The sequence below is a fragment of the Novispirillum itersonii subsp. itersonii ATCC 12639 genome, assembly GCF_000381985.1.
Lineage (GTDB): Bacteria > Pseudomonadota > Alphaproteobacteria > Rhodospirillales > Rhodospirillaceae > Novispirillum > Novispirillum itersonii.
Genome location: NZ_KB907344.1, coordinates 169,916 through 214,621, shown reverse-complemented (window position 1 = coordinate 214,621; position 44,706 = coordinate 169,916). Strand labels below are relative to the sequence as shown.

Here is a 44,706-nt window from a genome sequence, read left to right as displayed (position 1 = left end):
AATGGCTAAGGAAAAATTTGCGCGTACGAAGCCGCACTGCAACGTTGGCACGATCGGCCACGTTGACCACGGCAAGACTTCTCTGACCGCTGCGATCACCAAGGTTCTGGCGAAGACCGGTGGTGCGACCTTCTCAGCCTACGACCAGATCGATAAGGCCCCGGAAGAGCGCGCCCGTGGGATCACGATTTCCACCGCTCACGTGGAATACGAAACCACCAACCGTCACTATGCACACGTGGACTGCCCGGGCCACGCTGACTATGTGAAGAACATGATCACCGGTGCCGCACAGATGGACGGCGCGATTCTGGTTGTGTCGGCCGCTGACGGCCCGATGCCGCAGACCCGCGAGCACATCCTGCTGGCCCGTCAGGTCGGTGTGCCGGCTCTGGTGGTGTTCATGAACAAGGTTGACCAGGTTGACGATCCGGAACTGCTGGAGCTGGTCGAGCTGGAAATCCGTGAACTGCTGTCCTCGTATGACTTCCCGGGGGATGATATTCCGATCGTGAAGGGTTCTGCCCTTGCGGTTCTGGAAGACTCGAACCCGGAAATCGGCGACAAGGCCGTTCTGGAACTGATGCGCGCCGTCGACGAATACATCCCGCAGCCGGAACGCCCGAAGGATCTGCCGTTCCTGATGCCGATCGAAGACGTGTTCTCGATCTCCGGCCGTGGCACCGTGGTGACCGGTCGTGTGGAACGCGGCGTGGTGAAGGTCGGCGAAGAAGTCGAAATCATCGGTCTGAAGGACACCCAGAAGACCACCTGCACCGGCGTTGAAATGTTCCGCAAGCTGCTCGATCAGGGTGAAGCCGGCGATAACATCGGCGCCCTGCTGCGCGGCACCAAGCGTGAAGACGTGGAGCGTGGTCAGGTTCTGGCGAAGCCGGGCTCGATCACCCCGCACACCGAGTTCGAGTCGGAAGTTTACATTCTGTCGAAGGAAGAAGGCGGCCGTCACACTCCGTTCTTCGCGAACTACCGTCCGCAGTTCTACTTCCGTACCACCGACGTCACCGGGACCATCTCTCTGCCGGAAGGCACTGAAATGGTGATGCCGGGCGACAACATCCGCATCGGCGTGAAGCTGATCGCCCCGATCGCCATGGACGAAGGCCTGCGCTTCGCCATCCGTGAAGGCGGTCGTACCGTCGGCGCCGGCGTCGTCTCTAAGATCCTGAAGTAAGACGGCGCAAGCCAGATAACTTCGTTGTTAGACAAAAAAGAGGTGGTGGCCCGAGGCTGGATGCGGTATAAGCCGCATCTCCTCGGGCCCCGGCTCGTCACATCACTGTAAGAAGTTCGGGTTAGGCAAAGATGGAAAGCCAAAACATCCGCATCCGCCTCAAGGCGTTTGATCATCGTGTGCTGGACCAGAGCACGCTGGAAATCGTGAACACTGCCAAGCGCACTGGTGCTCAGGTGCGGGGCCCCATCCCGCTGCCGACGCGAATCGAGAAGTTTACTGTTAACCGTTCCCCGCACATCGACAAAAAGTCGCGGGAACAGTTTGAAATCCGTACCCACAAGCGCGTGTTGGATATTGTCGATCCGACTCCGCAGACCGTCGACGCGCTCATGAAGCTCGACCTGGCCGCCGGTGTGGACGTCCAGATCAAGTTGTGAGCGTGAAAACAAACGCAAGGAACGAAATAATGCGCTCCGGTCTTATCGCACAAAAAGTCGGTATGACGCGGCTGTTCACCGAGCAGGGTGAGCACGTTCCGGTCACCGTGCTTAAGGTTGATGGCTGTCATGTCGTCGCTAAGCGCACGGAAGATCAGGACGGCTACTCTGCCGTGCAGCTTGGCGTCGGTGCCGCCAAGGTCAAGAATGTGTCCAAGGCTATGCGTGGTCACTTCGCTAAGGCGAATGTTGAACCGCGTCAGAAGATGGCTGAATTCCGCGTCTCTCCGGAAAATCTCCTGGAGCCGGGTGTTGAGCTGTCTGCCGCCCACTTTGTGGTCGGTCAGCTGGTTGATGTCGTGGGCACCTCCATCGGTAAGGGTTTTGCCGGTGGTATGAAGCGTCACAACTTCCGTGGTCTCGAAGCCACCCACGGCGTGTCGGTCTCGCACCGTTCGCATGGTTCTACCGGTAACCGTCAGGATCCGGGCCGTGTGTTCAAGGGCAAGAAGATGGCCGGTCACCTCGGTGCCGAGCGCGTCACTCTTCAGAACCTGAAGATTGTCGCCACCGATGCCGATCAGGGTCTGATCCTCGTCAAAGGTGCCGTCCCCGGCGCTGAAGGCGGCTGGGTTCTGGTCCGCGACGCCGTGAAGAAGGGCATCCCCGAAGGCGCTCCGCTGCCGGCCGCCATTAAGGCTGCCGCCGAGTCGTCCTCGGCTGCCGAAGGCGAGAACAAGGAATAAGGCGTCATGAAGCTGGACGTTATCACGCTTGACAACAAGGCGGTTGGCACCGTCGAGCTGCCGGAGAACATCTTCGGTCTCGAAGTGCGTTCCGACATTTTGCAGCGTGTGGTGCGCTGGCAGCTCGCGAAGCGGCAGGCCGGCACCCATAAGACCAAGACGATCTCTGAGATCTCTGGTACCACTAAGAAGCCGTTTAAGCAGAAGGGCACCGGTCGTGCCCGTCAGGGTTCCACCCGTTCTGCCCAGTTCCGTGGCGGCTCTACCATTTTTGGCCCGGTCGTGCGCTCCCATGCTCACGATCTGACCAAGAAGTTCCGTGCTCTCGGCCTGAAGACCGCTCTGTCGGCTAAGGCCCAGAACGGTAAGCTGGTCGTTGTCGACCTCGAGTCGGCTTCCGGCAAGACCAAAGATCTCGCCGTGCAGCTGAAGGGTCTCGGCTGGGGCTCCGCTCTCGTGATTGACGGTGCTGAAGTGAACACCCTGTTCGCTCGTGCTGCCGCCAACATCCCGGGTGTCGACGTTCTGCCGACCCAGGGTGCCAACGTGTACGACATTCTGCGTCGCGACACTCTGGTCCTCACCAAGGCTGCCATCGAAAAGCTCGAGGAGCGCCTGAAATGAGCAAGAACGTCGTGAAAGTCTCGCAAGAGCGTATGTACGACATCATCAAGGCTCCGGTGATCACCGAAAAGGCCACGATGGGGTCGGAATTCAATCAGGTTACCTTCCGGGTGCCGCTTGATGCCTCCAAGCCGGAGATCAAGGCTGCCGTTGAAGGCGTGTTCGGCGTTGAAGTGAAGGCCGTTAACACCCTGATCCAGAAGGGCAAGGTGAAGCGGTTCCGCGGTCTGGTCGGTAAGCGTTCCGACGTGAAGAAGGCCGTTATCACCCTCGCCGCTGGCCACACCATCGACGTGACCACGGGGGTCTGAGACTATGGCTCTTAAGTCTTACAACCCGATTACTCCGGGTACCCGCCAGCTGGTGCTGGTGGACCGTTCCGAGCTGTGGAAGGGCAAGCCGGTCAAGACCTTGACCGAAGGCCTGACCAAGTCCGGCGGCCGTAACAACACCGGCCGTATTACCGTCTGGCAGCGTGGTGGTGGTCATAAGCGCCGCTACCGTCTGGTCGATTTCAAGCGTAACGGCAAGCTGGGTATCCCGGGCACTGTCGAACGTCTGGAATACGATCCGAACCGCACTGCATTCATTGCCCTGATCCGTTACGAAGACGGTGATCTGGCTTACATTCTGGCCCCGCAGCGTCTGAAGGCTGGTGACATTGTCATCGCCGACGCCAAGGCCGATATTAAGCCGGGCAACGCCATGCAGCTGAAGAACATGCCCGTCGGCACCATCGTGCATAACGTGGAGCTGAAGCAGGGCAAGGGTGGCCAGATGGCCCGTTCCGCTGGTTGCTATGCTCAGCTGATCGGTAAGGATTCTGGCTACGCTCAGCTGCGCCTGTCCTCCGGTGAACTGCGTATGGTCCGTGGTGAATGCATGGCGACCGTTGGTGCCGTGTCCAACCCGGACAACCAGAACGTTAACCTCGGCAAGGCCGGGCGTAAGCGTTGGCTGGGCAAGCGTCCGCATGTTCGTGGTGTCGCCATGAACCCGGTCGATCACCCGCACGGTGGTGGTGAAGGTCGCACTTCGGGTGGCCGTCATCCGGTTACCCCGTGGGGCTTCCCGACCAAGGGTAAGAAGACCCGCAACAACAAGGCGACCGACCGGCTCATCATGCGCTCGCGTCACCTGGCGAAGAAAAAGTAACGGAGGACGGACGTGGCTCGTTCAGTCTGGAAGGGACCGTTCGTCGACGGTTACATGCTCAAGAAGGCCGAGGCAACTCGTGCTTCTGGCCGTAATGAGGTCATTAAGACCTGGTCGCGGCGCTCGACGATTCTGCCGCAGTTCGTTGGCATCACCTTTGGTGTGTACAACGGGCACAAGTTTGTTCCCGTGCTGGTGACCGAAAACATGATCGGTCACAAGTTCGGTGAGTTCGCGCCGACCCGCACTTACTACGGTCACGCCGCGGACAAGAAGGCGAAGAGGAAGTAATCATGGGAAAGCCGACTGCTCCCCGTGCATTGGCGGATAATGAGGCCCGCGCCCATTCCGCTTCCATCCGCACCAGCCCGCAGAAGCTCAACATCGTTGCCGCGTCCATTCGCGGCATGGGCGTTGAACAGGCGCTGGCGTCTCTGACCTTCAACACCCGTCGCGTATCGAATGATGTGCGTAAGGTTCTCCAGTCGGCTATTGCCAACGCGGAAAACAACCATCAGCTGGACGTTGACCGTCTGGTTGTGGCTGAAGCGTTCGTTGGCAAGGCGATGGTCATGAAGCGTTGGCGTGCCCGCGCTCGTGGCCGGACTGGCAAGATCCTGAAGCCGTTCTCGAACCTGACCATTGTGGTGCGTGAGCGCGAGGAGTCTAAATAATGGGTCAGAAAGTAAACCCGATTGGCCTGCGTCTCGGCATCAACCGGACCTGGGACAGCCGTTGGTTCGCTGAAGGCGAATACGCCACCCTGCTGCATGAAGATCTGCGGATCCGCAAGTATCTGAAGAAGCAGCTGGCACAGGCGGGTGTCTCCCGGATCGTTATCGAACGTCCGGCCAAGAAGGCCCGTATTTCCATTCACACCGCCCGTCCGGGCGTGGTGATCGGCCGCAAGGGTTCCGACATCGAAGTGCTCCGCAAGGAGCTGCAGAAGATGACCGGTAACGAAGTTCACCTGAACATCGTTGAAATCCGTAAGCCGGAAATCGAAGCCCAGCTGATCGCCGAGTCGATCTCGTCCCAGCTGGAACGCCGTGTGGCCTTCCGTCGTGCTATGAAGCGCGCCGTGCAGTCCGCCATGCGTCTTGGCGCTCAGGGCATCCGTATCAACTGCGGTGGCCGTCTGGGTGGGGCTGAAATCGCCCGTACCGAATGGTACCGCGAAGGCCGTGTGCCGCTGCACACCCTGCGCGCTGACGTCGACTACGGCGAAGCCACTGCGTTCACCACCTACGGCGCCTGCGGCGTCAAGGTGTGGGTGTTCAAGGGTGAAATCCTGGAACACGATCCGATGGCGCAAGACAAGCGCGCTCAGGAGCCGGCCGCTGCCCGCTAACGCGGGCACGGTTCCAGCCAATAAAGGACGAGACCAATGCTTTCGCCGAAACGTACCAAGTATCGCAAGGCGCATAAGGGCCGGATCCACGGCAACACCAAGGGCGGGGCTTCCCTGAACTTCGGCCAGTTCGGCCTGAAGGCTCTTGAGCCGGAGCGGATCACTGCGCGTCAGATCGAAGCCGCCCGTCGTGCCATGACCCGTCATATGAAGCGTCAGGGCCGTGTGTGGATTCGCGTGTTCCCGGATCTTCCGGTGTCGCGTAAGCCCGCCGAAGTCCGTATGGGTTCCGGTAAGGGTTCGCCGGAATACTGGGTGGCCCGTGTTGCTCCGGGCCGTATCATGTTTGAAGTCGACGGTGTGTCGGAAGAACTGGCCCGGGCTGCGTTTGCCCTGGCTGCCGCCAAGCTGCCGATCAAGACCAAGTTCGTCGCCCGTCTGGGCGGGGAGGGTTGAGAATGACCGCCGCTAAGGATCTGCGGGAAAAGTCCGCAGAACAGCTCGCTGAAGAGCTGATTGGCCTGAAGAAAGAGCAGTTTAACCTGCGCTTCCAGAAGGCAACCGGGCAGCTCCAGAACACCGCCCGCCAGGGTCAGGTGAAAAAAGACATCGCCCGCATCAAAACAGTGCTTCACGAACGGAAGCAGGCTGTGTAATATCACCGCCTTTCGCGGTGAGGAGCGAAGAGTAAGCCAATGCCCAAGCGTATTCTGCAGGGCGTGGTGGTGAGCGACGCTATGGACAAGACGATTGTCGTCAAAGTCGAGCGTCGCTTCATGCACCCGCTGTATAAAAAGTTCATCAAGCGGTCGAAGAAATACGCCGCTCACGATGAAGCCAACCAGGCTAAGATCGGCGATGTGGTTCGCATTCGCGAATGCCGTCCCCTTTCCCGGCGTAAGAGCTGGGAACTGGTGACGGAATCCGCGGAATAAGACCCATCGATCCGTTTCCGCTAGACTATTAAGGATTGGTGCCATGATTCAGATGCAAACCAACCTGGACGTCGCCGACAATAGCGGCGCTCGCCGGGTGCAGTGCATCAAGGTTCTCGGCGGTTCCCACCGGAACATCGCCGGAGTTGGTGACGTGATTGTGGTGTCCATTAAGGACGCTATTCCGCGTGGCCGCGTGAAGAAGGGTGACGTGCATCGCGCTGTCATCGTCCGCACCGCCGCCCCCGTGCGTCGTCCGGATGGAACCCTGATTCGCTTTGACCGCAACGCTGCCGTGCTTATCAATAAGCAGGGTGAGCCGATCGGTACCCGCATTTTCGGGCCGGTGGTCCGCGAGCTGCGTGCGAAGAAGTATATGAAGATCGTCTCTCTCGCCCCGGAGGTGCTGTAACATGCAGAAGATCCGTAAGGGCGATACCGTTGTCGTGCTGACTGGCAAGGACAAGGGGAAGCAGGGCGAAGTCGTGAAGGCGCTGCCGACGGAAAACCGTGTGGTGGTGAAGGGCGTGAACATCGTCAAGCGGCACACCCGCGCGACTCAGTTCACCCAGGGTGGCATCATCGAGAAGGAAGCGGCTATTCACGTTTCCAACGTCGCCCACCTGGACCCGAAGGACGGCAAGCCGACCCGCGTTGGGTTCAAGGTTCTTGAAGATGGTTCGAAGGTGCGCGTTTCCAAGCGCTCCGGCGAAGTCATCGGCAAGTAAGGAGACGACCGATGGCTGCACGTCTGCAGAACCACTATCAGACCGCTGTCCGCAAGGCTCTTCAGGAAAAGTTCGGGTATACCAACCCGATGGAAGTGCCGAAGCTGACCAAGATCGTCATCAACATGGGTGTTGGTGAAGCTGCCCTCGATCGCAAGAAGATGGAAGGTGCTATTACCGACCTGACTGCGATCTCCGGCCAGAAGCCGATCCTGACCCGTGCGACCAAGTCGATCGCTGCTTTCAAGCTGCGTGAAGGCATGGTTATCGGTGCGAAGGTGACTCTTCGTGCTGACCGCATGTACGAATTCCTCGACCGCCTCGTCAACATTGCGCTGCCGCGTGTGCGTGACTTCCGTGGTCTGAACGGGAAAGCTTTTGATGGCCGTGGCAACTACAACATGGGCCTGAAAGAGCAGATCATTTTCCCGGAAATTGCTTACGACCAGGTCGACAAGGTCCGTGGGATGGATATCACCATCTGCACCACCGCGAAGACTGACGACGAAGCCCGCGAACTGCTGGTGCAGTTCGGCGTGCCGTTCGTTAAGGCGTGAGACGGAGACTGAGTCATGTCGAAGGTTAGCTCTGTCGAGAAGAATAAAAAGCGTGCCCGTCTGGCGAAGCAGTTCGCTGCCCGCCGCGCCGCGCTGAAGGCGATCATCAAAAACCGCGAAACTTCCCCGGAAGATCGGTTTATGGCTGTGTTGAAGTTGGCGACCCTGCCGCGCAACTCCGCCAAGATTCGCTATCGTAACCGCTGCGAAGTAACCGGCCGTCCGCGCGCCGTTTACCGTAAGTTCAAGATGGCCCGTGTCATGCTGCGTGACCTTGCGTCCCGCGGTCAGATCCCGGGCATGGTCAAGTCGAGCTGGTAAGGAGGACAGACCATGTCTATGACTGATCCGTTGGGCGATATGCTCACCCGTATCCGCAACGGCCAGCGCGCAGGGAAGTCGAGCGTTGTCTCGCCCGCTTCCAAGCTGCGTTCTACCGTTCTGGATGTGCTGGTGCGTGAAGGTTACATCCGCGGCTACGAGCGTTACAACGTTCGTGCTGGCATTGATGAACTGCGCATCGAACTGAAGTATCACGAAGGTCAGCCGGTTATTAAGGAAATCACTCGTGTTTCCAAGCCGGGCCGTCGTACCTACTCCAAGATCAAAGACCTGCCGAAGGTTTACAATGGTCTGGGCATCTCGATCCTGTCCACCCCGCGCGGTGTGATGAGCGATCATGAAGCCCGCCAGGCCAACGTCGGTGGCGAAGTGATCGCCCGCGTGTTCTAAGGAGGGGCCCAGGATGTCTCGCGTTGGTAAATACCCCGTCGAGGTGCCCCAGGGCGTGACCGTGACCATCGCCGAAGGCGTGATCACGGCCAAGGGGAAGCTCGGCGAACTGAAGTTCGTCCTGTCTCCCGACCTGGTGGACACGAAGGTTGAAGACAACAAAGTTGTCGTCCAGCCGCTGAATAACTCCAAGCGTGCCCGCATGATGTGGGGTACCACCCGCGCCCGTATTGCCAATCTGGTGAAGGGTGTGTCGGTCGGTTTCCAGAAAAACCTGGAAATCGTTGGTGTTGGTTACAAGGCTGCCGTGCAGGGTTCTAACCTGCAGCTGGCTCTTGGGTTCTCGCATGACGTGGTCCTTCCGATCCCGGCTGGCGTGACCATTAAGACACCGGCTCCTACGCAGATCGAAATTTCAGGCACTGACAAGCAGATCGTTGGTCAGATTGCTTCTGAAATTCGCGGCTATCGTCCGCCGGAGCCCTACAAGGGCAAGGGTGTGAAGTACGCTGGCGAACAGATCCTGCGTAAGGAAGGCAAGAAGAAGTAAGGGCGAACGGAAATGGCGAAGAATCTTTCTCTTTTCGAGCGCCGCCGCTCCCGAGTGCGGTATCAGCTCAAGAAGAAGTCCGCCGGGCGCCCGCGCCTTTCGGTGTTCCGCTCTTCCAAGCATATCTATGCTCAGATCATCGATGACGTTAACGGTGTTACCGTTGCTGCGGCTTCGACTCTGGACAAAGATCTGCGGGAACAGCTGAAGACCGGCGCTGACCTCGCTGCTGCTGCTGCCGTCGGTAAGCTGGTGGCAGAGCGGGCCGTTAAGGCTGGCGTGAATGTTGTCGTGTTCGATCGTGGTGGTTACATCTACCACGGCCGGGTGAAAGCCCTGGCGGATGCGGCGCGCGAAGGCGGACTTTCGTTCTAAAGGATAGTCGAGATGGCACGTACCCCGACTGCTGAGCGCGACCCGAAGGATCGGCGCGACAAACGAGACCGCGCTTCCGACCGGGAGCGCGAGCGCGAGCGCGACGACGAGTTCGTTGATAAGCTCGTACATATTAACCGTGTTGCCAAGGTGGTGAAGGGCGGACGTCGTTTCGCTTTCGCTGCTCTGGTTGTGGTGGGTGACTCCAAGGGTCGCGTCGGTTTCGGTACCGGCAAAGCCCGTGAAGTTCCGGAAGCCATTCGCAAAGCAACCGAACAGGCCAAGCGCCAGATGGTTCGTGTTCCGCTGCGCGAAGGCCGCACCCTGCATCATGACGTGAAGGGCCACTTCGGCGCCGGTCGCGTGCTGCTGCGTTCGGCTCCGGCCGGTACCGGCATCATCGCGGGTGGCCCGATGCGAGCCATCTTCGAAACCATGGGCGTTCAGGACGTGGTGGCGAAGTGCATTGGCACTGCCAACCCGTACAACATGATCAAGGCGACTTTTGACGCCCTGGTTAACCTGGAAAGCCCGCGCATGGTTGCGGCGAAGCGGAACAAGAAGGTTGGCGAAATCGTCAGCCGTCGTGAAGCCGCTGCCGGTGCCGTGGGCGCTGATGCGGCCAACGATGCCGCCTCTGCTGAATAAGGAGAGGAAGCATGGCTGAGAAGAAGACTGTGACCATCACTCAGGTTGGCTCCCCGATCGGCCGTCGTGCCGATCAGCGTGCAACCCTGATCGGTCTGGGCCTGAACAAGCTGCACCGCACCAGCACCCTGGAGGATACTCCGTCGGTGCGTGGCATGATTGCCAAGGTTGCTCACCTGCTGAAGGTCGAAGAGGCGTAATAGCCGACTTGGAAGAGCGAGGGGTCTCCCTTCGCTCTTCTGGGGTTTTATAGTAGGATCCTTCCAAATGAAACTGAACGAACTTCGTGATAATCCGGGCGCTACCAAGGTCCGCATCCGTGTTGGCCGTGGTATCGGTTCCGGCAAGGGCAAGACCGGCGGCCGTGGCGTCAAGGGTCAGAAGTCCCGCACTGGCGTCTCTATCAATGGCTTCGAAGGCGGCCAGATGCCGATTTATCGGCGTCTGCCGAAGCGTGGTTTCACCAACATTTTCCGTAAGGATTATGTCGGTGTGAACCTCGGTCGCATTCAGGCGTTCATTGATGCTGGCCGTCTGGACATTGCTGCCACCATCGACGCGGAAGCGCTGGTTAAGGCTGGCGTGATCCGTCGTGCTAAGGATGGCGTCCGTCTGCTGGGCAACGGCGAGCTGAAGGTGAAGGCGAATTTCGAAGTCGCCGGTGCCTCCAAGCCGGCTCTTGAAGCGATTGAGAAGCTGGGCGGTAAGGTTACCGTCCTGGTTCCGTCTGCTTCTGCTGACGCTGCTGAATAAGTTACAAAGATATCCTGCGGGTTCTCTGTAGGATTCGAAAAGGTCCCCATCGGAAACGATGGGGATTTTTTTTATGCGACGACGAGAGATCACCCTGAGAAAGCCCTCCAGAAGCCCGCTATTGTCATGGGGACGTCTCTAAAGGGTTGCCAGCGGGGACATCCGGGTATAAACGGTGTGATCTTCGGATAGCCTTAATCAGGCTGTGATCGGCCATGGTGCTGACGCACGCCGAAGCAACAGGGGCTTCCCCCTGTTGATCGTGGCAGCGCCTTGCTGCCGTCCGTCCTATGGTTGGTCGTCTGACCGCCGTTTCTGATCGAACCGGAGTACCGCATGGCTTCCGCCGCCGAGCAGCTCGCCGCGAACCTGAACTGGGGTATGTTCGCCCAGGCCACCGAGTTGAAGAAGCGCATTTGGTTTACCCTGGGCGCCCTGATCGTGTATCGACTCGGGACTTATATCCCGTTGCCGGGCATTGATCCGCATGCTCTTGCCGATGTCTTTGCCCGCAATCAGGGTGGAATTCTCGGCATGTTTGACATGCTGGCCGGTGGTGCGCTCAGCCGTATGACCATCTTCGCCCTGAACATCATGCCGTACATCTCGGCGTCCATCATCATGCAGCTGATGACGACGATTGTGCCGTCGATGGAGGGGCTGAAGAAGGAAGGCGAGTCGGGTCGTAAAAAGATCAATCAGTACACCCGTTATCTTACGGTTCTGATTACGGTTCTGCAGGCCTATTCCATTGCGGTCGGGCTGGAAACGATGACCAGCAGTGCTGGCGCCGTGGTTCTTGATCCGGGGCTGTTCTTCCGGTTTGTGACCGTGGTCACTCTTACCGGGGGCACTCTCTTCCTGATGTGGCTCGGGGAGCAGATTACGGCCCGTGGTGTCGGCAATGGTACGTCCCTGATTATTTTTGCAGGGATCGTGGCAAACCTCCCGCATGCTTTGGCTTCGACCCTTGAGTTGGGCCGGACCGGGGCTTTGCATCCGGCTGTTATCGTCGCTCTGCTCCTGATGGCTGTCGGTGTAATTGCCTTCATTGTATTCATGGAGCGGGCACAGCGTCGTATTCTGGTCCAGTACCCGAAGCGTCAGGTCGGCAACCGCATTTATGGCGGTGAAAGCACCCACTTGCCGCTGAAGATCAACACTTCAGGCGTGATTCCGCCGATCTTTGCGTCTTCCATCCTGCTGCTGCCGACCACGATTGCCAGTTTCACCGCTGGGCAGGGCCCGGGTTGGCTTCAGACCGTCACCGCATGGCTCGGCCATGGTCAGCCGCTGTACATTGCGATGTACGTTGGCTTGATCGTTTTCTTCGCCTTCTTCTACACGGCGGTTGTTTTCAATCCGCATGACACCGCAGAAAATCTGAAGAAGCACGGAGGGTTCATTCCGGGGATTCGCCCGGGTAAGAACACGTCAGATTATCTGGATTATGTTCTGACCCGCTTGACTGTGATTGGCGCGGCGTATCTGGTGTTCATCTCTGTTCTGCCGGAAATTCTCATCAGCCGTCTGAGTGTGCCGTTCTACTTCGGTGGTACCAGCCTGCTGATCGTTGTGACCGTCACGATGGACACCGTGGCGCAGATTCAGTCGCACCTGTTGGCCCATCAATACGAAGGGCTGATCAAAAAAGCCAAACTCAAGGGGAAGCGTGGGTAAGATGAAGGGGAAACGTCTGATATTCATGGGCCCTCCCGGTGGCGGGAAGGGGACCCAGGCGCAGCGTCTGCAGGAGAAGTATGGTATCGTCCAGCTCTCTACCGGCGACATGCTGCGCGCCGCGATTGCCGCTGGTACGGAAACCGGCAAAAAGGCGAAGGCGGTGATGGATGCCGGTCAGCTGGTGTCTGATGATATCGTGATTGGCATCATCGCCGATCGGCTGGGTGACCAAGATACCCAGAATGGCTTCATTTTGGACGGTTTTCCGCGGACTGTGGCTCAGGCCGAAGCGCTGGATGTGCTTCTGCGTGACCGTTCGCTCGCGCTGGATGCGGTTATTGAACTGCGTGTTCCGGATTCCCTTCTGGTGGAGCGGATTACCGGGCGTTTTACCTGCGCTAAGTGCGGGCAGGGGTATCACGACTCCTTTAAGAAAACGGCTGTCGAAGGGGTCTGTGACTCTTGTGGCGGGACCGAATTCAAGCGGCGGGCTGACGATAATGCTGAGACGGTGACAAGCCGACTCGAAGCCTATCATGCGCAGACCGCACCGCTTCTGCCCTATTATGAAGCGCAGAAGCTGTTGCATGTTGTCGACGGAACCCGCGACATCAATGTTGTTACGGCCGATCTTGAGGGCATTCTCGGGTCGTGACGCGATAAGCTTTCTCTCCGAAGGGGTCTCTTTTCGGGGAAGAGCTTATTGAAAAGACGTGCTTTTTTTGCTGTCTCGTCACAGGGGAGCTGAAGAATGCCGTCAGGCCATCGCAGGCAGTATGTGCCTGCGATGGTTAGCCCGCAGAGTGGGCTGTAATTGTTTTGGGGCAGCCGTTGACTCGGGGGGCGTAATGCATATAATCGCGCACCTTCCGAGTTTCCCATCCGGGCGCTGCCCTGTGGATGATCACCTATGGCGGTCTAGCGTACCGCTGCGACATTGAGGAGTACGGGCTTTGGCGCGTATCGCTGGCGTTAACATTCCTAGCAATAAGCGCGTGCTTATTGCGCTTACCTATATCTATGGCATCGGGCCGAAGCACGCGCAGGATATCTGCAGCACCCTCGGGTTCGCTGAGAGCATCCGCGTCAACCAGCTGTCCGATGAAGACGTCCTGCGTCTGCGCGAGCTGATCGACCGTGATTACAAGGTGGAAGGTGACCTCCGCCGCGAAGTCGCAATGAACATTAAGCGCCTGATGGATCTGGGTTGCTACCGTGGTCTGCGTCACCGTAAGGGCCTGCCGGTCCGCGGTCAGCGCACCCACACCAACGCCCGTACCCGCAAGGGCCCTGCCAAGCCGATCGCTGGCAAGAAGAAGTAATCAGGTAAGGAAGGCTATCGGCAATGGCTAAGGCTGCTGCAGCTCGTCCGCGTCGTCGCGAGCGCAAGAATATCACCTCCGGCATCGCTCATGTGAATGCCACTTTCAACAACACCATCATCACCATCACCGATGTGCAGGGGAATGCGATCTCCTGGTCTTCGGCTGGGATGCAGGGCTTCAAGGGTTCGCGCAAGTCGACCCCGTACGCGGCTCAGGTTGCTGCTGAAGATGCTGGCCGTAAGGCTGCTGAACACGGCATGCGCACCCTGGAAGTGGAAGTCTGTGGTCCGGGTTCTGGTCGTGAATCTGCCCTGCGCGCTCTGCAGACGGTCGGTTTCACCATCACCTCGATCCGTGATGTGACCTCGATCCCGCACAACGGTTGCCGTCCGCGCAAGCGTCGTCGCGTCTGATCCGACAGGCCGTATTCCTGGAACCGCCGCCCCGGATATCTATCCGGGGCAAGGCGGTTTTGGCGTGAAGTCCGTATGTTTGAGTGTCCGCGTTCGGCTGGCGTTTCGTCGGTTGAGAAGCTGAAAGTAGGAAACATCTGTTTTCTCTTTTAGGTTTAGCGCCGGGCGTGTCACCTTGAAGCTGGTCTTTTGACTGCGATTGAAGGGCATACGTTGATCTGCCAAAGATCCGGATAATAGCCGAGTCGCCCTAATTAGGACGCAGAACCCGGTGTTTATGGGCTCTGTGTAGTGTTTACGGGGTTTATGTTTGATCCGGTGCCGGATCAGTGGGGGCGCATACAGCACCTCCCATAAAATTGCTGAGGTTTTCCGGGGGTACCCCTGTTAAACCGGCGCATAACCGGCTGTTGCATCAGACATCCTGAACCCCGGACCTGATGGTGGTCTCGCCTGACGCCATTATGGTCAGTTTTCGATTAGGCCCCGTTAAGCAAGAGGGTGCGCCCGTGATCCAGAAGAACTGGCAGGAACTGATCAAACCGTCCAAGCTGAACGTGGAGCCCGGCGGAGACCCGGCCCGTTCCGCCACTGTGGTTGCCGAACCGCTGGAACGCGGTTTTGGTATGACCCTCGGCAACGCCCTGCGGCGCGTGCTGTTGTCCTCCCTGCAGGGTGCGGCTGTTACCGCGATCCATATCGAGGGCGTTCTGCACGAGTTCTCGTCTGTGGCCGGTGTCCGTGAAGACGTCACCGATATTATCCTTAACGTGAAGACGCTGGCCCTGCGCATGCATGGCGAAGGCCCGAAGCGGATGACCCTGAAGGCGACCGGCCCGGGTGCCGTGACCGCCGGTCAGATCGAATCCAGCGCCGACATCGAAGTGCTGAACCCCGATCTGGTGATCTGTCATCTGGACACCAACGCCAACTTCAACATGGAACTGACCGTTAACACCGGTAAGGGCTATGTTGCTGCCAGCGCCAACCGTCCGGAAGATGCTCCGATCGGTCTGATCCCGGTCGATTCGATCTTCGCCCCGGTCCGCCGTGTGTCTTACCGCGTTGAGAATGCCCGCGTCGGTCAGGTCACTGACTATGACAAGCTGGTGATGAACCTGGAAACCAACGGTGCCGTGACCCCGGAAGATGCTCTGGCTCTGGCCGCGCGTATCCTTCAGGATCAGCTGCAGCTGTTCATCAACTTCGAAGAGCCGCAGGCGGCGAGCGAAGAGCGGAAGGATGATGACCTGCCGTTCAACAAGAACCTGCTGCGCAAGGTTGATGAGCTGGAACTGTCGGTCCGTTCGGCGAACTGCCTGAAGAACGACAACATCATCTACATCGGCGATCTGGTCCAGAAGACCGAAGCTGAAATGCTCCGCACCCCGAACTTCGGCCGCAAGTCCCTGAACGAAATCAAGGAAGTGCTGGCTCATATGGGGCTGCATCTGGGCATGGATATCCCGAACTGGCCGCCGGAGAACATCGAAGATCTGGCGAAGAAGCTGGAAGAGCCGTACTAAAGCTCTCCCTGACTTCAGGGTTCAGGAAAGGCGGCAGAGTTTCTCTGCCGCCTTTTCTTTTTTGCAGGAAAGACGCGGTTCTTTCGGCTTTCGGGTTGCATTTCGGCTGTCTGACGGATAGAACTGCGCCTTCGTTTCAGGGGTATCTCTGCCCCGGCTCTGGTCTGCACCGCCCTGTCCATCCGGATGACGGCGGGATCGGAGATGTCCAATCGGCTCCGTGCGCGGGGCCAAGACAGGAAAGGTAAGCATCATGCGTCATGGTATGTCCGGCCGTAAGCTGAACCGTACGTCTTCTCACCGTAAGGCGATGTTCGCCAATCTGGCCGCTGCTCTGATCACTCACGAGCAGATCAAGACCACCCTGCCGAAGGCGAAGGATCTTCGTCCGGTGGTGGAAAAGCTGATCACCCTCGGCAAGCGTGGCGACCTGCATGCCCGCCGTCAGGCTGCTGCCCTGCTGCGCGACGACGCCGTGGTGCGGAAGCTGTTTTCTGTCATCGCTGACCGCTATAAGGACCGTCAGGGTGGTTACACCCGCGTTCTGAAGGCTGGTTTCCGCTATGGCGACGCCGCCCCGATGGCCATGATCGAGCTGGTTGAGCGCGATCTGTCCGCCAAGGGTGCTTCTGACAAGGCCCGCGTTGCTGCTGAGCGCGCTGCTGACGAAGCTGCTGGCGAATAAGTCGGCCTGCGGGTGCCTGCACCCGTCAGACTGAACAGACAAGGGGGTAGCCTGTAAAGGCTGCCCCTCTTGCTTTTTGGCCGTTAATCGGCGCACTGTTGCCGCCTGTGATCCCGATTATTCAGAGGGCTGTCGATGCCGCAAAACCGTCTGACCTGTACTGCTGCTGTCTATGCCGCTGTCGATTTTAAGACAGTTCTTCCCAAGATCCATGCGGATCTGGTTCGTCTTGCCGGTGCCGGATTGGGCGACTGTAAAACACAGGTCCGAGTCGCGGATGATGCGGTGGTTGGCGATGGCAGCGGGCCGCAGGATGTGTTGCATCTTGATCTGGGCCTGCTGGCAGGTCGTACCGCAGAGGTGTTGACGGCGGTCGGTCAGGCCGCCGTTGCCCACCTGCGGGGGGCCTTATCGGATGATTTTGCGGCTGTGCAGGTGTCCGTGCGGGTGGTGGAAATGGACCGGGCCACCTATTTCAAAGGCTGAAGCCGGGATAATCCCGGTTCTCTGCTGTAGGGAAAGGGGTTGCCCATAAAATCAGGCATTGGTTTGGTGGGCGATAATGCGACAGAGCAAAAGGGGAGAGCGCCGTATTTGACCGGTCTGTCGGATGCGGCTCTTCGGAAGCGGAAGAGGTTTGAGAATGCGCGATCAGCGTCATAACAGGAAGCCGGGGGCGCTGCTGTCTGCGGGTTTGATGCAGGCGGCGGTCGCTGCGGTTCTCGTGACCACGATGCCGACTTCGATGGTGCAGGCGGCTGAGAAACAGGTACCGTCGTCCTCGGCTGATGTATCCCTTAGTTTTGCGCCGGTGGTAAAGCGGACGGCGCCTGCCGTCGTTAACATTTACACCAAGAAGGTGGTTGTCCGTCAGGCGGTGTCCCCGCTGATGAACGATCCGTTTTTCCGCCGTTTTTTCGGCGATGAGTTTGCCGGTCGGATGGGGATGCCACAAAAGCGGATTCAGAACTCTCTTGGCTCGGGAGTGATTGTTCGCTCTGACGGCACCATTCTGACCAATAACCATGTGATCAAAGATGCCGATCAGATCACGGTGGTCCTGTCTGACCGCCGTGAGGCTGAGGCGAAAGTGGTTGGCGTCGATGAGCGGACCGATCTGGCGGTGCTTAAGCTGATTGAGCCGTTGGGCAATCTGCCGGTTCTGGAGTTCAGCGATTCCGATCAGCTGGAGGTCGGGGATCTGGTGCTGGCGATCGGCAACCCGTTTGGCGTCGGGCAGACTGTCACCAGCGGGATTGTTTCGGCCTTGGCCCGCACCTCGGTCGGTATTTCCGACTTCCGGTCTTTTATCCAGACCGACGCCGCGATCAATCCGGGGAACTCCGGGGGGGCTCTGGTGACGGTTGACGGTAAACTGGCGGGGATCAACACCGCAATTTACAGTCGGGACGGTGGCAATGTCGGCATCGGCTTTGCGATTCCGGCTAACATGGTCCGCACGACCCTGAACAGCATTCTGTCCACCGGCAAGGCGGTTCATCCCTGGCTGGGGGCGTCGGGGCAGCCGGTTGATCAGGAGGTCGCAGCCTCTCTGGGGCTGGACCGTCGCGGCGGCGTCCTGATCAATCATGTTGTTGCCAGCAGCCCGGCCGCCCGGGCGGGATTGCAGATTGGCGATGTCATTCTGTCGTTCAATGGGAAGGATCTGCCGGATGTGCAGGCCCTGCGCTATCTGGTCGCGTCGTCGGAAAGCGGTCGCCCGGCCCGCCTGGGCATTCTGCGGGATGGCCGCCCGCAGGAGGTCGAGATCACGATGATGCAGGCCCCGGAGCAACCGTCCCGCGATGTGACCGAAGTGGCGGGCCGGACTCCGCTGACCGGTACCCGTCTGGCCAATCTGAACCCGGCATTGGCCGAAGAGCTGGGCATGGACTATCAGGGGCCTCAGGTGGTTCTGCTGGCGGTCAACCGCAGTGGTTTTGCCGCTCAGCTGGGGTTTGAGCCTGCTGACCTGCTGGTCTCGATCAATGGTGTTAAAGTCGGTTCGGTGAAAGAAGCGATGGATCTGTTGCAGGGGCCGCCACGGTCACAGTGGCTGATCACCATCCTGCGGGATGGGCAGATCATGAATATCCGGGTTGGCTGATGACCGGTTTGTTTGAACAGATGGCGCCGCGTCCGCTGGCTGACCGTCTCCGCCCGCAGTCGCTGGCGGATGTGGTCGGGCAGGGGCACCTTCTGGCCGCTGATGCGCCGCTGGGGCGTATGCTGGCGGCGCGGCGTCTGAGTTCAATCCTGCTGTGGGGGCCGCCGGGCTGTGGCAAGACCACGATTGCCCGTCTTCTGGCGGCCCATACCGATCTGTATTTTGAGCCTCTGTCGGCAGTGTTTTCCGGCGTGGCAGAGCTGCGTAAAGTGTTCGAGGCTGCCCGTCAGCGACGTCAGTCCGGGCGGGGGACGCTGCTGTTTATTGACGAGATCCACCGTTTTAACCGCAGCCAGCAGGATGGTTTTCTGCCCTATGTGGAAGACGGTACGGTGGTGCTGGTGGGGGCGACGACTGAGAACCCCAGCTTTGAGCTGAACGCGGCACTGCTGTCCCGCTGCCGGGTGCTGGTGCTCAACCGGCTGGATGATGCGGCGCTGGAACTGTTGCTGCGGCGGGTGGAGCAGATCACCGGCCGCCGTTTGCCGCTAGAGGATGAGGCCCGGGCTGCCCTGCGGGCAATGGCTGACGGCGATGGCCGCTATCTGCTGGGGCTGGCCGATGAGGTGGTCAACGCCACGGCAGAGGCGGAGACCCGCCTTGGTACGGCCGAGCTGGCGGCTTTGGTGCAGCGGCGGGCCCCGGTGTATGATAAGGACCGGGAAGGCCATTACAGCCTGATCTCGGCCCTGCATAAGTCCTTGCGGGGGTCAGATACCGATGCGGCGCTGTACTGGTGCGCCCGGATGCTGGAGGGCGGCGAGGATGCGGCCTATATTCTGCGCCGCCTGACCCGTTTTGCGGTGGAGGATATCGGTCTGGCTGATCCAGGGGCGCTGACCCAGTCGATTGCAGCGTGGGAGGCCTATGACCGGTTGGGCAGCCCGGAAGGGGATCTGGCGGTGATGCAGCTGGTGATCTATCTGGGGACCGCGCCGAAATCCAATGCCGGGTATGTCGCGGCCAAGGCGGCGCGGCGCAGTGCCAGATCCACCGGGTCGCTGATGCCGCCGATGCATATCCTGAATGCCCCGACCAAGATGATGAAGGATCTGGGCTATAATAAGGGTTATGCCTATGATCATGATGCGCCGGACGGGTTTTCCGGCCAGAACTATTTTCCCGAAGGTCTGCCGCGTCAGCGCTTCTATGACCCGCCCGAGCGGGGCTTTGAGCGTGATCTGCGCAGGCGGATCGATTATTGGGACCGTCTGCGGCTGAAGCGGCAGGCGGGCGATACGGGCGGAGAGGCATCATGAACCCAATGCTGATTGCCGCAGTGGCGGCAGGCGGGGCGCTGGGGTCGGTTGCCCGGTATCTGACTGTGGCGTTGTTCGGTCGGTGGTTCGGCAGCGGGTTTCCGTGGGGAACACTGGCGGTCAACCTGATCGGCTCGCTGGTGATGGGGGTGTTGGCCGAGCTGGCGGCACAGCGCCTGTCCTTCCCGGAGCCGTGGCGGGTGTTTCTGTTTGTCGGGATTCTGGGTGGTTTTACCACCTTTTCCTCGTTTTCCCTGGATGTGGTGACGCTGATGAACCGCAATCTGGGGCTGGCCTTTGTCTATGTGGCCGGCACCCTGCTGCTGGGGATCGGGGCGTTATTTCTGGGGCTGGCGCTGGTGCGCTGGGGCCTGAAGGTCTGAGTTTTTCCCGGCAGGGTGCCGGGGCGTGAAGGAATGGTGAGATTATGGCTGTTGAACTGATTACCGTCGCCGTTGACGACGCAGACCTGCGGCTTGACCGCTGGTTCAAGCGGCGTTACCCCGGTCTGGGGCATGGCAAGCTGGAAAAGCTGCTGCGCACCGGTCAGGTGCGGGTGGACGGCAAGCGGATGAAGGCGGGTGACCGTCTGGAGCCCGGTCAGGTGGTGCGGGTGCCGCCACTGGGCGATACTTCGGAAGAAAGCCGTCCGCGCCCGGAAAAGAAGCGTGCGCCGCGCTTCACCCCGGAAGATGAGGCCATGATCCGCGACTGCGTCATTCACCGGGATAAGGATGTGATCGTCCTCAACAAGCCGCCGGGGCTGGCGACGCAGGGTGGCACCAATACCTTCCTGCATGTCGATGCCCTGCTGGATGCCCTTAAGTTTGACTCGGAAGAGCGGCCGCGTCTGGTGCACCGGCTGGATAAGGATACCTCCGGGGTACTGCTGCTGGGGCGTACCGCCAATGCGGCGGCGGCGCTGGCCAAGGCGTTTAAGTCACGCGAAGCCCGTAAGGTGTACTGGGCGCTGGTGATGGGGGTCCCCGACCCGCGTGCGGGCACCATCAAGGCCCCGATCGCCAAGATGGAATACGCCGGGTCAGAGAAAATGGAAGTCAACGTCGAGGAAGGGCAGAGCGCCATCACCGACTTCCGGACCGTTGACAATGCCGGGCGCCGGGTGGCGTGGGTGCACTTTGAGCCCCGCACCGGCCGGACCCATCAGCTGCGCGTGCATGCGGCCTATCTGGGCACCCCGATTGTCGGGGATGGGAAGTACGGCGGCGCGGAAGCTCACCTGCACGGCGAAGGGATCTCGCGGAAATTGCACCTGCACGCGCGGGCGATTATCCTGCCGCACCCGGCCGGGGGGACCCTGCGTATCATTGCCCCGCTGCCGGAGCATATGGCCCGCAGCTTTGAGTTCTTTGACTTCGACGAGTCGGAAGAGCGTGATCCCTTCGCCCGTCCTGCCGGTTAAGCGGCAGGAGGCCGGGTAACGGAACGGAGAAGACCGATGAGTGAGCCGCTGCGGCTGGTGTTGTGGGATGTGGACGGTACGCTGGTCGATACCCAGCATATTATCGTGGAAGCCTTCACCATGGCCTGTCAGTCCCTGTCCCTGACGCCGCCGGATGCGGCCACCATCCGCTCCGGTGTCGGGCTGTCACTGGTGGAGTCGGTGGCGCATTCTTTGCCGGATCTGTCGCCGGAGACCCATGTGCGGATGGCTGAGGCCTATAAAGAGGCTTATCTGGTGCTGCATGCCCGTCCCGACTTCCGCGAGGATCTGTTCCCCGGGGCCCGGCAGGCCCTTGAGGATCTGGACGCGGCAGGCTATCTGCTGGGCATTGCCACCGGCAAGGCCCGCCGGGGGGCTGACCGCTTTATCGCCCACCACGGTTTTGATGGTCGTTTCATCACCATTCATTCGGCGGATGAAGGTCCGGGGAAGCCGCATCCGCGCATGTGTCTGGATGCCCTGCGCGAAACCGGGGTAGACGCCGCCAATGCGGTGATGATCGGGGATACCACCTTTGACATTCAGATGGCCCGCGCTGCCGGGATGAGTGCGATCGGGGTGTCCTGGGGTAATCATGATCCGGCCCTGCTGCAACAGGCCGGGGCCCATCATGTCATCGACAGTTTTGACCCGCTGTTGCAAATCGTTGACCGGCTGACCGCGTAACGTCTTTTTGCCGCACAGACCTAAAACCACCGCGCCGGACATGCAGGATCCGGCGCGGTGGTTTATTTTTCGCCGGGGCGCATCACCTGTACGCTGATGGCGCTTCGCCGCCCGTCGGCATCGACGACACTGAGGCGGGAAAATCCGCTGCTGTCCGGTTTCCAGAAGGCTACCCCGGCAGGCAGGGGAAGGCCATTGGCGACCCAGCGCAGGGGGGGGCGCCCTCCGGCGGCCTTCAGGGCAATGCCGTCGTCCAGCGCCTCAACGGTGCTGCCATCGGGGGGGAACAGGATCCGCAGCCGGTCTTTCGGATGCAGGGGGGTGGGGTCTGCCGGGTCTGTGACCAGAACCCGCAGTGCCACCGGCGGCTGACTGCGGAACAGGGCGTGATCAGGGTCCCGGGGCGGGCGTCGGGGCCCCCGGTCGGGCGGCAGCAGGTCAAACACCCGGAACAGCAGCGGTGCGGCGGCGGTGCGGCCCATCTGGCCGGGGCGGCTGCTGCCATCGGGGCGACCGACCCAGACCGCCACGGTGTAATCTGCTGAGGCCCCGGCGGTCCACGCATCGCGGAACCCGAAAGACGTGCCGGTTTTAAAGCCGATGCGGCGGTCACGGGCGATACCCCGCCCGCTGGCCAGACCGTCCGGCAGGGGGCTGCCTTCCAGAACTGTCATCACGGCATGGGCTGCCGCATCCCCGATCAGCCGGTAAGGCTGGCCCGGTGGGGCATCCTGTCTCAGCCGCAGGGGGCTGATCTGTCCGCCGTCAGCCAGACCGGCATAGAGCTTACCGAGGTCCATCAGCCGGATGCCGACTCCGCCAAGGGCGACCGGCAGGCCGGGTTCTTCGGTACCGGGAAAAACCAGATTGGCCCCGGCCATTCCCATCAGGGCGGCAAAGCGGACCGGCCCGACCTGTTCCAGTGCCAGAACCGCAGGAATATTCAGGGACCGTTGCAGGGCTTCCCGTGCGGTGATCTGACCGTGAAAATCCTGATCGAAGTTTTTCGGCAGCCAGCTTCCGAACCGTTCCGGCATGTCGGGGATGATGGTCCCGGGGTGCAGGGACAGATCATCAAAGGCCAGAGCATAGATGAACGGCTTCAGGGCGGACCCGGGGGAGCGCACCGCCATCGACAGATCAAGCTTGCGCTGCCGCCAGTCGCCGCTGCCAAGGTGGGCAAGCACCCGGCGGCTTTGCGTTTCAATCACCACGACGGCCAGATCGCCGTCGCCGTTCAGGCGGGCCAGCGTGCTACGGCCAAGCTCTTCCAGCCGCTTCTGTAACGGGCCGTTCAGGGTGGAACGGATGATGGCGCCCGGTTCGGCCCCGGCGGCCAGCCGCTCGGTCAGGTGGGGGGCCAGCATCGGCATCGGGCGCTGCACCACCGGCACCGGTTCAGCCATTGCGGCTTCAGCGGTAGCCATGTCGAGCAGACCCTGATCGGCAGCCCGTTGCAGGATGCGGTTGCGGGCGTTGCGGGCCCCTTCGGGGTTCCGGTCCGGGCGCAGCCGTTCCGGGGATTGCGGCAGGGCGACCAGCAGGGCTGCTTCCGCCGGGGTCAGATGGCGGGGAGCCTTGCCGAACCACGCCTGCGCGGCGGAGGTGACTCCTTCCAGCGGCCCCCCGAACGGGGCCAGCGTCAGGTACATCCGCAGGACCCCGTCGCTGCCGAACCGGGCCTGAAGTTGCAGGGCCCGTGCCGCCTCGGTCAGTTTGGCAGACAGGGTCCGGGCCTTGGGGGCCAGCAGGCGGGCAGTCTGCATGGTCAGGGTTGAGGCGCCGGAAATCACCCGCCCCTGCCGTATCAGCTGGCCGGTGGCCCGCAGGGCCGCCACCGGGTCGACACCGGGGTGCCAGCCGAAGCGCCGGTCTTCGGTCATCCGCAGCAGGGCCAGATAAAGCGGGTCTACATCCTCTGGCCCGGTTTCCAGCCGCCACAGGCCTTCCGTTGTTGCAAAGGGCCGCAGCAACCGCCCGTCACTGTCCGTGATCTGCACTGACCGCTGGGTCCAGCGGGTCAGATCCGGGGGCATCAGGCGGTCCAGCCCCGCCGCCGCCCCAAGGCACAGGGCGACGGCGAGGCTGAGGGAGAGCCCGGTCCGCAGCCTCAGGCGGATCACTCGGCGATCACCACCGTTGACGGAGCGGTCCGGGCTTTCAGGGTCGGCTTATACATGTGTTCCACCGTTGCGGCGGGCAGGGTGAATGTGCCCGGTGTCACGGCACGGACCACATAGGCCGCGGTGAAGGCATAGGTTGCGCTGTCCTCATCGACCGAGGTGTAGCCGTCTTCATCGGTGACGGTGCTGTAGGCCGGCAGGCTGAGCGCGGTGACAAAGCGGTCATCGCGGGCCTCACGGATGGCGGCTTCGGTCACCTCCGGCAGCCATGGGTAGCTGGTCTGGCCCGGGCGCAGCGCCCCCTCGATTTCCCACCCGGCGGGCAGCAGGTCGAGAATGGCATAATCGCCGTCCACCTTGCCCGGTGATTCCCCGGACAGAACCACCACCACCCGGTCGTTGCCGCGCAGGGTGGCCGGATCCACCGGCTCCCCGGACAGGGTATAGAACGCCTTGCTCAGGGTCAGCCCCTGTTCCAGCGCCGGCAGCGGGGTGGCGGGCACCCCTTCCACCGAGACCACCTGATAGACCACGTTCTCCCCGGTATTGGTGATGCTCAGGCCTGCGGTCAGCTGCCCGGGCTGCACCGGCACGGAGACCGGATCCCCTCCGCTCACCGGCGTACCGTTCAGGGACACGGACACCTTGCCGCTGTTTTTTGCGATTTCCGCTGCGGTCAGCAGCATCCATGCTTTTTCCTGAGTGGTCGTATGATCCGGGCGGCTGTCAAAGGCGGTGGCCGCGGCCAGAACAGCGGGCACCTGAGTCCCCCGGCCTGCCGCCGCCAGTTTTGCCGCGACGGCGTAGGTATCCCGCAGCGGACTGCCGTACGGCGTCAGCATGGCGCGCTGGTCAGCCGACAGACTGTCCAGCCGTTTTCCGGTTTTCAGCAGGGTCTCAATTCTGGTCCGTTCTGCCAGTGCCCGGCGGGCCTGATCGAAGGCGGATGTGGCGCGGGCCCGGTCCCCGGCGGCTTCCAGCGCCAGCCCCAGATCGGCCAGTGCGACCGGGCTTTTCGGGGGGGCGGAGTCGTGACGGTACCGCAGGGCACTGATATCGGTCTGGCCGCCACGGGCCAGCACGGTTGCGGCATAAAACTGCGCATCGGGCCGGTCAGACCGGATACCGGTCTGCATCCACCGCCGCCCCGACGACAGGGTTGCCGGGGGGACGTCAAACCCCTTCTCCGCCGCACGGTTCAGGAAGTCGAGGGCAAAGACGGACACCCACTCGTCGGCGTCAGAGGCCCAGCCACCCCACATCGAAAAGGCACCATCAGGCTGCTGCATCGAGACCAGCCGGTCGATCGCGGTCTGGATCCGGTTATCGATGCTCTGGTCCTGACGGGTGCCGGTCAGCAGGGCAATATCGTTGAAGTACAGCAGCGGCAGGGCCCGGCTGGTGGTCTGTTCAAGACAGCCGAAGGGGTAGCGGTCCAGCCAGCGCAGCAGGCCCGGCACATCCAGCCCCTGCCAGCGTGACAGACTGACGGCGGCCGAGGCGGTTCCCGGCACCATATCTTTCAACAGTGCGGCGGTCAGAGTTTCCGTCTGTCCGGGGGACAGGGCAACCGTGGTCTGGATCGTTTCCGGCAGCTGAGCGGGTCGGGTCTGGATCGGCCATGACCGCTCGACGGCAAATCCGCCGGGGCCGGAGACCGCGAGCGAAACGCCGCCGATGCCACTGTCACCGCCGGTCAGGGGAATGGTGAAGACCTCCCGCTTTCCGGTCGGCAGGGGCAGGGTACGGTCTTCGGACAGGCCGATCACCGCGCCGCTGCCTTTCAGGATGGCACGGTAGTCGCCGCCGGTTCCGTCCACGTTATGCAGCAGGACCGTAGCCCGGCCTTTATCCCCCGGTGCCAGAAAGCGCGGCAGGATCACTTCAGCCACCACCGGATCGCGGACGGTCAGGCGGGTATCGGCAGACCCCACTTTGTCGGCATCAAACGCCACTGCCATCAGCCGCAGTTCCCCCTGAAAATCGGGGACGTCCAGCGGAATGGCGGCAATGCCGTCCGGCCCGGCGGCAACAACGCCGGAGAACAGGGCGACGGTGCGGGTGGGGACTACATCCAGTCCCTTTCCGCCGAAACCGTCCCCCCCCTGATCCTGCGACTGGGCCGCTTCGTTCCGGATCAGGCGGCCATAGTCGTCGCGCATATCAACCCCAAGCCGCCGCTTTGACAGGTAGTGGTCGGCCGGGGAGGGGGATTTGAAGTGGGTCAGCTGCAGAATTCCCTGATCAACGGCTGCCAGAGTGACGAAGGCTTTGTCGCCGCCGGTGATCTTGACCGGAACCGTCAGGGTCTGACGCGGGGTGATCCGGTCCGGGGCGGTGATGCTGACGGTCAGGGTGCGTTGCGCCGGGTCAAGACCCAGCCACGCCACGCCGACGGCCCGCACCGGGGCGTGATCATTTTTGGTGGTCAGCGGACGGTACAGGGTGACCAGCGCATAGGCCCCGGCCCCCCATTCCTTCTTCAGGACCACGGGAATTTCGGCTCCGCCAGCAGGGACCGAGACAGTCCGGGTTTCCTGTACCTTCTCGTTGGCGATCACCACCTGCGCTTCCCCGGAAAAGTCGGAGTCGATGCGCAGGCGCACAGTCTCGCCCACCGCATGAGCGGGACTGCTGATTGCCACTTTCAGCCGGTCGGGGCGATCGGCCTCCGAGATGCCGTACCAACCGCCGGTAAAGCGGACGGAGGTGACAGCCCCGCTGGCCTCGTCACTGATCAGTAGGCGATAGCCACCCCACTGCACGGCCTGTTTCAGGATTGCCGGGGCATCGGTGCCGACGCTGAGAGTGCCGGAGGCGATTTCCTGCTCCCGCTCGATCCGCTCATACATCCAGCGGTTATCCCGCCGGAACCACTGCCAGGTGGAGCGGTCGCGCAGCACTTTGTATTTCAGCGAGGGGACCGCCACCGGATCCCCGGTTTCATTGACGGTAATGACGTCAAAGGCGGCATCCTGCCCCTCGCCGACGCTGCCGTCAAAGTGCGGGCGGATGCCGATGCTGAACGGGCGCAGGGCGACAGGCAGGAAGATGTGATCGGCGGTCGGGCGGCCACCGGGTTCGCGGATGGCAACGCGGATATCCGCCCGCAGGGGACGGGTGGAGGTGATGGCCTGCGGCACCGTCCCGGTGATGGCGGTCCGGCCCGCCTCGTCGGTTTCGGCGACGCTCAGGTCGGTGGTGCCCCCCTCAAACGGTTCGTCTGGCAGGCCCCAGCGGAAACCTTTGTGGCGGGGGTATGGGTTCGGGTCGGGCTCCAGCGTCAGGTCGCCTTCGCCGCCAAGGGCCGAGGCAACGGCCCCGTACAGGAACCGGGCCTCAACCGGGATCGACAGGGTATCCCCGGGGCGCAGGACGGCAGGCCGGTCGCCGATGGTCAGTCCCAGACGCTGCGGCACAAAGTCCTGCACGTCAAAGCTGACCCGTCCGACGGCCGGGCCATCGGGATCAACGGTTGCCACCGCCTCCCACAGGCCCCGGCTGGCGCTGGCGGGCAGCGGCACGGACAGATGCGATCCCCCCCGGCCTTGATCGCTGATGGTATAGCGGCGGTATTCCTTACCGTCAGGGCGCATCACCTTGATGACCGCGCTGCGGCCTTCCAGCGCCTGTACGTCGGGGTCACGCAGCAGGGTCACCAGCTGTACGGTTTCCCCCGGTCGGTAAATGCCACGGTCGGTATAGAGGAAGGCATCAACCGGCCCGGACGGGTCACGCCCGTCAACCCCACGGTCAGACAGGTCAAAGGCCGGGCGGCGCAGGTCAAGGAAGGTGAAATCCCCATCCGGACCATAGGCCATGACCATCACCGGATGAATACCGCCTTCGCCGCGCATCAGCCCGGCGGAGAACTGGGCCTTGCCGTCGGTATCGGTGGTGACGGTGCCCAGTTCGTCATTGTTGCGGGCGATCAGGGTCAGGCGCACACCTGCGGCGGGTTTGGCCGAACCAAGGGAGCGGACGGTCAGGGTCAGGCCATCGGCCCCGGCAAAGGTGGTGATGCCAAGGTCAGACTGCACCACCCATTGCATCACCTTGCGGGAGCCATAATAGTCTTCATCATCATCACCCTTGTCCTGCGCCGCGTTGGCGGCAAGAACGATGTAGGCCCCCGGCTCCGCCTTCCCGATCACCTCAGACAGCGGAAACAGGCTGGTGACGGCGGTGTTGCGCGGCCCCTTGACCGGCATCGTGCCTTTCCAGACCAGACGCCCGGTATCATTTTCAAATTCGCTGATGGCATACGACCACGCGGTCCGCTCATCGATCAGCTCGCTGCGCATCTGTGACAGCAGGCGGTCGCCGATGCGGATCACCTTGATGGCAAGGGTATCAACATTCACCGTGGTGACCGGCAGGCCATCGGCGGTTTCCCGCGGCAGAATGAAGCCGGACCCCAGCGCGACGGAGGCGGGGCGGTCCCCGAAGCTGACAGGGATGGCGGCGCCTTCGGCCAGTTTCTCGCCCTTCGCACCGGGCAGGCCTGCTTTCAGATCCAGCGTGTATTCTGTGCCGAACCGTAGCCCGGACAGGCACAGGCGGCTGCCGTCAACCCGGATCACCGGGCGGACGCCCTGCGGCAGGCTGATGTAATCGGTATAGCGGGTGACCCCGCTGGCATCGAGCGGGGCGGAAAAGATCAGGCAGGCTTCGGCGCTGTCGGCACCGGTTTCCACCAGGGTGCGGCGATAGCGCAGTTCGCCGGGGGGGATTGCCTCTGCCTCGACCGCGACGGCGGTGCCGGTCGGGCTGACCTCTTTTCCTGCCGGGGCGGCAGGGGCTGTCTGCGGTCTGGCTGTCTGCGTCGTGGCCGTTGCCGGGGCAGAGACTGCGGGCGGCAAGACAGGCTTTGGCTGTGGTGCCCCGTAATATCCGGCCACCCCGGCCCCGATGGTGATTGCCGTGGCCACTGCCAGAATAAGCCGCTGCATCGCTTTACCCCTCATACACACCATCCATCGAACAGGCAGACTGCGCCCGCCATCCCGGTGAAGCAACGGAAATTTCTGCTGCTTTTCCGGCCAGATCTATGTCTGCCATGGCAATATTTGGGTGTCTGTGACGGCGGAGGGGTCGCAATCCCGGGTGGTTGCTATAAGATAAAGGCTGAATGTTCTGGGTTCTGTCGGAAAAAGAAGGGGATCAGACATGCGTCCGATGACCATGATCAAGGCGCTGGGAGGGCTGCTCGTCGCCTTGGTGCTGGCCGCCGTTGCCATCCTGCTGACACTGGATGTCAACCGCTACAAGGGCACCATCCAGGAGGAGGTGCAACGCCTGACCGGCCGCAAGCTGGTTCTGGAAGGTGACCTCAGCCTGTCGCTGGGCCTGACCCCGAAGCTGATCGTCAACAAAGCGCGTCTGACCAATGCCAGCTGGGGCAGCCGCCCTGATATGGTGTCGGTTGAGCGGGTTGAGGCGGCGATTGAGCTGCTGCCCGCCCTGCGCGGTGATATCCGCCTGACCCGTGTTGTGCTGGTCAAGCCCGATATCCTGCTGGAAACGGATAAAAAGGGGACCGGGAACTGGGAGATGACGCCGGAACTTCCGGCGGTTGCCCCGGCCCCGAGCACGGCATCCGCTCCGGCCCCCGCTGCGTCGGCCCCGGCCGCCCCCGCCGGATCCGGCGGGGCGTCTGTGCCCTTCATCGGGGCGCTGGATATCGAAAAAGCGCATATTACTCTGAAGGATGCCGCCAAAGGCACCACCACCACTTTTGACTTTGATGCGCTGACCCTGTCTGCGCCGTCTCCGTCTGATCCGCTGACCCTGTCGGTCAAAGGGGCTTACAACGCGATCCCATATCAGATTGCTGGCAAGCTTGGCCCGCTTCAGGCGCTGCTGGGCCCGGCGTCTGCCCCGTTCCCGGTTGACCTGAAAGGCGATTTCGGTGGGGTTGCCCTGTCTGCCGCCGGGCAGATTAAGGACCCGAAGGCGGTGCAGGGGGTGGCGCTGAAGATCAGCGTCAAGGCGGATAGCTATGCCGGTCTGAAGGGGCTGGTCCCGGCTGAGGGTGTGCCCCCGGTCACGCTGTCGGGGGATCTCTCCGGTGGCGGTGCGGCGTGGAAAATCAGTGCTCTGGAAGCGGTTGTCGCGAAAACGGCGCTGACCGGATCGGTGGCGGTCAATACCGCAGGGCCGCGTCCGAAGGTTGATGCGGCGCTCAAGTCCCCGGCGGTGGATTTGCGGGAATGGTTCGGGGCGACTGAAACCGTTCTGCCATCCGCCCCGGCCAAAGGGGCGAAGCCGTCGCAGCCGTCCACCCCGGCAGGGGGACAGGCCAAAAAGGTTCTGCCGTCTGATCCGCTGCATCTTGATGCCCTGCGCAGTGTTGATGCGAAGGCTGACGTGCAGGTGGCCAGACTGACCCTGCCGAACAGTATGGTTCTGGAGGCGGTGGCAGTACAGGCGGCCTTGGACAATGGCCGCCTGAAGCTGACCCCGGCGCAGGCCAAAATCGGCGAAGGCCTTGTCGCGGTGACGCTGGACATGACCGCAGCCCCGGCCGGAACAGCCGGTATTGCGGCGCTGACCGCGGATGTGAAGCTGGATAAGGTTGTGCTTGGCCGCTTGTTTGAGCAGGCCGGGAAGCCGGATCTGCTCTCGGCGGTGCCGACCAGCGGCACCATCTCGGCCAAAGGGCACGGGGCATCGGTGGCGGCGCTGCTGGCCTCGCTGGATGGGGCCGTCACCATCTCCATGGGGCAGGGCCGGATCCATAATTCGGTGATCGACTGGATCGGCGGTGACATCTTCGCCCAGATCGGTGAGGCGCTGGACCCGAGCAGTCAGCGTCCGCCGTATACCGAACTGGCCTGCGGTGAAATCCACCTGAAATCCACCAAAGGGCTGATGGACTGGAACAAACAGATTGCCTTTGAAACCACCCGGATGAATCTGGTGTCCAGCGGGTCGCTGAATCTGGCGACCGAAGGGCTGGATGTCGGCGTGCAGCCTTATACCAAAAGCGGGACCGGGCTGAGCGCCGGGAAGCTGGCGGAACTGCTGCGTCTGCAGGGCACGCTGGGGCAGCCCCGGGTCGGGATTGATGCCATGGCGGCGGTCGGGGCAGTGGCCTCTGTCGGGGCTGCGGCTGCCACCGGCGGTCTGTCAACGGTGGTCGGGGCGCTGATCGGCGGGGCCACCGCTGACACCACCCCCTGCGCGACGGCCCGTGGCGAAAAGGCCAAGGGGGGTACGCAGAATTCTTCTTCCCAGAGCGGGACGCAACCGGCTAAACAGGCCCCGACAGGGCCTGCGGGCGTCCTGAACGGGATTGGCGGTCTGCTGAAGTCCAACTGAGGAGAGCCGGGGGAGTCCCCCGGTTCAGCAGAGGATCATGACCCGGGCAGGGCTGTTCTGCCCGGGTCTTTTTTTGTCTGCGCCGGGGTTTGTCCCCGGGATGCGGGCAGAAGTGGTTTTGCCCGATAAGAGTTTGACGGAGAGACGAAAGATGGCATCGCAACATCCGCGCCGGTTCTGGAAAGAGGTCAGGGTTGTTGAGGCTGTCCCCGGCCACTATGCGGTGGAGCTGGACGGTCGTCGTCTGAAGACACCGGGTAAGCATGATCTGGCGGTGGCATCGCAGGGGCTGGCCGACGCCGTGGCCGCCGAGTGGGCGGCGGTGGAGAAAGAGGTTGATCCGTCGCGGATGCCGATGACCCAGCTCGTCAACACCATGATCGAGCGGATCGGCGGGCAACGGGCAGCGATTATTGACGAGCTGCTGCGCTACGTTGATGCCGATACCCTGTGTTATGAGGTAACGGAGCCAGCTGATCTGGTGGCCCGTCAGCAGGCAGAGTGGGCCCCGGTCCGCAACTGGGTGGAAACCCGTCTGGCCGTTCTGTTGCAGGTGACATCCGGTCTGATGCCACAGGATCAGCCGGTGCAGGTCCATACCGCCCTGCGGCAGGCGCTGGAAGCGATGGATGACCCCTCGCTGACCGCGTTTCAGGTGGTGGCCGGGGCGGTCGGATCGTGGTGCGCCGCTCTGGCGTTTGTGACCGGATACGGTGATGCGGCCCTGATTTTCCGCACCGCCCTGCTGGAAGAGCTGTTTCAGGCTGAGCTGTGGGGCGAGGACTGGGAAGCGCAGGACCGCCGGGATGCGCTGCTGGCGGATCTGACTGTGGCGGAGCGGTTTCTGGGGCTGGCCCGTCAGGGGTGAACGGGCATGCAGTAAAGGCATGGCTGTCACCGGCATCATCCGCTATGGTGGCGCCCAAGATTAGAATGATTGAATGGACGGATGATGTTAACGCGCCGCCATATGCTGGGTTTTCTGGGCGCAGCAGGGGCTTCTGTGGTGCTGGCCGGGGGTATCCGTCCCCGGTCGGGGCAGGCTGCGGACCGTCCGCTTCACGTTGGTTTTGTGAATCCGGGCCGGAGCGATGAGGATTTCTGGCTCAGTGTCGGCCGCCTGATGGCTGATGCGGCCCCCCGTCTGGGGGTCACACTGACGGCGACAGCTGCAGAGCGCAGCCGCCGTCTGTATTTACAGCAGGCGTCTGATCTGCTGCGCCAGAAGCCTGATTATCTGATTGCGGTGAATGAGGAAGGGGTCGGACCGGCTGTGGCGGAACTGGCCGAGGCGGCCGGAGTCCCCCTGTTCATGCTTTTGAATGCCATGCCGGTGACGGAGGTGGGGCCGCGTTCCGCCAGTCCGCATTTTCTCGGTGCTTTACTGGCGGATAACGAGCAGGCCGGATTTGTCCTTGCCAGCCAGTTGATTGCCGCCGCCCGCCGCCGGAACCCGGAGCGGCGGTTTATCCGGCTGCTGGCTGTTGATGGTGTTCTGGCGACCCCTGCGGCCAGCGACCGGGCCCGGGGGCTGAACCGGGCGTTGGGCGAAATTCCTGACGTGATGCTGCTGGACCGTCTGCCGGGAGAATGGCGGCAGGATGTGGCCGAGCAGCGGGTGGAAGCCGCGTTACGCCGTAGCCCGGATGTGGATGTCATCTGGTGTGCCAATGATCCGATGGCGCTGGGCGCGGTTACGGCAGTTTCTGACCGTGGCCTGAGACCGGGCGAGGATGTGCTGATCGGTGGGTTCAACGGGGGGGCTGCGGCACAGGCGGCGATTGCCGCAGGCCAGATGGAGGTGTCCATGACCGGCCATCTGTTCGCCGGGGCGTTAGCGTTGGTGATGCTGCGCGATCATTCCGACGGGCTGGATTTTGCCGATGTCGGGGGGGCGATACAGTCCGTTGTTTTCGGGGCGCTGACCCGCCAGACCCTGCCGGACTGGAAGGCCCGGCTCGATCCGGCAGCATCCCCCCGCCTGCGGTTTGATCTGTTGCGCCGCCGTGGTGCGGCGGGAAAGCCCTATTCTTTCGTGATGTCCGGCAATACGCTCTCAACAATCCCGTTGGTGCCCTGAAGGCGGGTTTACAGGCCTGCGGAGGCCTGCCACCAGCGCCGTGCCTCTTCAGCCCGCCAGGCCGGACCGTGACCGGAAAACAGCAGGGTCCCGGGGGGCACGATGGCGAGAAAACGTGTGATCGAGGCGTTCAGGGCTGGCCCATTGCCACCGGGGAAGTCGCTGCGGCCGATGCCCCGCATGAACAGGCTATCCCCGGTGAAGGCGACCCCGTCAAACAGATAGCAGACGCCACCCGGTGTATGGCCGGGGGTTGCGATCGCCCGGGCCTGCCCGACGGCAGTCAGCTCAGGTTCCCCGGTATAGGTCTGCACGGCGGGGACCGCCAGCGGGCGGCCCAGCAGCATCTGGCCCCACTGCGGGGCGGCGTCGATGATCGGCTGTTCATCCGCGTGGGCCAGCACCGGTGCGCCGGTGGCGGCGGCAACGGCTTCCAGCCCGGCAATGTGATCGGGATGGGCATGGGTCAGCAGAATGGCGCGGACATCCCCGCCCAGCATCTCTGCCGCCGCCAGAATATCTTCTGCGCCGTCGCCGGGATCAACGATGGCGATGCTGCCGCTGGGCCGGTGGCGGATGACATAGCTGTTTTCACGGTATGGCGGGGCCGTCACCACCGGGCAGACGTCATAGTCGCCACAGGTATGGGTGGCAAACGCGCCGGAAGAAACAGCGGTCCCGGAAGAAACAGCGGTCATCGTGCGGGCATCCTGTCGTCAGTCACCGCCGGAAGGCCGTGGACGGAAAAGAGGGCACCACGGTACCGGGCTTTCGGGGCGGGGGGCAAGGGAGATGGCGAAGAAACGAAGACACCGCTTCCTTGCCGCACTATCGGCCCTTGCGGGACGCGGTTGCGGGAAGGAGGCGGGGTCTCGGATCGCGGGTCCCATCTGCGGAGGCAGGCCGGTTGATTTGCCAACTCTTGCCACGTCCTCCTGCACACCCAGAGACGGTACCCAGCCCCCGGGGCGGGGTCAACGGAGGCGACGGGGCGGATGAAAAGATTTGTAAATTATGACGCAAAAGTGGTGTAAAAAAGTAAATCTGTAAAAGATATTTCCGCCGCTTCCAGAGTGCCCCCGCAGATGACGCTGCCATCTTCCTCTCCTGCCGGGGCGCATGCCCACAGTCTGTCGGCTTCAGCGGCCCTGCAGGCCACCGGGCCCCGCATCCGGGCCCGCCGCAAGGATCTGGGGATCACACAGGCGGCGCTGGCGGAACGGGTCGGGGTTTCCGCCAGTTACCTCAACCTGATCGAACACAGCCGCCGCAGTATTGGCGGAACACTGCTGCTGCGGATCGCCGCCTGTCTGGAGACCTCGGTTGATGCGTTGTCCGGCCGGGAAGAGGGGCGTCTGGCGGCCGACCTGACCGAGCTGGCGGCGGACCCGGTGCTGTCGGTCAGCCCGCTGCCGGTGCAGGATATCCCGCATCTGGTCGGCGCCGCCCCCGATCTGGCCCGGGCGGCGGTCACCGTATACCGTGCCTATCTGGATGCCCGCAGTCAGACCGAGACGCTGGCTGAGCGACTGGCGCAGGATCCCTATCTGATGGAGACCAGCCATCAGCTGCTGACGCTGATCACTTCGATCCGCTCTTTTTCTGAAATTCTGGAGGATTACGGCGATATCGACGAAGTGCAGCGCCAGCGCTTCATCACCGCGATTGCCGATGAAAGCCAGAAGCTCAGCGGCCTGACCGGGCAGATGTTTGATTTTCTGGAAGGCCGGACCTCCCGCCGTCCGCGCCAGAGCCCGGAAGAGGAAGTGGATGACCTGATCCATGACCACGGGAACCATTTTCCGGCCATTGAGCGGGCGGCGGAGCGGGTGCGGGCCGGATTGCACCCGGAGCATACCGCCCTGTTCGCGGCGCTGGCGGAGCGGCTGCGCGACCGGCACGGCATCACCATCCGGTTCTGCCCGGACAGTGATCTGGGCGAGGCGGACAGCCGCTATGAGCCGGAAGAGCGGGTTCTGCTGCTGGCAGAGAGTCTGCCGATTGCGTCGTGGCGCTTTCATGCCGCCCGGATTCTGGGGCAGGAAGAAGCGGCAGAGGAGGTTGAGGGGATTGCCGGTGATCCACGGCTGTCCGGGGATGCGGCGCAGGCGCGGGCGCGGGATGCGATGACCCGTGCTTTTGCTGCTGCCCTGCTGCTGCCCTATCACCCTTTCCTGAAAGCCGCGCGGGAGGAACGCTACGATATCGAACGGCTGCAAAGCCGGTTCGGGGCCAGTTTTGAGCAGGTCTGTCACCGCCTGACATCGCTGCGGGTGGCTGAGGACGACGCGATCCCGTTCCATCTGTTGCGGACCGATATTGCCGGGAACATCTCCAAGCGGTTTTCAGCCTCCGGCCTGCGTCTGCCCCGTTACAGCGGGACCTGTCCGCGCTGGATCAGTCACACTGCCTTTCTCAACCCGGACCGGGTGATGACCCAGCTGGCCCGGTTGCCCGACGGGTCATCATGGCTGTTTATTGCCCGGGCGGTGTCCCGTCCCGGCGGCGGCTTCCGGGCAGCCCGGACCCATCACTGTGTGATGATCGGCTGCGAGGCATCCTATGCCCGGCATATGGTCTATGGGGATGGGCTTGATGTCAGCTCGGCCCATGCGGGTGACCCGGTGGGGATTTCCTGCCGTCAGTGCCCGCGTACCGACTGCCGCCAGCGGGCGATGCCGATGCTGCGGTCTGACGGGGCGGCCCGTTAGGCCGGGCTGCTTTTCCGTTTCCGTTTGCCGGGGAAACCTTTTAGTCTCTGTGCCGGGGGAAAGCCCGGGGGGCGTATAACAAAAAACACAACCGGGGAGCGTTGACTGTCCGGCAGGGAGGAACCGCCGTGACCCAGTTGATTCTGGTGGCGGAAGACGAACGCAATATCGTTGAATCGCTCAGCTTTCTGATGAAGCGGGCCGGATACGAGGTGCAGGTTGCCTATGATGGCCGCACGGCGCTGCGTCTTCTGGAAAAAATCCGTCCGGATCTGTTGTTGCTGGATGTGATGATGCCCGGCTGTGACGGCTTTGAGGTTGTGCAGGCCGTCAAGGCTAATCCGGCGCTGGCCGCAATGCGGATTGTCATGCTGACGGCCAAGGGGCGGGAGGTCGACCGTCGCCGGGGGCTGGAATTCGGTGTCGATGATTACATCACCAAGCCCTTTTCAACCCGCGATGTGGTCGCCCGGGTCAAGGCCCTGCTCGACGGGGATGCTGTCGCCGGGTCGCTCCCGGCCTGACGGGGGGGGGGGGGGGGGGGGATCTGATGCGGTCCGGGCAGATCTATCAGCAACGTAGTCTGGCGCTGACCCTGCTGGGGTTGGTGCTGTTCCTGCCGCCGCTGGTGCTTCTGGTGATGACCGACCGCGTCCTGTTTGGCGTGCCGGTGGTTTATCTATGGTTTTTCGGGATCTGGCTGGCCCTGATTCTGGCAGGGCGGATTCTGGCCCGCCGACTGGACCGGATTACCCGTGGCGGTGGCCGGGAGACCCGGTCCGGAGGACACGGCGATGCTTGATCCGGCCCTGATCGTCCTGATTTCCCTTGGCTATGTCGGCCTGCTGTTTGCGATTGCCTGGTACGGTGACCGGCGGGCCGAGCGTGGGCGCAGCGTGATCCGCAATCCGGCGATCTACACTCTGTCGATCGCGGTCTACTGCACGTCGTGGACCTTTTACGGTGCTGTCGGATCGGCGGCACGGCAGGGGCCGGAATTCCTGACCATTTACCTCGGCCCGACGCTGGTGTTTCTCGGCTGGTGGTTTGTTCTGCGCAAGATGGTGCGGATCACCCGTGTCCACCGTATCACCAGCATTGCCGATTTTATCGCCAGCCGGTATGGCAAATCGACCCGTCTGTCGGTCCTAGTGACGGTCATCGCCGTGGTTGGCGGCATGCCCTATATCTCCCTGCAGTTGAAGGCTGTCGCCAGCAGCTTTGCGGTGCTGACCGGCTTTGACGGGGTGACCGGATTCGAGACCCTGTCAGGGCTGGATGCGATGACAGGACCGCTGACCCTGTCAGCCAGCCTGCCCCGGGACACCGCATTCTGGGTGGCGGCGGCGATGGCGGCCTTTGCCGTGCTGTTCGGCACCCGGCACATTGACGCCTCGGAACATCACGAAGGGGTGGTGGCGGCAATTGCCTTTGAGTCGCTGGTTAAACTGATTGCCTTTCTGGCGGTCGGTATTTTCATCACCTTTTTTCTGCATGACGGGTTTGCCGATCTGGTCCGGCAGGCAGAGGATGTCTCGCTCGGCGGGCCGTTCATTCCGCCGGTGACGGGGGAATCCGCTCCGCGCTGGACCACCACCCTGCTGCTGTCGATGTGCGCCGTGCTGTGCCTGCCGCGCCAGTTTCAGGTGACGGCGGTGGAGTGTGTGGACGAACGGCACCTGTCAACGGCCTCGTGGCTGTTTCCGCTCTATCTGCTGGTTCTCAGCCTGTTTGTGGTGCCGATCGCGCTGGCCGGGCTGGTGCATCTGCCGACCGGGGCCGACGCCGATGCCTTTGTGCTGACGGTGCCGCTGTCGCAGGACCGGCCGGATCTGGCCCTGCTGGCGTTTCTGGGCGGCCTCAGTTCTGCCACCGCGATGGTGATTGTTGCGGCGATCACGCTGGCAACCATGGTGTGTAATGATCTGGTGATGCCGTTTCTGCTGCGGTTGCCGTGGCTGCGCCTGACGGAACGCGGCGATCTGACCGGCCTGCTGGTGGCGGTCCGCCGGGCCAGCATCGTCGCCCTGATTTTCATGGGCTATGCCTATTACCGGGTGACCGGAACGTCAGAGGCGCTGGCCTCCATCGGGCTGGTCAGTTTCGCGGCGCTGGCGCAGCTGGCCCCGTCAATGCTGGGGGGGGCTGTTCTGGAAAGGGGCGACCAAGGCCGGGGCGATCACCGGGCTGCTGCTGGGTTTTCTGGTGTGGTGCCATACCCTGTTGCTGCCGTCCTTTGTCCGTGCCGGCTGGCTGGATGCCGCCATCCTGCGCGATGGCCCGTTCGGGCTGACTGTCCTGATGCCGGAGGCCCTGTTTGGGATGACCGCGCTCGATCCGCTCAGTCATTCCCTGTTCTGGAGCTGGCTGGTCAACATCGGCGGCTTTGTCGGGGTGTCGCTGTTTGGCAAGCAGCAGGCGCTGGAGCGGATTCAGGCGACGCTGTTTGTCGATGCCTTTCGCCGGGCCGACAGCGCCACACCCCGGGTCTGGACCCGGACCGCGACGGTCGGTGACCTGCTGACGCTGGCGCAGCGTTTTCTGGGCAAAGAGGCGGCGGGCGAGGCCTTCCGCGCTTTTTTCCGTTCCCGTGGGCTGCCGTTACGGCGACTGGCGGAGGCTGACCCCGATCTGGTCCATCTGACCGAACGCCTGCTGGCGCGGACCTTGGGCGGGGCTTCCGCCCGGGTGATGGTGGAATCGGTCGCCAAGGGGGAAATGGTCTCGCTGCGCGAGGTGATGACCATTCTGGAGGAGACCAGTCAGGTCATCGAATACAGCCAGCGGCTTGAGCAGAAGTCGGCGGAACTGGAACGCCTGACCAGTGACCTGCGCGAAGCGAACCGCCAGTTGCAGGAGCTGGACCGGCTTAAGGATGACTTCCTGTCCACCGTGTCCCATGAGTTGCGGACGCCACTGACTTCAATCCGCTCTTTTTCGGAGATTCTCAGCGATAATCCCGATCTGGAGAATGCCCAGAGACAGCAGTTTCTGGCGATCATCGTGCGCGAAACAGAGCGTCTGACCCGGCTGATTGATCAGCTTCTTGATCTGGCGCGGCTGGAAGCCGGGCATGGTGACTGGCATATGGAGGCCGTGGACGCCGCCGAAGCCCTGCAGGAAGCGGTGACGGTCACCGCATCGCTGTTTGCCGAAAAAAAGGCGGCGTTGGATGTCGAAATCGTCCTGCCGCAGATGCCGGTTTATGCCGACCGTGACCGGCTGATTCAGGTGTTTGTCAATCTGCTGTCCAACGCGGTCAAATTTGTGCCGACAGACAATGGCCGGGTCCGGGTTGAGGCGCGGGAACACGGGCGGACCTGGCTGTTTACCGTGGCTGATAACGGGCCCGGCATCCCGGAAGGGCAGCGGGACAAAGTGTTCGGCAAGTTTGTGCAGGCCACCGGCGGCGGTCGCGACCGTCCGGCCGGAACCGGTCTGGGGCTGGCAATCAGCCATCAGATCGTCGAACACTTCGGCGGCAGCATCTGGGCCGATGCCGCGCCGGGAGGCGGGGCCCGCTTCTGTGTGCTGCTCAACCGTCTGTCACCGGGGGTCTACAGCCGTCCTCCCCCCTTGGCGTAAGGGGCATACAGTTCTTTCGCACTGCTACCGCCGCGCGGTTATTTGCCGTAAGGTACTGTCATTGGTGTTGCTTTGGGCGGTGCTGCCGATGGAACCACCGGGGGGTGGGCGTGGCAAAAACTGTCCCGGCGCGGGAGAGAGCCCTCTGAAAACTGGGTTCTGTCAGCCATACGGGGGGCGGAATTAACCATACGGTGCGGTGCCGGGGCAGTCTGTCGGGCTGTCGTCGTCCCCCCGGTCTGATGAGGTTGCTTCAATGTCCTTTCGCAGTTACGCCGCAGAAAACCGCCCTGACCCGAAAGCCCGTCAGGATCTGCACGACCTGACAGCGACCAGCCGCCGTATTGAGGAGCAGGTCGGGGGGTTGGCAACAGCGATTCTGTCGATGAGCGGTGAACTGCAGGAGGTGGTGAAACGGGCGATCCGGACCGAAGTGATGCGGATGGCGTCGGAAGGCCAGCTCGCTGCCGGGCCTGCGGTGTCTGCCCCGGCTTCCGTCCCCGATGCGACGTCTGCCTCCCCGGCTCTGCAGGCTGTGGCGTCGGTTCTGGAAGAACAGGGGGACGATGCCAGTCTGTTGAAGGTTGGCAATTTTGGCCTGATCCGTGACAGTCTGAAAGAGCTGGTCGACCGGATTGAACTGACCCGGGATCATGTTTCCGCCCTGACCCCCGCCGCCGGGGAAACAGACCAGATTCTGGTCGCAACCTCGGAACTGGGATCGGTGGTCGAGGCCACGGAACAGGCAACGCAGGTGATTCTGGAGAGTGCCGAGGCGATTCAGGCGCTGATCGATCTGTCCTCTAATACCGGGGATCTTGATCCGCTGCTGTATCAGCAGCTGGCCGATCAGGTGATCCAGATCATGACGGCCTGCAGCTTTCAGGATCTGACCGGGCAGCGGATTTCTGCTTCGGTCAACACACTGCTGCACGTGGAGGCGGAGCTGAAGCGGCTGGTCGAACTGTGGGAGATTGAGGAAGGCACCGCCCGGGCTGATATCATCCGCAACCGCCCTGATGATACCCGCGAAGACAAGCACCTGTTGCACGGACCGCAGGCGGAAGGCTCCGGGATGTCGCAGGGCGATATCGACAGCATGCTGTTTGGCTGACCGGCGTCCGGGGCAGGGTCAGCCTGCCGGGGGTTGCTCACTGTCGCCGACCAGACGGCCTTTGCGATCGAAAACCAGCACATCCACCGTCACCGCCGCCGGGGTGATGACACCCCGGGCCACTTCCGCCGCCGCGCGGGCGACCACGCCCCCCAGTGGCAGGGCGTGGGCCTGCGCCAGTTCCAGAATTTCCAGAGCGGTGTTCGCCTGCCGGGCATGGTCACAGACCGCAGGGTCCGCCCCCAGATCCCGCAGGCATCCGGCCAGCCAGTCACGGTCAACCTGACTGCGCTTTGAGTGCAGATCCATATGGCCGCAGGCCAGTTTGGACAGTTTGGCAAAGCCCCCGGCGATGGTCACCCGTTCCACCGGGTGCTGGCGCAGGTACTTCAGCATGCCGCCGACAAAATCCCCCATGTCGATGATCGACTCTTCCGGCAGGTTCCGTAAGGCACGGGCGGCTTTTTCCGAGGTATTGCCGGTGCACCCGGCCACATGGGTCAGGCCGGTGGCGCGGGCAACGTCAATGCCACGCTGAATGGAATGAATCCACGCCGAGCAGGAATATGGCACCACCACCCCGGTGGTGCCCAGTACGGACAGCCCCCCGAGAATGCCGAGGCGGGGATTCCAGGTTTTTTCCGCCAGACGGTCCCCGCCGGGAATAGAGATTTCCACCACGACATCCGGGCTGCGCTGCACCCGGGCCGCCACCGCATGCACTTCTCCGGCCATCAGCTGCCGGGGGACCGGGTTGATTGCCGGTTCGCCGACCGGCAGCGGCAGCCCGGGCTTGGTCACGGTGCCGACGCCTGCCCCGGCCCGGAACGTCACTCCGCTGCCAGCCGGGCCGGGCCGCACCGTGGCGATGATGGTGGCGCCGTGGGTGACATCAGGGTCATCCCCTGCATCTTTGATCACCCCGGCCCGCGCCCATGGCCCGCTGGAATCCGTGCCGGTTTCTTTCAATGCCAGCGGAAAACAGGGCTCCTGCCCCTTAGGCAGCAGGATCTGCACCGGATCGGGGAAGCCCGCGCCAAACAGGGCGGAGACCGCCGCCCGGGTGGCCGCAGTGGCACAGGCCCCGGTGGTCCAGCCGGAGCGCAGCGGGGCACCGGTATCAGGGTGAAGGCCGGTTTCAGCAGGGGGCGGAGTGTCGGTCATCGGGAGGGCAGTCAGCGCTAAAGACAGGGGTGGAACAACAGTGGCGGTTTTTGGCCGCAGTTTGGCACATCTTCATCCTGACAGTTTGGGGCTGGCCTGTCACTGTCGGGGGGCAAGACTATTTGCTGTAGGAAGAGCCTGCCATGAAGCTGTTTGTTGATTCTGGGTATCTGTCGCCGTGGGCGTTGTCATCTTTTGCGGCGCTGACCGTCAAAGGGGCTGCTTTTACGCTGGAGGCGGTGGATCTGTCGGTGCCGCGCCCGGCGGAGTATGCCGCCAAATCCCTGACCGGCCTGATCCCCCTGCTGGAGGACGGTGACTTCACCCTGATCGAATCGATGGCGATCACCGGCTATATTGATGAGACGGTCCCCGGCCCGGACCTGTATCCGCAGGATGCCCGCCAGCGGGCGCAGGCGCGACAGGTGCAGTCGTGGATCCGCAGCAGTCTGCAGCCCCTGCGGAAAGAGCGGCCGACGGAAGCGGTTTTCCTTGGGCATAGGTTTGCCCCGCTGTCCGCCGAGGCTGAGGCCTGTGCCCGTCAGTTTTTGCAGGTGACCAGCCGTCTGCTCAGTCACGGCGGAGCGACCCTGACCGCGACGTGGTCGCTGGCTGATATTGATCTGGCCCTGATGATCAACCGGCTGCGCCTGCATGGCGATATGGTGGGTGGTGTACCGTTGCCGGACCGCCTGACCGCCTATGCTGCCGCACAGTGGCAGCACCCGGCGGTACAGGCGTGGCTGGCTCTGCCGCGTCCGGTTTAAACCGGCAGCCCCAGAGCGCGGAGGTGGGCGAAAATCCCCTCCGCACCGCTGTAAAGCGGGGCTCCGTTGACGGTATGCGCCTGTCCGGCGTGAGTGACCCGCAGCTGGGGCACACCGCTGCCGGACAGGGCGCGCATCGCCTGACGGCTGGCGGTGATCCGGCGGTCGGTGTCGTAGACCAGTACGGCATCATCTTCCAACGCTGCGGCAAAGGCGCTGACGTCCAGTGCCAGCCCTGCTGCCGCTGCGACGGTGGCGGCGATGTCTGCCAGAACCGCCGGTCGGGCGGTATCGGCGCCATCCTGATAGCGGCTGACCTGAAGCGCATGCAGGAAGGCAGGCTCCAGCGCCGGGTCGCGCTGACCCAGCGCGATCAGGACTTTGGTCGCCGGGCCGGAATCAAAGCGGATCCCCGGAGCCGACAAAATATTCTGCCGGTATGCCGGACTGAACGGCTGGCCGGTCAGGGTCTGGATCCGCTGGTCATTGCTCCACGCATACTCGGCGAAACTGGGGGACAGCGGGCGGGCCCCTTCCCCCATGAACAGGCCGACCGGCATCAGGCGCAGGCGGGCACCGACAGCATGGTGCAGGGCCTGTAGCGCCGGGGCGGCGGCGTAGCACCAGCCGCACAGCGGGTCAAAAAAGTACTCAAAAGAGGAGTCGGTCTCGGTCATGGCAGTCTTGGGGCTGAAAAACAGGGATAGCAACCCTATTGCAAACAGATCGGATGCAGTAGTCTGAAGTCTGCGACAGATTGTTGCAGAAAGAGAGCAGATGAATGGACCGGATCACAGCGGCGCGAGTTTTTGTTGAGACGGTCGAGCGGGGCAGCCTGTCGGCGGCGGCCCTGCGGCTTGGGCTGTCGCGGGCGATGGCGTCGCGGTCTCTGGCCCAGCTGGAGGCATGGGCTGGGGCCCGTCTGTTACACCGCACCACGCGCCGGATCAGCCTGACCGGGGCCGGGGAGCAGATGCTGCCGCTGTGCCGCGAGCTGCTGGCCGTGGACGATGCCGTCTCTGGGCTGGTTGTGTCTGCGGATCAGCCGCAGGGGACAGTGCGGCTGTCGGCCCCGGCCATTTTTGCCCAGACCCGGCTGATCGCCGCTTTGCTGGAGTTTCTGCAACAGTATCCTGCGGTCAATGTCGAGATGCAGGTGTCTGATCAGGCGGTTGATCTGATTGAGGACCGGATTGATGTCGCTGTCCGTATCAGCAACCGGGTTGATCCGGTCTTGATTGCCCGGCGTCTGGGATGGTGCCGGTCCGTGCTGTGTGCGGCCCCGGCCTATCTGGCCAGCCGCGCCCTCCCGCAAAGCCCGGCGGATCTGGCCGCTCACCGCTGCCTGACGTACAGCCGGTTCGGCGGCAGCCACTGGCGGTTGACCGGCCCGCAGGGGATGGAGGAGGTGGCGGTTTCCGGCGGGTTCAGCACCAATGATTCTCTTTCGGTGCTGAAGGCGGCGCTGGGCGGTGCCGGTATTGCCATGCTGCCGACCTTTGTCAGCAGCGACCTGATCGCCAGCGGTGCATTGGTGGCGGTGTTGCCGGATTATCAACCGGAAACGCTGGCGATACAGGCCCTGTATACCAGCCGCCGCCAGATGCCGCCCGCACAGCGGTTGTTGATTGATTTTCTGGCCCGGGCATTTGCAGATCTGACGTAGTCAGCAGGCCTGAGCGCGGGCGGTGTCGAGGGCAATCCGGCGGAAGGTGATGGCGGTGACGGCGGGGTTGTGGGCCGGGATCACCACGGCCAGCCCGATCGTCGGTTCCGGTGCGGTCAGGCGACGGTAGCGGACCCCGGACACCCGCAGCTGTTCCACCGAAGCCGGGACCAGCGAGAAACCCAGTTCGGCCGCCAC

General features: G+C 62.6%; 51 protein-coding genes (1 of these 51 running past the window's edge). 45 read left to right on the top strand and 6 right to left on the bottom strand.

The window, feature by feature from the left end:
- Position 1 precedes the first annotated feature (1 nt).
- The 34 genes from tuf (at position 2) to G365_RS0113270 (ending at position 21,975) form a co-directional block, all read left to right on the top strand.
- Positions 2 to 1,192 (top strand): elongation factor Tu, encoded by a 1,191-nt coding sequence (gene tuf / locus G365_RS0113435; RefSeq protein ID WP_019646047.1) that lies wholly within the window; start codon positions 2 to 4, stop codon positions 1,190 to 1,192.
- 131 nt (positions 1,193 to 1,323) lie between these two features.
- Positions 1,324 to 1,632: a 30S ribosomal protein S10 gene (gene rpsJ / locus G365_RS0113430; protein WP_019646046.1), complete on the top strand. Its 309-nt coding sequence runs from the start codon at positions 1,324 to 1,326 to the stop codon at positions 1,630 to 1,632.
- A 29-nt stretch (positions 1,633 to 1,661) separates the two neighbouring features.
- Entirely contained in the window at positions 1,662 to 2,378 is a 717-nt protein-coding gene (rplC, locus tag G365_RS0113425; protein WP_019646045.1) for a 50S ribosomal protein L3, read from the top strand.
- A gap of 6 nt (positions 2,379 to 2,384) precedes the next feature.
- A complete protein-coding gene (gene rplD / locus G365_RS0113420) occupies positions 2,385 to 3,002 on the top strand; it encodes a 50S ribosomal protein L4 (protein WP_019646044.1) in 618 nt (205 codons plus the stop codon).
- On the top strand, positions 2,999 to 3,313 hold the full coding sequence (locus G365_RS0113415) for a 50S ribosomal protein L23 (RefSeq protein ID WP_019646043.1): 315 nt from the start codon (positions 2,999 to 3,001) through the stop codon (positions 3,311 to 3,313). Before rplD ends, G365_RS0113415 begins: the two co-directional genes overlap by 4 nt.
- Before the next feature lie 4 nt (positions 3,314 to 3,317).
- Entirely contained in the window at positions 3,318 to 4,157 is an 840-nt protein-coding gene (gene rplB / locus G365_RS0113410; protein WP_019646042.1) for a 50S ribosomal protein L2, read from the top strand.
- Positions 4,158 to 4,169: 12 nt separating this feature from the next.
- On the top strand, positions 4,170 to 4,448 hold the full coding sequence (gene rpsS / locus G365_RS0113405; protein WP_019646041.1) for a 30S ribosomal protein S19: 279 nt from the start codon (positions 4,170 to 4,172) through the stop codon (positions 4,446 to 4,448).
- 2 nt (positions 4,449 to 4,450) lie between these two features.
- A complete protein-coding gene (rplV, locus tag G365_RS0113400) occupies positions 4,451 to 4,831 on the top strand; it encodes a 50S ribosomal protein L22 (protein ID WP_019646040.1) in 381 nt (126 codons plus the stop codon).
- Complete coding sequence (rpsC, locus tag G365_RS0113395; protein ID WP_019646039.1) at positions 4,831 to 5,508, top strand: 30S ribosomal protein S3; 678 nt, start codon at positions 4,831 to 4,833, stop codon at positions 5,506 to 5,508. The genes rplV and rpsC overlap by 1 nt, the downstream gene beginning before the upstream one ends.
- Before the next feature lie 36 nt (positions 5,509 to 5,544).
- The gene (gene rplP, locus G365_RS0113390; protein WP_019646038.1) at positions 5,545 to 5,964 is read left to right on the top strand and encodes a 50S ribosomal protein L16; all 420 of its coding nucleotides are present in this window, start codon (positions 5,545 to 5,547) and stop codon (positions 5,962 to 5,964) included.
- Positions 5,965 to 5,966: 2 nt separating this feature from the next.
- Positions 5,967 to 6,164 carry a 50S ribosomal protein L29 gene (gene rpmC, locus G365_RS0113385; RefSeq protein ID WP_019646037.1) on the top strand — a complete coding sequence of 66 codons (198 nt, stop codon included), beginning with the start codon at positions 5,967 to 5,969 and terminating at the stop codon, positions 6,162 to 6,164.
- 39 nt (positions 6,165 to 6,203) lie between these two features.
- Positions 6,204 to 6,443, top strand: coding sequence for a 30S ribosomal protein S17 (gene rpsQ, locus G365_RS0113380; RefSeq protein ID WP_019646036.1), 240 nt, complete (start codon positions 6,204 to 6,206; stop codon positions 6,441 to 6,443).
- A gap of 43 nt (positions 6,444 to 6,486) precedes the next feature.
- Positions 6,487 to 6,855, top strand: coding sequence for a 50S ribosomal protein L14 (gene rplN, locus G365_RS0113375; protein ID WP_019646035.1), 369 nt, complete (start codon positions 6,487 to 6,489; stop codon positions 6,853 to 6,855).
- A 1-nt stretch (position 6,856) separates the two neighbouring features.
- Positions 6,857 to 7,171, top strand: a complete 315-nt coding sequence (gene rplX / locus G365_RS0113370) for a 50S ribosomal protein L24 (RefSeq protein ID WP_019646034.1) — start codon at positions 6,857 to 6,859, stop codon at positions 7,169 to 7,171.
- Between the two features lie 11 nt (positions 7,172 to 7,182).
- Positions 7,183 to 7,728, top strand: a complete 546-nt coding sequence (gene rplE, locus G365_RS0113365; protein ID WP_019646033.1) for a 50S ribosomal protein L5 — start codon at positions 7,183 to 7,185, stop codon at positions 7,726 to 7,728.
- Positions 7,729 to 7,743: 15 nt separating this feature from the next.
- Positions 7,744 to 8,049 (top strand): 30S ribosomal protein S14, encoded by a 306-nt coding sequence (gene rpsN / locus G365_RS0113360; protein ID WP_019646032.1) that lies wholly within the window; start codon positions 7,744 to 7,746, stop codon positions 8,047 to 8,049.
- Between the two features lie 12 nt (positions 8,050 to 8,061).
- Positions 8,062 to 8,460 (top strand): 30S ribosomal protein S8, encoded by a 399-nt coding sequence (gene rpsH / locus G365_RS0113355; protein WP_019646031.1) that lies wholly within the window; start codon positions 8,062 to 8,064, stop codon positions 8,458 to 8,460.
- A gap of 13 nt (positions 8,461 to 8,473) precedes the next feature.
- Entirely contained in the window at positions 8,474 to 9,010 is a 537-nt protein-coding gene (rplF, locus tag G365_RS0113350; protein WP_019646030.1) for a 50S ribosomal protein L6, read from the top strand.
- A gap of 12 nt (positions 9,011 to 9,022) precedes the next feature.
- Positions 9,023 to 9,385 (top strand): 50S ribosomal protein L18, encoded by a 363-nt coding sequence (gene rplR / locus G365_RS0113345; protein ID WP_019646029.1) that lies wholly within the window; start codon positions 9,023 to 9,025, stop codon positions 9,383 to 9,385.
- Between the two features lie 12 nt (positions 9,386 to 9,397).
- Entirely contained in the window at positions 9,398 to 10,033 is a 636-nt protein-coding gene (rpsE, locus tag G365_RS0113340) for a 30S ribosomal protein S5 (protein WP_019646028.1), read from the top strand.
- Between the two features lie 11 nt (positions 10,034 to 10,044).
- Entirely contained in the window at positions 10,045 to 10,233 is a 189-nt protein-coding gene (rpmD, locus tag G365_RS0113335; protein ID WP_019646027.1) for a 50S ribosomal protein L30, read from the top strand.
- Positions 10,234 to 10,300: 67 nt separating this feature from the next.
- On the top strand, positions 10,301 to 10,786 hold the full coding sequence (gene rplO / locus G365_RS0113330; protein WP_019646026.1) for a 50S ribosomal protein L15: 486 nt from the start codon (positions 10,301 to 10,303) through the stop codon (positions 10,784 to 10,786).
- A 336-nt stretch (positions 10,787 to 11,122) separates the two neighbouring features.
- Positions 11,123 to 12,466, top strand: a complete 1,344-nt coding sequence (gene secY / locus G365_RS0113325) for a preprotein translocase subunit SecY (protein WP_019646025.1) — start codon at positions 11,123 to 11,125, stop codon at positions 12,464 to 12,466.
- Position 12,467: 1 nt separating this feature from the next.
- Positions 12,468 to 13,124: an adenylate kinase gene (locus tag G365_RS0113320; RefSeq protein WP_019646024.1), complete on the top strand. Its 657-nt coding sequence runs from the start codon at positions 12,468 to 12,470 to the stop codon at positions 13,122 to 13,124.
- A gap of 298 nt (positions 13,125 to 13,422) precedes the next feature.
- Positions 13,423 to 13,791 (top strand): 30S ribosomal protein S13, encoded by a 369-nt coding sequence (gene rpsM / locus G365_RS0113315; RefSeq protein WP_019646023.1) that lies wholly within the window; start codon positions 13,423 to 13,425, stop codon positions 13,789 to 13,791.
- 23 nt (positions 13,792 to 13,814) lie between these two features.
- The gene (rpsK, locus tag G365_RS0113310; RefSeq protein ID WP_019646022.1) at positions 13,815 to 14,207 is read left to right on the top strand and encodes a 30S ribosomal protein S11; all 393 of its coding nucleotides are present in this window, start codon (positions 13,815 to 13,817) and stop codon (positions 14,205 to 14,207) included.
- A gap of 509 nt (positions 14,208 to 14,716) precedes the next feature.
- The gene (locus G365_RS0113305; RefSeq protein WP_019646021.1) at positions 14,717 to 15,733 is read left to right on the top strand and encodes a DNA-directed RNA polymerase subunit alpha; all 1,017 of its coding nucleotides are present in this window, start codon (positions 14,717 to 14,719) and stop codon (positions 15,731 to 15,733) included.
- Positions 15,734 to 15,986: 253 nt separating this feature from the next.
- On the top strand, positions 15,987 to 16,418 hold the full coding sequence (gene rplQ / locus G365_RS0113300) for a 50S ribosomal protein L17 (RefSeq protein ID WP_019646020.1): 432 nt from the start codon (positions 15,987 to 15,989) through the stop codon (positions 16,416 to 16,418).
- Between the two features lie 135 nt (positions 16,419 to 16,553).
- Complete coding sequence (locus G365_RS21550) at positions 16,554 to 16,904, top strand: 5-carboxymethyl-2-hydroxymuconate Delta-isomerase (RefSeq protein ID WP_019646019.1); 351 nt, start codon at positions 16,554 to 16,556, stop codon at positions 16,902 to 16,904.
- Between the two features lie 157 nt (positions 16,905 to 17,061).
- On the top strand, positions 17,062 to 18,525 hold the full coding sequence (locus G365_RS0113290; RefSeq protein WP_019646018.1) for a DegQ family serine endoprotease: 1,464 nt from the start codon (positions 17,062 to 17,064) through the stop codon (positions 18,523 to 18,525).
- Positions 18,525 to 19,844 (top strand): replication-associated recombination protein A, encoded by a 1,320-nt coding sequence (locus G365_RS0113285; RefSeq protein ID WP_019646017.1) that lies wholly within the window; start codon positions 18,525 to 18,527, stop codon positions 19,842 to 19,844. Before G365_RS0113290 ends, G365_RS0113285 begins: the two co-directional genes overlap by 1 nt.
- Positions 19,841 to 20,227, top strand: a complete 387-nt coding sequence (crcB, locus tag G365_RS0113280) for a fluoride efflux transporter CrcB (protein WP_019646016.1) — start codon at positions 19,841 to 19,843, stop codon at positions 20,225 to 20,227. The genes G365_RS0113285 and crcB overlap by 4 nt, the downstream gene beginning before the upstream one ends.
- A gap of 44 nt (positions 20,228 to 20,271) precedes the next feature.
- Positions 20,272 to 21,267, top strand: coding sequence for an RluA family pseudouridine synthase (locus G365_RS0113275; RefSeq protein WP_019646015.1), 996 nt, complete (start codon positions 20,272 to 20,274; stop codon positions 21,265 to 21,267).
- Between the two features lie 36 nt (positions 21,268 to 21,303).
- On the top strand, positions 21,304 to 21,975 hold the full coding sequence (locus G365_RS0113270) for an HAD-IA family hydrolase (RefSeq protein ID WP_019646014.1): 672 nt from the start codon (positions 21,304 to 21,306) through the stop codon (positions 21,973 to 21,975).
- Between the two features lie 62 nt (positions 21,976 to 22,037).
- On the opposite strand, the gene pbpC is transcribed toward G365_RS0113270, so the two are convergent.
- Positions 22,038 to 24,098 carry a penicillin-binding protein 1C gene (pbpC, locus tag G365_RS21545; protein WP_019646013.1) on the bottom strand — a complete coding sequence of 687 codons (2,061 nt, stop codon included), beginning with the start codon at positions 24,096 to 24,098 and terminating at the stop codon, positions 22,038 to 22,040.
- Positions 24,095 to 29,050 (bottom strand): alpha-2-macroglobulin family protein, encoded by a 4,956-nt coding sequence (locus G365_RS21540; RefSeq protein ID WP_019646012.1) that lies wholly within the window; start codon positions 29,048 to 29,050, stop codon positions 24,095 to 24,097. The genes pbpC and G365_RS21540 overlap by 4 nt, the downstream gene beginning before the upstream one ends.
- A gap of 217 nt (positions 29,051 to 29,267) precedes the next feature.
- Here G365_RS21540 and G365_RS0113255 point away from each other — a divergent pair, with 217 nt between their 5' ends.
- The 3 genes from G365_RS0113255 to G365_RS0113245 all read left to right on the top strand — a co-directional run bounded on the left by G365_RS0113255 (position 29,268) and on the right by G365_RS0113245 (position 33,501).
- Complete coding sequence (locus G365_RS0113255) at positions 29,268 to 31,421, top strand: AsmA family protein (protein ID WP_019646011.1); 2,154 nt, start codon at positions 29,268 to 29,270, stop codon at positions 31,419 to 31,421.
- A gap of 151 nt (positions 31,422 to 31,572) precedes the next feature.
- On the top strand, positions 31,573 to 32,289 hold the full coding sequence (locus tag G365_RS0113250) for an ATP12 family chaperone protein (RefSeq protein ID WP_019646010.1): 717 nt from the start codon (positions 31,573 to 31,575) through the stop codon (positions 32,287 to 32,289).
- A gap of 81 nt (positions 32,290 to 32,370) precedes the next feature.
- Positions 32,371 to 33,501: an ABC transporter substrate-binding protein gene (locus G365_RS0113245; protein WP_081628550.1), complete on the top strand. Its 1,131-nt coding sequence runs from the start codon at positions 32,371 to 32,373 to the stop codon at positions 33,499 to 33,501.
- Positions 33,502 to 33,509: 8 nt separating this feature from the next.
- Here the strand turns inward: G365_RS0113245 and G365_RS21535 are convergent, their stop codons facing one another.
- Positions 33,510 to 34,199 (bottom strand): MBL fold metallo-hydrolase, encoded by a 690-nt coding sequence (locus G365_RS21535; RefSeq protein WP_019646008.1) that lies wholly within the window; start codon positions 34,197 to 34,199, stop codon positions 33,510 to 33,512.
- A gap of 387 nt (positions 34,200 to 34,586) precedes the next feature.
- Between G365_RS21535 and G365_RS21530 the strand changes: the two genes are divergently transcribed.
- The 6 genes from G365_RS21530 (at position 34,587) to G365_RS0113215 (ending at position 40,911) form a co-directional block, all read left to right on the top strand.
- The gene (locus tag G365_RS21530; RefSeq protein ID WP_019646007.1) at positions 34,587 to 36,212 is read left to right on the top strand and encodes a helix-turn-helix domain-containing protein; all 1,626 of its coding nucleotides are present in this window, start codon (positions 34,587 to 34,589) and stop codon (positions 36,210 to 36,212) included.
- Between the two features lie 128 nt (positions 36,213 to 36,340).
- Entirely contained in the window at positions 36,341 to 36,736 is a 396-nt protein-coding gene (locus G365_RS0113230; RefSeq protein ID WP_019646006.1) for a response regulator, read from the top strand.
- 26 nt (positions 36,737 to 36,762) lie between these two features.
- On the top strand, positions 36,763 to 37,014 hold the full coding sequence (locus G365_RS21525) for a hypothetical protein (protein WP_019646005.1): 252 nt from the start codon (positions 36,763 to 36,765) through the stop codon (positions 37,012 to 37,014).
- The gene (locus G365_RS24390; protein WP_245554754.1) at positions 37,007 to 38,728 is read left to right on the top strand and encodes an SLC5/6 family protein; all 1,722 of its coding nucleotides are present in this window, start codon (positions 37,007 to 37,009) and stop codon (positions 38,726 to 38,728) included. The genes G365_RS21525 and G365_RS24390 overlap by 8 nt, the downstream gene beginning before the upstream one ends.
- A gap of 175 nt (positions 38,729 to 38,903) precedes the next feature.
- A complete protein-coding gene (locus tag G365_RS24385) occupies positions 38,904 to 39,797 on the top strand; it encodes a sensor histidine kinase (RefSeq protein ID WP_322095816.1) in 894 nt (297 codons plus the stop codon).
- A 256-nt stretch (positions 39,798 to 40,053) separates the two neighbouring features.
- Positions 40,054 to 40,911 carry a protein phosphatase CheZ gene (locus G365_RS0113215; protein WP_019646003.1) on the top strand — a complete coding sequence of 286 codons (858 nt, stop codon included), beginning with the start codon at positions 40,054 to 40,056 and terminating at the stop codon, positions 40,909 to 40,911.
- 18 nt (positions 40,912 to 40,929) lie between these two features.
- On the opposite strand, the gene G365_RS0113210 is transcribed toward G365_RS0113215, so the two are convergent.
- Entirely contained in the window at positions 40,930 to 42,075 is a 1,146-nt protein-coding gene (locus tag G365_RS0113210; protein WP_019646002.1) for a cobalt-precorrin-5B (C(1))-methyltransferase, read from the bottom strand.
- A gap of 143 nt (positions 42,076 to 42,218) precedes the next feature.
- Between G365_RS0113210 and yfcF the strand changes: the two genes are divergently transcribed.
- On the top strand, positions 42,219 to 42,842 hold the full coding sequence (yfcF, locus tag G365_RS0113205) for a glutathione transferase (protein WP_019646001.1): 624 nt from the start codon (positions 42,219 to 42,221) through the stop codon (positions 42,840 to 42,842).
- Here the strand turns inward: yfcF and G365_RS0113200 are convergent.
- Positions 42,839 to 43,519, bottom strand: a complete 681-nt coding sequence (locus G365_RS0113200) for a DsbA family protein (protein WP_019646000.1) — start codon at positions 43,517 to 43,519, stop codon at positions 42,839 to 42,841. The two genes, yfcF and G365_RS0113200, sit on opposite strands and share 4 nt — an antisense overlap.
- A 104-nt stretch (positions 43,520 to 43,623) precedes the next feature.
- On the opposite strand from G365_RS0113200, the gene G365_RS0113195 reads away from it, so the two are divergent.
- A complete protein-coding gene (locus tag G365_RS0113195; protein ID WP_019645999.1) occupies positions 43,624 to 44,508 on the top strand; it encodes a LysR family transcriptional regulator in 885 nt (294 codons plus the stop codon).
- Here the strand turns inward: G365_RS0113195 and G365_RS0113190 are convergent, their stop codons facing one another.
- A protein-coding gene (locus tag G365_RS0113190; RefSeq protein ID WP_026345355.1) for a LysR family transcriptional regulator crosses the window boundary here: on the bottom strand, positions 44,509 to 44,706 show its 3' end. It continues 705 nt past the right edge of the window; 198 of the gene's 903 nt are visible here — the last part of the coding sequence; the start codon falls outside the window, past its right edge; its stop codon occupies positions 44,509 to 44,511.

Excerpts from the sequence above, each read along its gene's own strand:
- rpsH (WP_019646031.1), top strand. The coding sequence starts at position 8,062 with ATGTCTATGACTGATCCGTTGGGCGATATGCTCACCCGTATCCGCAAC.
- G365_RS21535 (WP_019646008.1), bottom strand. The coding sequence starts at position 34,199 with ATGACCGCTGTTTCTTCCGGGACCGCTGTTTCTTCCGGCGCGTTTGCC.
- rplQ (WP_019646020.1), top strand. The coding sequence starts at position 15,987 with ATGCGTCATGGTATGTCCGGCCGTAAGCTGAACCGTACGTCTTCTCAC.
- rplX (WP_019646034.1), top strand. The coding sequence starts at position 6,857 with ATGCAGAAGATCCGTAAGGGCGATACCGTTGTCGTGCTGACTGGCAAG.
- G365_RS0113320 (WP_019646024.1), top strand. The coding sequence starts at position 12,468 with ATGAAGGGGAAACGTCTGATATTCATGGGCCCTCCCGGTGGCGGGAAG.
- G365_RS24385 (WP_322095816.1), top strand. The coding sequence starts at position 38,904 with ATGGTGGAATCGGTCGCCAAGGGGGAAATGGTCTCGCTGCGCGAGGTG.
- tuf (WP_019646047.1), top strand. The coding sequence starts at position 2 with ATGGCTAAGGAAAAATTTGCGCGTACGAAGCCGCACTGCAACGTTGGC.
- rplP (WP_019646038.1), top strand. The coding sequence starts at position 5,545 with ATGCTTTCGCCGAAACGTACCAAGTATCGCAAGGCGCATAAGGGCCGG.
- rplF (WP_019646030.1), top strand. The coding sequence starts at position 8,474 with ATGTCTCGCGTTGGTAAATACCCCGTCGAGGTGCCCCAGGGCGTGACC.
- G365_RS0113415 (WP_019646043.1), top strand. The coding sequence starts at position 2,999 with ATGAGCAAGAACGTCGTGAAAGTCTCGCAAGAGCGTATGTACGACATC.
- rpsQ (WP_019646036.1), top strand. The coding sequence starts at position 6,204 with ATGCCCAAGCGTATTCTGCAGGGCGTGGTGGTGAGCGACGCTATGGAC.
- G365_RS0113210 (WP_019646002.1), bottom strand. The coding sequence starts at position 42,075 with ATGACCGACACTCCGCCCCCTGCTGAAACCGGCCTTCACCCTGATACC.
- G365_RS0113200 (WP_019646000.1), bottom strand. The coding sequence starts at position 43,519 with ATGACCGAGACCGACTCCTCTTTTGAGTACTTTTTTGACCCGCTGTGC.
- rpmD (WP_019646027.1), top strand. The coding sequence starts at position 10,045 with ATGGCTGAGAAGAAGACTGTGACCATCACTCAGGTTGGCTCCCCGATC.
- rpsN (WP_019646032.1), top strand. The coding sequence starts at position 7,744 with ATGTCGAAGGTTAGCTCTGTCGAGAAGAATAAAAAGCGTGCCCGTCTG.
- yfcF (WP_019646001.1), top strand. The coding sequence starts at position 42,219 with ATGAAGCTGTTTGTTGATTCTGGGTATCTGTCGCCGTGGGCGTTGTCA.
- rplE (WP_019646033.1), top strand. The coding sequence starts at position 7,183 with ATGGCTGCACGTCTGCAGAACCACTATCAGACCGCTGTCCGCAAGGCT.
- rplV (WP_019646040.1), top strand. The coding sequence starts at position 4,451 with ATGGGAAAGCCGACTGCTCCCCGTGCATTGGCGGATAATGAGGCCCGC.
- rplB (WP_019646042.1), top strand. The coding sequence starts at position 3,318 with ATGGCTCTTAAGTCTTACAACCCGATTACTCCGGGTACCCGCCAGCTG.
- G365_RS0113270 (WP_019646014.1), top strand. The coding sequence starts at position 21,304 with ATGAGTGAGCCGCTGCGGCTGGTGTTGTGGGATGTGGACGGTACGCTG.
- rpsJ (WP_019646046.1), top strand. The coding sequence starts at position 1,324 with ATGGAAAGCCAAAACATCCGCATCCGCCTCAAGGCGTTTGATCATCGT.
- G365_RS0113195 (WP_019645999.1), top strand. The coding sequence starts at position 43,624 with ATGGACCGGATCACAGCGGCGCGAGTTTTTGTTGAGACGGTCGAGCGG.
- G365_RS0113215 (WP_019646003.1), top strand. The coding sequence starts at position 40,054 with ATGTCCTTTCGCAGTTACGCCGCAGAAAACCGCCCTGACCCGAAAGCC.
- G365_RS21550 (WP_019646019.1), top strand. The coding sequence starts at position 16,554 with ATGCCGCAAAACCGTCTGACCTGTACTGCTGCTGTCTATGCCGCTGTC.
- rplO (WP_019646026.1), top strand. The coding sequence starts at position 10,301 with ATGAAACTGAACGAACTTCGTGATAATCCGGGCGCTACCAAGGTCCGC.
- crcB (WP_019646016.1), top strand. The coding sequence starts at position 19,841 with ATGAACCCAATGCTGATTGCCGCAGTGGCGGCAGGCGGGGCGCTGGGG.
- G365_RS21540 (WP_019646012.1), bottom strand. The coding sequence starts at position 29,050 with ATGCAGCGGCTTATTCTGGCAGTGGCCACGGCAATCACCATCGGGGCC.
- G365_RS24390 (WP_245554754.1), top strand. The coding sequence starts at position 37,007 with ATGCTTGATCCGGCCCTGATCGTCCTGATTTCCCTTGGCTATGTCGGC.
- rpsK (WP_019646022.1), top strand. The coding sequence starts at position 13,815 with ATGGCTAAGGCTGCTGCAGCTCGTCCGCGTCGTCGCGAGCGCAAGAAT.
- G365_RS21525 (WP_019646005.1), top strand. The coding sequence starts at position 36,763 with ATGCGGTCCGGGCAGATCTATCAGCAACGTAGTCTGGCGCTGACCCTG.
- G365_RS0113250 (WP_019646010.1), top strand. The coding sequence starts at position 31,573 with ATGGCATCGCAACATCCGCGCCGGTTCTGGAAAGAGGTCAGGGTTGTT.
- G365_RS0113275 (WP_019646015.1), top strand. The coding sequence starts at position 20,272 with ATGGCTGTTGAACTGATTACCGTCGCCGTTGACGACGCAGACCTGCGG.
- rpsE (WP_019646028.1), top strand. The coding sequence starts at position 9,398 with ATGGCACGTACCCCGACTGCTGAGCGCGACCCGAAGGATCGGCGCGAC.
- rplC (WP_019646045.1), top strand. The coding sequence starts at position 1,662 with ATGCGCTCCGGTCTTATCGCACAAAAAGTCGGTATGACGCGGCTGTTC.
- G365_RS0113255 (WP_019646011.1), top strand. The coding sequence starts at position 29,268 with ATGCGTCCGATGACCATGATCAAGGCGCTGGGAGGGCTGCTCGTCGCC.
- rplD (WP_019646044.1), top strand. The coding sequence starts at position 2,385 with ATGAAGCTGGACGTTATCACGCTTGACAACAAGGCGGTTGGCACCGTC.
- secY (WP_019646025.1), top strand. The coding sequence starts at position 11,123 with ATGGCTTCCGCCGCCGAGCAGCTCGCCGCGAACCTGAACTGGGGTATG.
- rpmC (WP_019646037.1), top strand. The coding sequence starts at position 5,967 with ATGACCGCCGCTAAGGATCTGCGGGAAAAGTCCGCAGAACAGCTCGCT.
- G365_RS0113245 (WP_081628550.1), top strand. The coding sequence starts at position 32,371 with ATGATGTTAACGCGCCGCCATATGCTGGGTTTTCTGGGCGCAGCAGGG.
- G365_RS0113285 (WP_019646017.1), top strand. The coding sequence starts at position 18,525 with ATGACCGGTTTGTTTGAACAGATGGCGCCGCGTCCGCTGGCTGACCGT.
- G365_RS21530 (WP_019646007.1), top strand. The coding sequence starts at position 34,587 with ATGACGCTGCCATCTTCCTCTCCTGCCGGGGCGCATGCCCACAGTCTG.
- rplR (WP_019646029.1), top strand. The coding sequence starts at position 9,023 with ATGGCGAAGAATCTTTCTCTTTTCGAGCGCCGCCGCTCCCGAGTGCGG.
- rpsC (WP_019646039.1), top strand. The coding sequence starts at position 4,831 with ATGGGTCAGAAAGTAAACCCGATTGGCCTGCGTCTCGGCATCAACCGG.
- rplN (WP_019646035.1), top strand. The coding sequence starts at position 6,487 with ATGATTCAGATGCAAACCAACCTGGACGTCGCCGACAATAGCGGCGCT.
- G365_RS0113290 (WP_019646018.1), top strand. The coding sequence starts at position 17,062 with ATGCGCGATCAGCGTCATAACAGGAAGCCGGGGGCGCTGCTGTCTGCG.